52 protein-coding genes and 1 tRNA gene (2 of these 53 running past the window's edge) are annotated in these 57367 nt (G+C 68.5%); 31 read left to right on the top strand and 22 right to left on the bottom strand.

What is annotated here, in order from left to right:
• Positions 1-564, bottom strand: partial view of a bifunctional 4-hydroxy-2-oxoglutarate aldolase/2-dehydro-3-deoxy-phosphogluconate aldolase gene (locus BLV49_RS00570; RefSeq protein WP_091178814.1) — the 5' portion only. It extends 42 nt beyond the left edge of the window; 564 of the gene's 606 nt are visible here — the first part of the coding sequence; it begins with the start codon at positions 562-564; its stop codon lies off the left edge, out of view.
• Position 565: 1 nt separating this feature from the next.
• Complete coding sequence (locus tag BLV49_RS00565) at positions 566-1474, bottom strand: sugar kinase (RefSeq protein WP_091178812.1); 909 nt, start codon at positions 1472-1474, stop codon at positions 566-568.
• Between the two features lie 653 nt (positions 1475-2127).
• On the opposite strand from BLV49_RS00565, the gene BLV49_RS17100 reads away from it, so the two are divergent.
• From BLV49_RS17100 to BLV49_RS00550, 3 genes are read left to right on the top strand one after another with little or no spacing between them, the layout of a single operon-like run.
• Complete coding sequence (locus BLV49_RS17100; RefSeq protein WP_245723480.1) at positions 2128-2895, top strand: type III PLP-dependent enzyme domain-containing protein; 768 nt, start codon at positions 2128-2130, stop codon at positions 2893-2895.
• 20 nt (positions 2896-2915) lie between these two features.
• Complete coding sequence (locus BLV49_RS00555; RefSeq protein ID WP_091178810.1) at positions 2916-4487, top strand: N-acyl-D-amino-acid deacylase family protein; 1572 nt, start codon at positions 2916-2918, stop codon at positions 4485-4487.
• Entirely contained in the window at positions 4487-5218 is a 732-nt protein-coding gene (locus BLV49_RS00550) for an IclR family transcriptional regulator (protein ID WP_091178808.1), read from the top strand. The genes BLV49_RS00555 and BLV49_RS00550 overlap by 1 nt, the downstream gene beginning before the upstream one ends.
• Before the next feature lie 8 nt (positions 5219-5226).
• Here BLV49_RS00550 and BLV49_RS00545 read toward each other — a convergent pair whose 3' ends face one another.
• The 3 genes from BLV49_RS00545 to BLV49_RS00535 all read right to left on the bottom strand — a co-directional run bounded on the left by BLV49_RS00545 (position 5227) and on the right by BLV49_RS00535 (position 9288).
• On the bottom strand, positions 5227-5820 hold the full coding sequence (locus tag BLV49_RS00545; protein WP_091178806.1) for an NADPH-dependent FMN reductase: 594 nt from the start codon (positions 5818-5820) through the stop codon (positions 5227-5229).
• 132 nt (positions 5821-5952) lie between these two features.
• Positions 5953-7404, bottom strand: a complete 1452-nt coding sequence (gene gnd / locus BLV49_RS00540) for an NADP-dependent phosphogluconate dehydrogenase (protein WP_091178803.1) — start codon at positions 7402-7404, stop codon at positions 5953-5955.
• A 144-nt stretch (positions 7405-7548) separates the two neighbouring features.
• Positions 7549-9288: a glycoside hydrolase family 3 protein gene (locus tag BLV49_RS00535; protein ID WP_091178801.1), complete on the bottom strand. Its 1740-nt coding sequence runs from the start codon at positions 9286-9288 to the stop codon at positions 7549-7551.
• A gap of 245 nt (positions 9289-9533) precedes the next feature.
• Between BLV49_RS00535 and BLV49_RS00530 the strand changes: the two genes are divergently transcribed.
• The 8 genes from BLV49_RS00530 to BLV49_RS00495 all read left to right on the top strand — a co-directional run bounded on the left by BLV49_RS00530 (position 9534) and on the right by BLV49_RS00495 (position 19194).
• A complete protein-coding gene (locus BLV49_RS00530) occupies positions 9534-10382 on the top strand; it encodes a sugar phosphate isomerase/epimerase family protein (RefSeq protein WP_091178799.1) in 849 nt (282 codons plus the stop codon).
• Entirely contained in the window at positions 10379-11410 is a 1032-nt protein-coding gene (locus BLV49_RS00525) for a Gfo/Idh/MocA family protein (protein WP_091178797.1), read from the top strand. Before BLV49_RS00530 ends, BLV49_RS00525 begins: the two co-directional genes overlap by 4 nt.
• Positions 11407-12573: a Gfo/Idh/MocA family protein gene (locus BLV49_RS00520; protein ID WP_091178795.1), complete on the top strand. Its 1167-nt coding sequence runs from the start codon at positions 11407-11409 to the stop codon at positions 12571-12573. The genes BLV49_RS00525 and BLV49_RS00520 overlap by 4 nt, the downstream gene beginning before the upstream one ends.
• Before the next feature lie 206 nt (positions 12574-12779).
• A complete protein-coding gene (locus BLV49_RS00515; protein ID WP_091178793.1) occupies positions 12780-14321 on the top strand; it encodes an ABC transporter substrate-binding protein in 1542 nt (513 codons plus the stop codon).
• 61 nt (positions 14322-14382) lie between these two features.
• The gene (locus BLV49_RS00510) at positions 14383-15324 is read left to right on the top strand and encodes an ABC transporter permease (RefSeq protein WP_091178792.1); all 942 of its coding nucleotides are present in this window, start codon (positions 14383-14385) and stop codon (positions 15322-15324) included.
• On the top strand, positions 15321-17186 hold the full coding sequence (locus tag BLV49_RS00505) for a dipeptide/oligopeptide/nickel ABC transporter permease/ATP-binding protein (RefSeq protein WP_091178790.1): 1866 nt from the start codon (positions 15321-15323) through the stop codon (positions 17184-17186). The genes BLV49_RS00510 and BLV49_RS00505 overlap by 4 nt, the downstream gene beginning before the upstream one ends.
• 1 nt (position 17187) lies before the next feature.
• Positions 17188-18039: an ATP-binding cassette domain-containing protein gene (locus tag BLV49_RS00500; protein WP_091178788.1), complete on the top strand. Its 852-nt coding sequence runs from the start codon at positions 17188-17190 to the stop codon at positions 18037-18039.
• A gap of 114 nt (positions 18040-18153) precedes the next feature.
• Positions 18154-19194, top strand: a complete 1041-nt coding sequence (locus tag BLV49_RS00495) for a LacI family DNA-binding transcriptional regulator (RefSeq protein WP_091178787.1) — start codon at positions 18154-18156, stop codon at positions 19192-19194.
• 63 nt (positions 19195-19257) lie between these two features.
• Here the strand turns inward: BLV49_RS00495 and BLV49_RS00490 are convergent, their stop codons facing one another.
• Positions 19258-20118, bottom strand: coding sequence for a sugar phosphate isomerase/epimerase family protein (locus tag BLV49_RS00490; RefSeq protein ID WP_245723479.1), 861 nt, complete (start codon positions 20116-20118; stop codon positions 19258-19260).
• Positions 20119-20381: 263 nt separating this feature from the next.
• Between BLV49_RS00490 and uidB the strand changes: the two genes are divergently transcribed.
• The 6 genes from uidB (at position 20382) to pth (ending at position 26169) form a co-directional block, all read left to right on the top strand.
• Complete coding sequence (gene uidB / locus BLV49_RS00485; RefSeq protein ID WP_091186515.1) at positions 20382-21854, top strand: glucuronide transporter; 1473 nt, start codon at positions 20382-20384, stop codon at positions 21852-21854.
• A gap of 46 nt (positions 21855-21900) precedes the next feature.
• Positions 21901-23139, top strand: a complete 1239-nt coding sequence (gene manD / locus BLV49_RS00480; protein ID WP_091178785.1) for a D-mannonate dehydratase ManD — start codon at positions 21901-21903, stop codon at positions 23137-23139.
• 23 nt (positions 23140-23162) lie between these two features.
• A complete protein-coding gene (locus BLV49_RS00475; protein ID WP_091178783.1) occupies positions 23163-23696 on the top strand; it encodes a gluconokinase in 534 nt (177 codons plus the stop codon).
• A gap of 67 nt (positions 23697-23763) precedes the next feature.
• A complete protein-coding gene (locus BLV49_RS00470; protein WP_143033915.1) occupies positions 23764-24720 on the top strand; it encodes a hypothetical protein in 957 nt (318 codons plus the stop codon).
• A 183-nt stretch (positions 24721-24903) separates the two neighbouring features.
• Positions 24904-25509, top strand: a complete 606-nt coding sequence (locus BLV49_RS00465; RefSeq protein ID WP_091178779.1) for a 50S ribosomal protein L25/general stress protein Ctc — start codon at positions 24904-24906, stop codon at positions 25507-25509.
• A gap of 75 nt (positions 25510-25584) precedes the next feature.
• Positions 25585-26169 carry an aminoacyl-tRNA hydrolase gene (gene pth, locus BLV49_RS00460; RefSeq protein ID WP_091178778.1) on the top strand — a complete coding sequence of 195 codons (585 nt, stop codon included), beginning with the start codon at positions 25585-25587 and terminating at the stop codon, positions 26167-26169.
• Positions 26170-26196: 27 nt separating this feature from the next.
• Here pth and BLV49_RS00455 read toward each other — a convergent pair whose 3' ends face one another.
• From BLV49_RS00455 to BLV49_RS00440, 4 genes are read right to left on the bottom strand one after another with little or no spacing between them, the layout of a single operon-like run.
• Positions 26197-26385, bottom strand: coding sequence for a DUF2795 domain-containing protein (locus BLV49_RS00455; protein WP_091178776.1), 189 nt, complete (start codon positions 26383-26385; stop codon positions 26197-26199).
• Positions 26385-27278, bottom strand: coding sequence for a glycosyltransferase family 2 protein (locus tag BLV49_RS00450; RefSeq protein WP_245723478.1), 894 nt, complete (start codon positions 27276-27278; stop codon positions 26385-26387). Before BLV49_RS00450 ends, BLV49_RS00455 begins: the two co-directional genes overlap by 1 nt.
• 1 nt (position 27279) lies before the next feature.
• Positions 27280-28764: a D-glycero-beta-D-manno-heptose 1-phosphate adenylyltransferase gene (gene rfaE2, locus BLV49_RS00445; protein WP_091178774.1), complete on the bottom strand. Its 1485-nt coding sequence runs from the start codon at positions 28762-28764 to the stop codon at positions 27280-27282.
• Complete coding sequence (locus tag BLV49_RS00440) at positions 28761-30158, bottom strand: aldehyde dehydrogenase family protein (protein ID WP_091178772.1); 1398 nt, start codon at positions 30156-30158, stop codon at positions 28761-28763. The genes rfaE2 and BLV49_RS00440 overlap by 4 nt, the downstream gene beginning before the upstream one ends.
• 130 nt (positions 30159-30288) lie before the next feature.
• Between BLV49_RS00440 and BLV49_RS00435 the strand changes: the two genes are divergently transcribed.
• On the top strand, positions 30289-31431 hold the full coding sequence (locus tag BLV49_RS00435; RefSeq protein ID WP_091178770.1) for a glycosyltransferase family 9 protein: 1143 nt from the start codon (positions 30289-30291) through the stop codon (positions 31429-31431).
• Here the strand turns inward: BLV49_RS00435 and BLV49_RS00430 are convergent.
• Genes BLV49_RS00430 through BLV49_RS00400 form a run of 7 tightly spaced genes read right to left on the bottom strand, consistent with a single transcriptional unit; the run spans position 31397 to position 37860 of the window.
• Positions 31397-32098: an SDR family oxidoreductase gene (locus BLV49_RS00430; RefSeq protein WP_091178768.1), complete on the bottom strand. Its 702-nt coding sequence runs from the start codon at positions 32096-32098 to the stop codon at positions 31397-31399. The two genes, BLV49_RS00435 and BLV49_RS00430, sit on opposite strands and share 35 nt — an antisense overlap.
• A gap of 25 nt (positions 32099-32123) precedes the next feature.
• Positions 32124-33473 (bottom strand): PfkB family carbohydrate kinase, encoded by a 1350-nt coding sequence (locus BLV49_RS00425; RefSeq protein ID WP_091178766.1) that lies wholly within the window; start codon positions 33471-33473, stop codon positions 32124-32126.
• Complete coding sequence (locus BLV49_RS00420; protein ID WP_091178764.1) at positions 33470-34075, bottom strand: D-sedoheptulose-7-phosphate isomerase; 606 nt, start codon at positions 34073-34075, stop codon at positions 33470-33472. The genes BLV49_RS00425 and BLV49_RS00420 overlap by 4 nt, the downstream gene beginning before the upstream one ends.
• Positions 34072-35298, bottom strand: coding sequence for a glycosyltransferase (locus BLV49_RS00415; RefSeq protein WP_091178762.1), 1227 nt, complete (start codon positions 35296-35298; stop codon positions 34072-34074). The genes BLV49_RS00420 and BLV49_RS00415 overlap by 4 nt, the downstream gene beginning before the upstream one ends.
• Complete coding sequence (locus BLV49_RS00410) at positions 35295-36302, bottom strand: glycosyltransferase (RefSeq protein WP_091178760.1); 1008 nt, start codon at positions 36300-36302, stop codon at positions 35295-35297. Before BLV49_RS00410 ends, BLV49_RS00415 begins: the two co-directional genes overlap by 4 nt.
• On the bottom strand, positions 36299-37327 hold the full coding sequence (locus tag BLV49_RS00405; RefSeq protein WP_091178758.1) for a glycosyltransferase family 9 protein: 1029 nt from the start codon (positions 37325-37327) through the stop codon (positions 36299-36301). Before BLV49_RS00405 ends, BLV49_RS00410 begins: the two co-directional genes overlap by 4 nt.
• Positions 37324-37860, bottom strand: a complete 537-nt coding sequence (locus BLV49_RS00400) for a D-glycero-alpha-D-manno-heptose-1,7-bisphosphate 7-phosphatase (protein ID WP_091178757.1) — start codon at positions 37858-37860, stop codon at positions 37324-37326. Before BLV49_RS00400 ends, BLV49_RS00405 begins: the two co-directional genes overlap by 4 nt.
• Positions 37861-37980: 120 nt before the next feature.
• Here BLV49_RS00400 and BLV49_RS00395 point away from each other — a divergent pair, with 120 nt between their 5' ends.
• Positions 37981-38919, top strand: coding sequence for a glycosyltransferase family 9 protein (locus BLV49_RS00395; protein ID WP_245723477.1), 939 nt, complete (start codon positions 37981-37983; stop codon positions 38917-38919).
• 17 nt (positions 38920-38936) lie between these two features.
• On the opposite strand, the gene BLV49_RS00390 is transcribed toward BLV49_RS00395, so the two are convergent.
• Complete coding sequence (locus BLV49_RS00390) at positions 38937-39677, bottom strand: sigma-70 family RNA polymerase sigma factor (RefSeq protein WP_176980675.1); 741 nt, start codon at positions 39675-39677, stop codon at positions 38937-38939.
• Positions 39678-39955: 278 nt separating this feature from the next.
• Between BLV49_RS00390 and mfd the strand changes: the two genes are divergently transcribed.
• Complete coding sequence (gene mfd, locus BLV49_RS00385; RefSeq protein WP_091178749.1) at positions 39956-43570, top strand: transcription-repair coupling factor; 3615 nt, start codon at positions 39956-39958, stop codon at positions 43568-43570.
• Between the two features lie 21 nt (positions 43571-43591).
• Here the strand turns inward: mfd and nhaA are convergent, their stop codons facing one another.
• Positions 43592-44923: a Na+/H+ antiporter NhaA gene (gene nhaA, locus BLV49_RS00380; protein WP_091178747.1), complete on the bottom strand. Its 1332-nt coding sequence runs from the start codon at positions 44921-44923 to the stop codon at positions 43592-43594.
• A 107-nt stretch (positions 44924-45030) separates the two neighbouring features.
• On the opposite strand from nhaA, the gene BLV49_RS00375 reads away from it, so the two are divergent.
• The 9 genes from BLV49_RS00375 (at position 45031) to BLV49_RS00335 (ending at position 54699) form a co-directional block, all read left to right on the top strand.
• Positions 45031-45885: an SDR family NAD(P)-dependent oxidoreductase gene (locus BLV49_RS00375; protein ID WP_245723476.1), complete on the top strand. Its 855-nt coding sequence runs from the start codon at positions 45031-45033 to the stop codon at positions 45883-45885.
• A 29-nt stretch (positions 45886-45914) separates the two neighbouring features.
• Complete coding sequence (locus BLV49_RS00370; RefSeq protein WP_091186507.1) at positions 45915-47324, top strand: aldehyde dehydrogenase family protein; 1410 nt, start codon at positions 45915-45917, stop codon at positions 47322-47324.
• Positions 47317-48000: a nucleoside triphosphate pyrophosphohydrolase gene (locus BLV49_RS00365; RefSeq protein WP_091178743.1), complete on the top strand. Its 684-nt coding sequence runs from the start codon at positions 47317-47319 to the stop codon at positions 47998-48000. Before BLV49_RS00370 ends, BLV49_RS00365 begins: the two co-directional genes overlap by 8 nt.
• A 13-nt stretch (positions 48001-48013) precedes the next feature.
• Complete coding sequence (hisS, locus tag BLV49_RS00360) at positions 48014-49330, top strand: histidine--tRNA ligase (protein WP_091178741.1); 1317 nt, start codon at positions 48014-48016, stop codon at positions 49328-49330.
• 99 nt (positions 49331-49429) lie between these two features.
• Positions 49430-50710 (top strand): phosphopyruvate hydratase, encoded by a 1281-nt coding sequence (gene eno / locus BLV49_RS00355; protein WP_091178739.1) that lies wholly within the window; start codon positions 49430-49432, stop codon positions 50708-50710.
• Positions 50711-50777: 67 nt separating this feature from the next.
• Entirely contained in the window at positions 50778-51338 is a 561-nt protein-coding gene (locus tag BLV49_RS00350; protein WP_091178737.1) for an FtsB family cell division protein, read from the top strand.
• Between the two features lie 7 nt (positions 51339-51345).
• On the top strand, positions 51346-51870 hold the full coding sequence (locus tag BLV49_RS00345) for a DUF501 domain-containing protein (protein ID WP_091178735.1): 525 nt from the start codon (positions 51346-51348) through the stop codon (positions 51868-51870).
• Positions 51871-51872: 2 nt separating this feature from the next.
• A complete protein-coding gene (locus tag BLV49_RS00340) occupies positions 51873-53162 on the top strand; it encodes a S8 family peptidase (protein ID WP_245723474.1) in 1290 nt (429 codons plus the stop codon).
• Positions 53163-53208: 46 nt separating this feature from the next.
• The gene (locus BLV49_RS00335) at positions 53209-54699 is read left to right on the top strand and encodes an NAD(P)/FAD-dependent oxidoreductase (protein ID WP_091178731.1); all 1491 of its coding nucleotides are present in this window, start codon (positions 53209-53211) and stop codon (positions 54697-54699) included.
• Between the two features lie 42 nt (positions 54700-54741).
• Here BLV49_RS00335 and BLV49_RS16635 read toward each other — a convergent pair whose 3' ends face one another.
• Positions 54742-54924, bottom strand: coding sequence for a hypothetical protein (locus BLV49_RS16635; protein ID WP_143033913.1), 183 nt, complete (start codon positions 54922-54924; stop codon positions 54742-54744).
• A gap of 323 nt (positions 54925-55247) precedes the next feature.
• Between BLV49_RS16635 and BLV49_RS00330 the strand changes: the two genes are divergently transcribed.
• Positions 55248-55320: transfer RNA gene (locus BLV49_RS00330), tRNA-Leu, on the top strand.
• Positions 55321-55717: 397 nt separating this feature from the next.
• Here the strand turns inward: BLV49_RS00330 and BLV49_RS00325 are convergent.
• Positions 55718-56482: an NADPH-dependent F420 reductase gene (locus BLV49_RS00325; protein ID WP_091178729.1), complete on the bottom strand. Its 765-nt coding sequence runs from the start codon at positions 56480-56482 to the stop codon at positions 55718-55720.
• Complete coding sequence (locus BLV49_RS00320; RefSeq protein WP_091178727.1) at positions 56479-57165, bottom strand: SDR family NAD(P)-dependent oxidoreductase; 687 nt, start codon at positions 57163-57165, stop codon at positions 56479-56481. The genes BLV49_RS00325 and BLV49_RS00320 overlap by 4 nt, the downstream gene beginning before the upstream one ends.
• A 122-nt stretch (positions 57166-57287) precedes the next feature.
• Here BLV49_RS00320 and BLV49_RS00315 point away from each other — a divergent pair, with 122 nt between their 5' ends.
• Positions 57288-57367: the 5' end (the start) of a helix-turn-helix domain-containing protein gene (locus BLV49_RS00315; protein ID WP_176980674.1), read on the top strand. It continues 856 nt past the right edge of the window; 80 of the gene's 936 nt are visible here — the first part of the coding sequence; it begins with the start codon at positions 57288-57290; its stop codon lies beyond the right edge, outside the window.

The following is a 57367-nucleotide window of genomic DNA, read 5'->3' as shown; positions in this document are numbered from 1 at the left end:
GTCTTCGAGAGCGGAGCCGACAGCGACCACGCGCACGCCGGCATCGAGGAAGTCCGCCGCGTTCGAGGCGTCCATGCCGCCCGTCGCGACGAAGCGCACTCCCGGGAACGGTCCACGCATCGCGCCGAACCAGCTCGTGCCAAGCAGCGACGCAGGAAACGCCTTGAGCCACGTGAGTCCTTCGCCCATCGCGATCTGAACCTCGGTCGGCGTCGCGACACCGGGAAGCGGCGGCAGTCCCGCCACGCTCGAGGCTCGCACGACGTCGATGTCGAAACCGGGGCTGACCGTGAACTCGGCTCCCGCCTCCGCCGCCTGCTCGACGTGCTCACGGCTCACGACAGTGCCGGCGCCGATCCGCTTGCCGCGCGAACGGCCCGCCTCGGACACGACGCGCAGGGCCTCGACGTCCTCTGGCGTCTGGATGGGCAGCTCGACGACGTCGATGCCGAGGTCCCACGCGGCCGTCGCCACAGCGAGGCTGCGCTCGACACCCATGCCGCGCAGAATCGCCATCAGCGGCGCGGAGCCGAAGATCTCGTCGTATTCGGAATTTTCGGCCATGTCAGCCCTTCTGTATGCGGGGTTCAGTGAGGAAGTCGCTCGTCGAAGCGAGCACGAGCCGTGCCTGGTTGTGGCCGGCGAGCAGACGATCGGATGCCGAGGCGCCCTGGAGAGTCGCAGCGAGGTAGCCCGCGGCGAACGCGTCTCCCGCACCGACCGCCTCGATGACCTCGGTAGGGATCGCGGGAACGACAACACGCTCGGTCCCGTGGAACTCGGTCGCGCCGACGTCGCCGTCCTTGACGATCAGCCGGTCGGGTTCGGGCAGGAGAGCGCGGACGTCGTCAGCGGTCTCGCAGCCCCACAGCGTCTGCGCTTCGTCGAGGCCGACGAAGACGATGTCGCACAAGCGGGCGAACGAGCGGAGTACGGGCGCTGCTGCGCCCTCCGCCCACAAGGCGGAGCGGTGGTTGACGTCGAAGCTCAGCAGGGCGTCGCTGTCGGCGACGCGATCGCGAACGGTGTCGAGGAGCGCCGAGCAGCTCGACGAGAGTGCGGGCGTGATTCCCGTGACATGCACGATGTCGGCCGATTCGAGCGGCACGTGCGAGATCGAGGCCGGCCCCATGCGAGAGGCCGCGGAACCGCGCCGGTAGTACAGCACTCCTCGTCCCGGGTCTTTGAAGTACACGCCTGTCGGCGCTTCGGGATCGGAGGTGACCCAGCGCACGTCGACGCCGCGGCTCTCGATCGTCGCCCGAAGCCGGTCGCCGAGAGCGTCTGCGCCGACCGCGCTCACCCACGCGCTGGGCACGCCGAGGTGCGCGAGATGAGACGCGACGTTCGACTCTGCGCCGCCCGCGTCGAGATGGAAATCCGCCGCCGTGCCGAGCGGTTCGGCGAAGGCCGGGGTGACGAGAACCATGGTCTCGCCGATCGTGATCACGCGGGGAAGAGCCTCGGACATCATGCGCCCACTATGCCCGCGCTGTGCGAGAGCTGCAATTGACGTTGCAAATAATGCACAACGAAGGTTTGCGCGTGCCGCCCAGGCGGGGCTACCGTTGGGTGGATTCACGCGTGCAGAAGGTGCACAGCCGACGGAAGGATGCCGATGAGGTCGCTTCGCCTTGATGAGCTCGCCGACGAGAGACTGTCCGAACGAGACAAGGGACTGCCGGCGCGCGCCTTCGGGCTCAGGGTGCGCGAATTCCTCGAGAGCGAGCCGCGACTTCGCGAGTTCTGGACACCGCTCATCGTTCTCGACGCCGAGGCGACGCACAGCAACATCGAGGTCATGGGCGACTGGGCGAAGCAGCGCGGCCTCGAGCTCATGCCGCACGGCAAGACGACGATGGCCCCCGCGCTGTGGCAGAAGCAGCTCGATGCCGGCTGTCGTGGCATCACTCTCGCGACGATGGGGCAAGTGCGCACGGCGCGATCGTTCGGGCTGAGCTCGATCATGCTCGCAAACTCCGCGGTCGATGAACGCTCGCTGCGGTATCTCGCGGGGGAACTCGCCGACCCCGCTTTGGAGTTCGTCTGCTGGGCGGACTCGGTCGAGACTGTCGACGTCATGGAGGCGGCGCTCGCTCGCGTCGAGCTTCCGCGACCCGTCGACGTGTGCGTCGAGCTCGGCGCCGCGGGGGCCGAACCGGCGCGCGCTCGATCGAGGCCGCGATCGCTGTCGCGCGTCGCCTCGCGGCATCCGAGGTCCTGCGCCTGGCCGGCGTGGCCGGCTACGAAGGCAGCCTCGGCCACGATCGGTCGCCGCACTCGATCGATGCCGTGCGCACCTATCTCGAGGGCCAGGTCGCGCTGCACAGCGCCCTCGGGGATCTCTACGATGGCGACGCGATCTATGTCACCGCCGGCGGCAGCGCCTACTTCGACATCGTCGCCGAGGTGTACGCCGACGCGATGAAGAACGATTCGGGCACGCGATGGACGCTCCGCTCGGGCGCCTACATCACCCACGACGACGGCTTCTACCGCGGCATCTCACCGCTCGACGAGGCCGGAGTGAACGTCGAGAGACCGCTGCGTCCGGCGATGCACGGACTGGCACGCGTGGTGTCGCACCCCGAGCCAGGCCTCGCGCTCCTCGACGGAGGCAAGCGCGACTTCCCGTTCGACGAGGGCCTGCCGATCCCGCGTGCGACAGCCCGCGACATCGGTGACGCCGGGTCGCCGCTCGACGACGCGAATGTCTCGGCCATGAACGACCAGCACAGCTACCTGCGGCTCGGCAACCATGACGTCGCCATCGGCGATGTCGTGACGCTCGGGCTCTCCCACCCGTGCACGGCGTTCGACAAGTGGCACTATCTGCCCGTCGTGCGCTCGCGCGACTCTGACAGGGTCATCGACCTCGTCCGGACGTTCTTCTGATCGGCGGAGAAGGGCAGCGCATGCGAACCGTGTTGCGGGGCGGGACCGTCGTCAACAGCGACGAGCTGAGAACCGCGAACGTCGTCATCGAGGGCGAGCACATCGTCGCGGTCGACGACAGTCCGCCCCGGGAGGACGATAGGGTCATCGACTGCTCAGGCCGCTACGTGCTGCCGGGATTCGTCGACGCGCACTCGCACGCCGATGGCCTGCTGGCCGATTCCGACGTGCAGCGGGCGCTGCTCCGGCAGGGTGTGACGAGCATCATCGCCGGCCAGGACGGCGTCTCTTACGCACCGGGAGACGGCTCATATGCCGGCGAGTACTTCGCGGCGATCAACGGCCCGCACCCGAGCTACACGGGAGGCGGCGTCGCCGCGTACCTCGCCGCGGTCGACGGCGCGTCACGCGTCAACGCCGCGTACCTGATACCCGGCGGCACGGTGCGCTGGGAGGTCTGCGGGAGGTCGACCACGGCGGCTGCTCCAGCCGAGCGCGCGGCAATGGGCGACCTCGTCGAGGAAGGGATGGCCGCGGGGGCCGTCGGCCTGTCGACCGGGCTCGACTACGTTCCGGGCATCTTCGCCGACGCGGAGGAGATCGCGGCGCTGTGCGTTCCCGTCGCCCGAGCGGGCGGCGTCTATGTGAGCCACATGCGCGGCGGGTACGAGGCGAACTCGGCAGAGGGCATCACCGAGATCGCCGCTATCGCCGTGGCATCCGGCTCTCGTGTCCACGTATCCCACTTCCATGCCGAGGCGCACATCGTGCTCGGCCAGCTCGATGCCCTCGCGCGCGCGGGCGTCGACGCTACCTTCGACGCCTACCCGTACACGCGGGGCTGCACACTGCTCGCGATGCCGCTGCTGCCGCCCGAGCTGTCGGCGCGACCCGTCGACAAGGTCATGAGCGTGCTCGGCTCCGCTGCCGAGCGCGAACGTCTGCGCCGCGACTGGTTCCCCGAAGTCGACCGCAAGGCGAGCCTCGGGCCGGAGTGGCCCAGCATGATCACTCTCGCGCACATCGCCGCTCCCGAGTACGCGTGGGCGCACGGCCTCACGATCGCCGAGGGTGCTGAGCGCGCGGGGACGGATGCCATCACCTTCTCACTGGATGTGCTCGCCGCGTCGCGGCTGCGGGCCAACGCCGTCATGGCGGTGCGCTACGAACGGCCCGTTTCAGAGCTTGCGCGCATCTTGGTCCACCCCGGCCACATCGGCGGATCCGACGGCATCTTCATCGGCGCGCACCCGCACCCGCGCGCCCGAGGAACGTTCGCTCGGTACTTGCGTGAGTACGTGCGCGACAGGCGGACCTGGTCGTGGCCGGACGCGGTGCGCCACTTGTCGGCGCTGCCGGCCGAGCGCTTCAGCCTCGGACGCCGTGGGCGGCTCGCGCCCGGCTGGGTCGCTGATGTCATCGTCGTGGACCCCGACACCGTTGCCGACACGGCGACGTACGCCGCGCCCCTTGGCGAATCCGTCGGCATCGACGACGTCCTCGTCGGGGGAGTGCCCGTGCTTGCGCACGGCGAACTCCGGCCCGCCCTGCCGGGCCGCGGCCTTCGCCGCGAGAAGACGGGGGACGCGTAATGTCGCAGAGCGTGAAGCGTGCCGCGCGCATCATCGACTCGATCGCGGCCGAACCGAAGTCCATCGCGCGGCTCGCGGACGAGTTCGATCTGCACCGCTCGACGATGTTCCGCGAGCTCCAGGCGCTCGAAGAGGTCGGCTACGCGCGCCGTCGCCGCGACGGCACGTACGCCCTCGGCTTCCACCTCGTCGCGCTCGCCCAGACCTCGCTCGAGAGCATCGACTTGCGCGAGGTCGCGGCCGGCCCGCTGCGGCGGCTGCACAAGTCCGTCGGGAACACGGTGCATCTCGCGGCGCTCATGGAGAGCTCCATCGTCTACGTCGACAAGGTCGAAGACGCGAACGGCGTTCGCATGTACTCGCGCATCGGCGCTCCCGTGCGCCCGCACTGCAGCGGCGTCGGCAAGGCGATTCTCGCGAACCTCGACCGGCCGCAGCGGGACGCGATTCTTGCCGCGACCGACTGGAAGAAGTACACCGAGAACACGATAACGACGCGCTCGAAGCTCGACGCGGAACTCGACGACATCGCCGAGCAGGGCTTCGCTGTCGACGACGGTGAGTTCGAGGACTTCGTCAATTGCGTCGCCGTGCCGATCATCACGCGCGCAGGGGTGGTGGGAGCCCTGTCGGTGACGGCGATCCGCATGGTGCAAGACCTCGAGACCCTCACGGCCCGGCTCCCGCTCATGCAGCGCACCGCCGCGCAGATCGCCCGCGCGCTCGGGTGAGCCCCGCGTCAGCGCTGCTGCGGCACCACCGTCAGCACGCGCTGGATGTGCGCGCTGAACTCGTCCATGTAGCCGCGCAGGAACGCCTCCGTGGACTCGTTCGTGACCTCGCCGTCATCGGTGATGAGGTCCGGCGTCATGTGGATGTACGCCTCCGGGGCGCTCAGCTGCGGCGAGTTGCAGAACGACAGCACCGCGCGAAGACTCTGCTGAGCGAGCGCGGTGCCGATCGCGCCGGCGGACGCGCCGATGACCGCGGACGGCTTGCGTGAGAACGCGTTCTGCCCGTAGGGCCGCGAGGCCCAGTCGATCGCGTTCTTCAGGGCGCCGGGGATGGAGCGGTTGTACTCGGGAGTGATGAACAGAACGGCGTCCTTCTCAGCGATGCTCGCCTTGAAGTCGCGCGCGACCTGCGGGTAGTCCTCGTCATAGTCCCAGCTGTACAGCGGAAGATCCGAGAACGAGATCTCGCTCATCTGCAGCTCAGGCGGCGCGAGCTTGACGAGCGCCGTCGAGAGTCGTCTGTTTATCGAGTTCTTCGCGAGGGAGCCGACGAAGTACCCGACGGTGTAGGGCGGTTCGTGCTCGATGATCTGTGCCATGGTGCCCTCCTTGGCGTCTGCGGACAGGGACACGATCTACGATCCTCCTGTTCGTCGCGCCTGTCACGCCTCGCGTGAAACGACGGTGCCCTGCGGAGAGAATCCGCAGGGCACCGTCGACGAGCGCGAGGCTCAGTGGGTGTCGGTGGCTTCGACTTCGGTGCGGTCGCCGGACCACAGGGTGTGGAAGGTGCCGTCGGTGTCGGTGCGCTTGTAGGTGTGCGCGCCGAAGAAGTCGCGCTGGCCCTGCACGAGCGCGGCGGGGAGCCGGTCGGCGCGCAGGCCGTCGTAGTACGACAGCGATGAGGAGAACGCGGGCGCGGGGATGCCGGCCTGCGCGGCGGCGACCACGACGCGGCGCCACGAGTCCTGCGCGTGGGAGACGGCGTCGGTGAAGTACGGCGCGGTCACGAGCGCGACCAGGCCGGGGTCCTGTTCGTAGGCCTCGGTGATGCGGTTGAGGAACTGGGCGCGGATGATGCAGCCACCGCGCCAGATCTTCGCGATCTCGCCCTTCTTGATGTCCCACCCGTACTCTTCGGCGCCTGCGACGATCTCGTCGAAGCCCTGGGAGTACGCGATGATCTTCGAGGCGTAGAGCGCCTGGCGAACGTCCTCGACGAACGCGTCGGCGTCGTCGACGCTCCAGGTGCCGGTCGGGCCGGGCAGGTCGGATGCTGCTTCGCGCTGCTTCGGCTTGGAGGACAGCGACCGGGCGAACACGGCCTCGGCGATGCCGGAGACGGGGATGCCGAGGTCGAGGGCGGTCTGCACCGTCCATGCTCCGGTGCCCTTCGCGCCGGCCTGGTCGAGGATCACGTCGACCAGGGGCTTGCCGGTCTTCGCGTCGACCTGGCGCAGCACTTCGGCGGTGATCTCGATCAGGTAGGACTCGAGCTCGCCGGTGTTCCACTCGGCGAAGATGTCGGCGATCTCGGCCGGAGTCTTCCCGGTGCCGCGGCGGATGAGGTCGTAGGCCTCGGCGATCAGCTGCATGTCGGCGTACTCGATGCCGTTGTGGATCATCTTGACGAAGTGACCGGCGCCGTCGGTGCCCACGTGCGTCACGCACGGCTCGCCCTCGGCGACCGCGGCGATCGACTTCAGGATCGGGCCGAGCGTCTCCCACGCCTCGGCGGAGCCGCCGGGCATGATGCTCGGTCCCTTGAGCGCGCCCTCCTCGCCGCCGGAGATTCCGGCGCCGACGAAGTTGATGCCGGTCTCGCGCACGGCCTTCTCGCGTCGGATGGTGTCGGTGAACAGGGCGTTGCCGCCGTCGACGATGATGTCGCCGGGCTCGAAGTGCTCCGTGAGCTGCTCGATCACAGCATCCGTTCCCTTGCCCGCCTTGACCATGATGATCGCGGTGCGCGGCTTCGAGAGCGAGTCGACGAAGTCCTCGATGGACTCGGACGCGATGAAGCCGGCGTCGGGGAACTCCTGAACGACCGTGCGGGTCTTCTCGGGGGAGCGGTTGTAGATGGCGACGGTGTTGCCCTCGCGGCTGGCGAGATTGCGGGCCAGGTTCGAGCCCATCACCGCCATCCCGATGACACCGATATTGGCCTTTGTGGAATCCGCCATGAGATCTCCTCGTTTGTCGATGCGGAAAGGTGCGTGAAAGCTGCGCGCAGGGGTGGTGCGGAAGTCAGAGGGGGAGTTCCCGATGTGGGGCGGGTCCGTGCTCAACGCTAGCAAAGTGCGAATGCGCCCGCGCCCACATGTCGGCTAGAGCCGCGTGCCCCAGATGTCGCCGCACCACACGTTCTCGTTGAACGTGCCGGTGAACGCGGAGGCGCCGGTGATCTTCTCGACGGCAGCGTGGATCGCCTCGCGGCTCGGCGCGTGGGCGTGCACGAGCGTCTTGACCATCGGCACGTCGACGAGGTGGTTCGGCTGGAACAGCGACACGAACACGGTCGGCACCTCGGTGACGTACCACGGGATCTCGGCCGCCATCGGCGTGGACCAGCGGATGCGCACTGTCGCCTCCTGCGCGAAGCCCGCGACGTTCGCGAAGATTATCGCGGCATCGTACTTCTCGGGGTATGCCTCGTTCGCCTCGTCGCCCATGACGGTGTGGAAGTAGACGTTCTCTTCGCCCTCGGCCTGGCGCTGCAGCGCGTTCTTGAACACGTGCACCTCGAAGCCCGCGCGCTCGAGCTCCTCGCGTGCGATGTCGAGATAGCCGCTCGGGTCGGTGCCCGTGAAGTCCGACTGCCCGGTGATGCCGTACAGGCGGATGCGCTTGTGCGTTTCGGGCCGCAGCGGCAGGTTGCCCTCGGTGTCCTTGATGAGCGCGACGGCGTTGTCGGAGACGGATGCCGCGATGGCGCGGTGCTCGTCGCTGCCGATCACCTCGAGCGCCTCGCGTCCGGGAACGAGGCTCTCCGGTTCCATCACGTGCAGGCCGAGCGAGGCCTTGAGGCCGAGGATGCGCTGCAGGGCCTCCTCGAGGCGTTCGGGCGTGATGACGCCGTTCTCGTAGCCCTCACGCACGTAGCGGAGGTCCTCGTCCGGGTTGCGGAAGAACAGGAACATGTCGCAGCCCGCCGCGATCGCGGCGGGAACGGCGTCGCTGCGCTTCATCGCCTGCGTCATGCCGACCATCATGGAGGCGTCGGTGAGGATGAGGCCATTGAAGCCGAGCTCGCCGCGCAGCAGGTCCTGCACCAGCTCGGGGGCGAGCGTCGCGGGCAGGATCTCAGCATCCGTCATCTCGGGCCGGAAGTGCTTCGACAGCTCGGGCGCGCCGATGTGGCCGATCATTATCGACTGCACGCCGTGCTCGATGAGCGCGCGGTAGACCGTGCCGTAGGTCTCGTTCCACTCGTCGTAGCCGAGCGTGTTGTACGTCGTGACGACGTGCTGGTCGCGCTCGTCGACGCCGTCGCCGGGGAAGTGCTTCATCGCGGCGGCCGTGTGCGACTCGCTGAGCCCGTCGAAGTACCGCTTCGCGCGCTCGATCACGATGTCGGCCGTGTTGCCGAAGGAACGCGTGCCGATGACGGTGTTGCGCCAGTTGCGGTGGATGTCGACGATGGGCGCGAACGCCCAGTTGCAGCCGAGCGCCTCGGTCTCGCGGCCGCCCACGTAGCCGAGGCGGTAGGCGTCGTCGGGGTCGGGACTCGAGCCCGCGCCGAGATGCGTCGTCACGAGGGTGCCGTCGTCGATGCTTCCGGCGCCGCCCATCTCGGGGTTCGACGCGACGAGCAGCGGGATCTTCGCCTTCGACTGGGCATAGCGGATGTGCTCCTGCACGGCAGGGGAGGGAGCCCCCATGAAACGGATGCCGCCGACGTGGTACCCGGAGACGATCCTGTCGAGATAGGCCTCGTCGAACGAGACGTTGAGGTTGATGAACAGCTGACCGAGCTTCTCGTCGAGAGTCATCGACGCGATCGTGTCGTTCACCCACGCGATCGCTGCATCGTCGAGGGAGAAGGGAGCGCGGGAAAGATCGACCATGGTACATCCTTGTGCAGTCGGGGAGTCGTCTGGCCATTCTGTGCCGCGAGACACCCTTTTGTCAACCGGTTGCCATGTGCCGGAAAGCGGTTCGCCGCAGGCTCGCCTCCTCCGAGAAGGTGACCATTGCGCGGTTTGGCAATCGGTTGCACAAACGCGGTGGTGTGTCTAGAGTGGTCGTGTTGCCTTGCCCGCGCGCAGGGTTCCCGCGGACGTGAACAATGCAAGAAGGCGGTAATTCAGACATGGCAGATCCCACAGTCACCTGGACCCTCTCAGGCTTCGGCGACGAGATCGACGAGGACCCGCGCATCCAGGTCGCCGTGCTCAAGGCGCTCGGCGCCCGGCACATCGAGGTGCGCAGTGCCTGGGGCGTCAACGTCGTCGACCTCGACGACGACCAGCTCGCCGAGCTCGCGGCGCTTCTCAAGAGCTCCGAGATGGGGGTGTCCGCCGTCGCCTCTCCCATCGGCAAGGTCGACGTCTCGCTCGACCCCGACCTCGAGGTGCAGCGCCTGAAGCGCATCATCCGCGTCACACACGCCCTCGATGCTCAGAACATCCGCATCTTCTCCTTCTTCCGCGGCGAGGGCGTCTCGGTCGAGAGCACGCGCGACGACGTCATGACGCGCATGCGCCTGCTCGCCGACGAGGCCGAGCGCGAGAACGTCACGCTCCTGCACGAGAACGAGAAGGACATCTACGGTGACACTCCCGAGCGCGTCCTCGACCTCGTCGAGACCGTCGGCTCGCCGGCGCTTCGCCTCGCCTGGGACAGCGCGAACTTCGTGCAGGTCGGCGTCGCGCACCCGCACGACGACGGCTACGCGATGCTCCGCCCCTACCTCGACTACCTGCAGGTCAAGGACGCCGTCGCCGCCACCGGCGCCGTCGTGCCCGCCGGCCAGGGCGACGGTCAAGTGCTCAAGACCATCACCGCGCTGCGCGACGACGGCTACACCGGATTCGCCTCCCTCGAGCCGCACCTCGACGAGGCCTTCACGCTCGGCGGCTTCTCCGGACCCATCGCCTTCGGCGAGGCGGCCCGGGCGTTCGCCTCGCTCACGTCGAGGATCGGCGTGGCGACGAAATGACCCGCCGCGCCGCCGTCATCGGCCTCGGTGACATCTCGGCCCTGCACCTCGACGCGATCTCGAAGCTGGCGGATGCCGAGCTCGTCGCCGTGTGCGACGTCGACGCCGCACGTCGCGCCGCGGCATCCGACCGCTGGAGCGTCCCCGCGTTCGCCGACCACCGTGAGCTCCTCGCCGAGGCGGCACCGGACGTCGTGCACGTCTGCACCCCGCACTCCACGCACGCCGAGATCGCGATCGCCGCGCTCGACGCCGGCGTGAACGTCATTCTCGAGAAGCCGGTCGCCCACGACCCCGTCGAAGCGGCAGCCGTCGTCGACGCGGCGAACCGCAGCACCGCGAAGATCGCCGTGTGCTTCCAGAACCGCTACAACACTCCGGTCGCCGCGGCGCACGAGCTCCTCGCCTCCGGAAAGCTCGGCCGCGTGCTCGGCGGCTCAGGCACCGTGATCTGGCACCGCACGCCCGAGTACTACCAGGCGGCGCCGTGGCGCGGAACCTGGCAGGGCGGCGGAGGCGGTCTGCTGATGAACCAGGCGATCCACACGCTGGACCTGCTGCAGTGGCTCGTCGGTCCCGTCGACTCCGTCGAGGGAACCGCCGCGACGCGAGCGCTGCCCATCGAGGTCGAGGACACGGCCGAGATGACGCTGCAGCACGAGAACGGCGCTCGCTCCGTGTTCTACGCGACGAACACGCACGCGACGAACGACCCCGTGAGCATCGACATCGTCACGGAGAGGGCCGAGCTCAGCATCCGCGGCGACCTCACAGTGAGCTACGCCGACGGCACCGTCGAGACGGTTACGGAAGCGCTCACGGCGACGGGGGAGCGCTCCTACTGGGGCGTCTCGCACGAGCGCCTGATCGGCGACTTCTACGCCACCCTCGACGACACCGCACCCTTCTGGATCTCACCGGCCGACGGCGCGAGCGTCGTCGAGATCATCTACGACGTCTACGCCGCCTCGTACCCCGAGCGTGTGGCGTCATTCCTTCCCGCAACGAAACGGAGCACTCCCGCATGACAGACAAGAAGGTTCGCCTCGGCATCATCGGCCTCGGTGCCGAGGGCGGCATGTACGCCGGCCTCATCGCCGACGGCAAGGTGCCGAACGTCGAGATCGGCGCGATCTGCGACATCCTCACCGAGAAGAAGGCCCGTGCCGACGAGCTCGGCGTTCCCTTCTACGAGGACTACGTCGAGATGATCGAGTCCGGCAACGTCGACGCCATCGTCACGTGCGTGCCGCACTACCTGCACCCCGAGATGGGCATCGCCGCGCTTCAGCAAGACGTGCACGCCCTCCTCGAGAAGCCCGTCGGCGTCTACACCAAGCAGGCCCGCGAGGTCATCGACTACGCCGCGACAAAGCCGGAGCTCACCTTCGGAGTGTTCTTCAACCAGCGCACCAACCCGCTCTACGTCGACTTGAGAGAGCTCATCGCCTCGGGCGAGCTCGGCGCCCTGCGGCACAGTTCGTGGATCATCACCAACTGGTGGCGCCCCCAGGGTTACTATGACCAGTCCGACTGGCGCGCCACGTGGGGTGGCGAAGGCGGCGGCGTGCTCGTCAACCAGGCTCCGCATCAACTCGACCTCTGGCAATGGCTGTGCGGTGTTCCCCAGTCCTGCTTCGCCAAGCTCGCGTTCGGCTTCCGCCGCGATATCGCCGTTGAAGATGAGGTCAACGCGATCGTCGACTTCGGCGACGGCGCGACGGGCAACTTCATGACCGCCACGCATGACCTCGTGGGTACCGACCGTCTTGAGATCCTCTTCGACAAGGGCAAGGTCGTCGTCGACAACTCCAAGACGGTCACTATCACGCGCCTGAAGGATGCCGAGCAGGAGCTGTCCAAGGGTATGTCGATGGAGGACGTGCGCAAGATGTTCATGGGACAGGCGGACACGAGCGAGCTCTACACGACCGAGGTGAAGGAATACACGTCCGTCTGGGGCTTACAGCACGCCACGGTGATGGAGAATTTCGCCGCGAACGTCCTCGATGGCACTCCGCTGATCGCTCCGGGCCCCGACGGTATCAACGGCGTGCGCCTTGCGAACGCGATGCACCTCTCGGCCTGGACCGGCGAAGAAGTCGACATGGTGAACTTCGACGAGGAGCGCTATCTCACCGAACTGAATGCGCGCATTGCGGCTGAAGGCAAGTTCCCGACTCGCTCCTGAGCGCTCGTCTGGCATATCGAGGACCCGTCACCGAGAGGTGGCGGGCCGCCGTTTTGCGTGTCGCGAAATCGAAAAGATCACAATTCTGTCAATCGGTTGCCAAACGCTCGATGGTGCTCTACGTTTGAACCTAGCAGTCGAGAGTCGAACCCCATCGGCAACCGGTTGCGCACTCAGAGTAGAGCAATCCCTCAAGGAGAAGAACAATGAAGTTTCGTCCCGTGGCGGTCCCTGTGACCGTCCTTGCAGCGGCAGCGCTCGCGCTGACCGGATGCTCTGGCGCCGGCGGCAATGCCGGCGGTGGTGGAGGCGGCGGCTCCGCCTCAGGCGGCACGCTGACTCTCGGCGTCCTGCAGAACATCAACTCGTTCGACCCTGCGCAGGCGCACCTCGGCCACCAGATGCAGATCTACCAGGCTGCATACGACACGCTTCTTCTTCGTCAGCCCGACGGCAAGCTCGCGCCGATGCTCGCGACCGACTGGAAGTACAACGACGACAACACGCAGCTGACCGTCGACCTGCGGGACGACGTGACCTTCACTGACGGTGAGAAGTTCGACGCTGACGCCGCGAAGGCGAACCTCGATCACTTCACGAAGGCGAACGGCCCCGACGCCAACCAGGGCAAGTCGATCAAGTCCGTCGACGTCGTCGACGATGACACGATCACGATCAACCTGAGCGAGCCGGACCCGGCGATGACCTACTACCTGAGCCAGGCGGCAGGCTTCATGGGCAGCCCCAAGGCGATCGGCACGGACGGCATCAAGACCGACCCGGTCGGCTCAGGTCCGTACGTTCTCGACAAGTCCGGCACCGTCAACGGCTCGCAGTTCACGTTCACGAAGAACAAGGACTACTGGAACAAGGACCTGCAGAAGTACGACAAGGTCGTCTTCAAGGTTCTGACCGACGTCACAGCCCGCGTCAACGCCATCGTCTCCGGACAGGTCGACGCTGTTCTCCTTGACCCGCAGACGAGTAAGCAGGCCGACAAGGCCGGGCTCAAGAAGACGAGCTACCCCGTCGACTGGCAGGGTCTCCTCCTCTTCGACCGAGGCGGAAAGGTCGTTCCCGAGCTCAAGGACGTTCGCGTCCGCCAGGCCATCAACTACGCCTTCGACCGCAAGACGATGCTCAAGGAGCTTGCGCTTGGCGAGGGTGAAGTGACGGCGCAGGTCTTCGGCAAGACGACCGACGCCTACATTCCGGAACTGGATGACGCCTACTCCTACGACCCCAAGAAGGCGAAGGAGCTGCTCGCGGAGGCCGGCTACAAGGACGGCTTCACGATGAACGTCCCGCTGCTTCCGGGCACCGAGAGCATCATGGCGATGGTCAAGCAGCAGCTCGGTGACGTCGGCATCACCGTCAAACTGAGCTCTGTTCCGCAGGCGAACTACGTCACAGACATCATCGCGGGCAAGTTCCCCTCCGCCTGGTTCAGCATCTTCCAGGGCGAGCCCTGGGTCGCGATCCGCCAGATGATCACCACGGACGCCGCCTACAACCCGTTCAAGACGACGGACCCTGAACTCCAGGCCGACATCGACGCCGTGCACTTCGGCGGCGAGAAGAGCGGCGAGCTCGCCAAGAAGGTCAACCAGTACGTCACTGACAACGCCTGGTTCGCACCCTTCTACCGAGTCAACCAGCTGTACTACAGCAACGACAAGAAGGTCTCGGTCGTGCCGCAGGTCCAGCAGGCCACGCCCAACCTGTACAACTACACGCCGGCGTCCTGACGCAGTCGCGGGGGAGGCTTCGGCTTCCCCCGCGATCCGGCCAGAAATTACGGATCGACTCATGCTGACCTTCATCCTCAAGCGCCTCGCCTCCGGCGTCACCGTGCTGGTCGCAATCTCCGTTGCGACATTCTTCCTCCTGTACTTCTCAAGCGCTAACATCGCCCGCAACATCCTCGGCGAATTCGCCACCCCGGACCAGGTCGCCGCCAAGGAGCACGAGCTCGGACTCGACCAGCCCATCCTCACCCGGTTCTTCGAGTGGGCAGGACAGGCGATCACCGGCAACCTCGGAACATCGTGGTTCACAAACGAACCCGTGACGACGTCCCTCTTCAACCGGCTTCCCGTCACCCTCACTCTCGTCATCGTCGCCATCATCGGCATCGCGATCCTCGCTACGCTCATCGGTGTGGCCGCGGCAGTGAAGCGCGGCTGGATCGACCGCGTCGTGCAAGTCGGCGCCGTCGTCGGCGAGGCCATCCCGAGCTTCGTGCTCGGCATCATCCTCGTCACGGTCTTCGCCATCGGCCTCGGCTGGTTCCCCGCGACGAGCAGCATCCAGCCGGGAGCGGCGGGCACGGCCTGGGTTCTCTCCCTGACGCTTCCCGCGATCGCCCTCGTCGTCAACGGGCTCACGAGCAGCGCGCAGCAGATCCGCAGCGCCGTCATCACGCAGCTCGAAAAGGACTACGTGCGAACGCTTCGCAGTCGCGGCATCCCCGAGCCCGTCATTCTGTTCAAGCACGTCCTGCGCAGCGCCGCGCCGGCCGGCCTCACCGTCCTGAGTCTGCACTTCATCGGCATGCTCGGCGGTGTCGTCATCATCGAGCAGATCTTCGCCCTCCCCGGGATGGGCGCACTCGCCGTGCAGTCCACGACGCTCGGCGACACGCCGCTCGTGATGGGCGTCGTCCTGTACACCGTCATCATTGTCATCATCGTCAACCTGCTCGTCGACCTGGCGAACGGGTGGCTCAACCCCAAGGTGCGTGTCTCATGACCGAATCGGCCATTGCAGAAGAGCCCGTCAAGATCAAAGCGTCGCAGGGCACGATCCAGCGAACGCACGTCTTCAAGCGAATCCTTCGCAATCCGATGGGCACCACTGCGCTCATCGTGCTCGGCATCATGTTCATCGTGGCAGTGCTCGCGCAGTGGATCGCCCCGTTCGACGCCAACTTCGCGACGATCACAAAGACGCTTGCCGGCCCGGATGCCGTCAACCTGCTCGGCACCGACAGTGCGGGACGTGACACGTTCAGTCGACTCGTCATCGGAACCCAGACGACGCTGCTTTCGGCGCTTCTCTGTGCCGCTGTCGCAATCGCCCTTGGGCTCCCGTCTGGACTCATCGCCGGATACTACGGCGGCTTCTTCGACTCCGTCTCCAACTGGGTGGTCAACGTCTTCATGGCGATCCCCGGCATCATCCTCCTGCTGACGATCCGCGCGGCCTTCGGGCCCTCCGTCTGGATCTCGATGATCGCGTTCGGTGTGCTCATCAGCCCCGGATACTTCCGGCTCACCCGTACTGCTGTGCAATCTGTCCGCAATGAGCTTTACGTGGACGCTGCCCGCGTGTCCGGACTGAGCGACGGACGCATCATCGCCCGCCACATCTTCTCGGTCGTGCGCGCACCGATCATCATCCAGACCGCGATCGTGTGCGGCGTGGCTATCGCCATCCAGTCCGGACTTGAATTCCTGGGACTCGGCGACCCCGCCGTGGCGACTTGGGGTGTCATGATGGCCGAGGGATTCAAGAACGTATACCTCGACCCGGCGCTGCTCGTGTGGCCAGCGGTCGCGATCGGCGTGACGATCGGCGCGCTCGTCCTGCTCGGCAACGCCGTGCGCGACGCACTCGAAGACCGCGAGAAGGTGAAGACGCCGAAGACGCGCAAGAACACCCTCACGTCGACGCGGCGAGTCAGTGTTCCCGTGCCGGAGGGCGGCAAGCACCTGGTGAAGGTCTCGAACCTCGCCGTGGGATACCCGCAGGCCGGAAACGCCATCAAAGAGGTGGTGCGCGACGTGTCGTTCACCGTCGACCGCGGCGAAGTCCTCGGGATCGTGGGTGAATCCGGATCCGGGAAGTCCCAGACCGCGTTCTCGATCCTCGGGCTGCTTCCCGCCGAGGCGCGCATCGTCTCGGGCAGCATCCAGTTCGACGGCCATTACACGATCGCTCCCGGAGAGGAGACCGTGAGCCAGTCGCGACTGTCGAAGCTGCGCGGCAATCGGATCTCCTACATTCCGCAGGAGCCGATGTCGAACCTCGACCCGGCATACACGATCGGATCGCAGCTCGTGGCTCCCATGGTGCGAGTCCTCGGCATCAGTCGAAGCGAGGCCAAGAAGCGCGCGCTCGGGCTTCTCGCCGACGTGGGCATCGTGAACCCGCAGCGCACGTTCGACGCGTACCCCCATGAAGTTTCGGGCGGCATGGCCCAGCGCGTGCTCATCGCTGGAGCGATCAGCTGCGAGCCGGACCTCATCATCGCCGACGAGCCGACTACGGCCCTCGACGTGACGGTGCAGGCCGATGTGCTCGATCTGATCCGCGACCTGCAGAAGAGGCTCGGCGTCGGCGTCATCCTCGTGACCCACAACTTCGGCGTCGTCGCCGACCTGTGCGACCGCGTCGTCGTGATGCAGAACGGGCGACTCGTCGAAGGCGGCGAGGTGCGCGAGGTGCTGCGGAACCCGAAGGACCCGTACACGATCAACCTGCTCAAGTCGATGCTCGAGGACAAGACGCCGATGACGATGCTCGTGACGCCAGAGAATGCCGCAGCGCCCGAGCATGCCGCGCCGTCTGCGGACCCCGAAGCCGTCGCCGCGCGCGAAGGAGGAAACTGACATGACTGAAGACGCGAAGACGCGACTTCTCGACGTCGACAAGCTCGTCGTCGAATATCCGAGCAAGGGCTTCCGGGCGAAGCCGTTCCGGGCGCTCACCGACATCTCGATCTCGATCGGCCAGGGCGAGACGCTCGGCCTCGTGGGGGAGTCCGGCTCGGGAAAGACGACGCTCGGTCGGGCTGTGCTGGGCCTCGCTCCCGTCACCGCGGGGACGATCACGTTCGAGGGCGACGACATCAGCCATGCCTCGCGGAAGAAGCGTCAGACGCTCAGCCGGGATCTGCAAGTCGTGTTCCAGGACCCGTACACGTCGCTCAACCCCGCGATGACAATCGGCGACATCCTCGCCGAACCGCTCGGCATACAGGGGATCAGCCAGAAGGACTCGCGGAAGAGGGTGAAGGAGCTTCTTGACCAGGTGAACCTGCCGTCCGACGCTCTCAGCCGGCAGCCGCGGGAGTTCTCGGGAGGCCAGCGACAGCGGGTGGCCATCGCCCGCGCGCTCGCGCTCTCGCCGAAGCTGATCGTGTGCGACGAGCCGGTGTCGGCTCTCGACCTGACGACGCAGGCGACGGTTCTCGACCTGTTCCTGCAGATCCAGCGCGACACCGGGGTGTCCTACCTCTTCATCTCGCACGACCTCGACGTCGTCCGGCACATCAGCCATCGCGTCGCGGTGATGTATCACGGTGAGATCGTCGAGCAGGGCCTGGCCGGGCAGATCACTCGCGACCCTCAGCACCCGTACACGCAGCGCCTGCTGCTCGCATCACCGGTGCCCGACCCTGATCGTCAGGAGAAGCGTCGGACGGAGCGCAAGCGCCTGCTCGCTGAACAGGCGGCGGCATGAACTCGGAGCCCGACGGCCCGTGCGATGCGAAGCTCCGGGCGAGGTGCCGTAGAGTCGGGCACGGAAACCGGCTCGACTTCGTCCCCCGCGCGAGCCGGGTGAAGGAGGAACACCGTGCCCAGTGACGTCTCCGGCGCCGCGCCCACACGGAAGCGGAGCCGCTCGGCCCCCACGATCTACGATGTCGCCAGGCTCGCCGGAGTCAACCCGTCGACGGTCTCCCGGGCGCTGAGCCAGCCTGGTCGCATCAACGTCAAGACCGAGGCGAAGATCCACGCGGCGGCGAAGGAGCTGAACTACCGGCTCAACCCGATGGCGCGCGCTCTTCCGACGGGGAAGACGAACACGCTCGGTCTGCTCATCGCCGACATCACCAACCCGGTGATCTTCGGCATCGTCCGTGGTGCCGAACGGGCGGCGGCCCGACACGGCTACACGCTTGTGGTCACGGAGTCGCAGGAATCGGGGGAGCGGGAGGCCACCTCGGCGGAGCGGATCCAACCCGCGGTCGACGCGCTCATCCTCGGCACTTCTCGATTGTCCGACGAGCAGATCCGCGGCCTGTCAAGCGTGAAGCCCGTCGTGGCGATTAATCGCGACATCGAAGGCGTTCCGTGCATCACGCCCAAGCTCGAACCGGGCATCGATCAGGCGCTCGCGCACCTGGAGATGCTCGGTCACAGCTCCGTCGCGTTCCTCGCGGGTCCGTCCGGGTCATGGATGAACTCGGCGCGCCGCCGTGTCCTTCAGACCGGCGCGCCGGCCCGTGGGATGACGATCTCCGAGATCGGACCGAGCCAACCGACGATCGAGGGCGGGCGCAGCACCCTCGCTCGCGTGATCGCGTCCCGCGCGACGGCGGTGATCGCGTTCAACGACCTGATGGCGATCGGGCTCCTCCAGGCGGCGGGGGAACAGGACATTCCCGTACCGGGAGCGTTCAGCATCGTCGGCTTTGACGACATCTTCGGCTCCGACTTCACGTCGCCCGCGCTCACGACGGTGCGCTCGCCGCTCGCCGACGCCGGGGAGATCGCGGTGGACCGCGCGCTCGAGCAGATCGGCTCCGAGGGCACGGGGCGCGCGCGGAAGCCCGTTGACATGCTGGAGACCGAGCTCATCATCCGGGGTTCGACGGGTGTCGCGCGGTCCTGAATCACAACGCAGAAGCGCCTCCCGCTGAACAGCGGGAGGCGCTTCTTCTGCGTGAGGTGCGACTCAGAAGAGGTCGCCGTAGCCAAGCGCGGTGAGGTTGTCGTACGACGTCTGCAGGCAGTCGAAGACGCTGCGGCCGTACAACTGGTCCTGCTCGACCAAGAGATACTCGGCGTCGCTCGCCTTGGCCTCTTCAATGATGGCGGCGAAGTCAAGGTTTCCCTCGCCCACTTCGGCGAACTGCACGACGCCCGTGAAGGCCTGCATGAAGGCGGGGAAGTCGCCCTTCTCGAGGGCGTCAAACGCGTCGTCGGGCATCCGGCCGATGCGGTAGTCCTTGAGGTGGATCATGGCGACGCGGTCGCTGTACTTGCGAATCGTCGTGACCGGGTCCTTGCCGCCGCGCTGGATCCAGTGCACGTCGAGCTCGAGGCCCATGTCCGGGGCGCGGTCGGCGATGATGTCGAGCAGCAGCTTGCCGTCGTACTTTGCGAACTCGATGTGGTGGTTGTGGTAGTAGAGACGGATGCCGTCGTCGGCGAGTCTCTTCGCGAACGCGTTGGTGTCATCGCAGAACTCGAGAACCTTGTCGAGGGATGCCATCGCGTCGAACGGGAGCATCCCGATGCGGATCATCGTCGTGTCGAGGCGCTTGCAGTCCGCGACGATCTTGTCGTAGTCCTCGGTGAGTGTGTCCATCGGAACGCCCGCTTTGCCGCGAAGCCCCGTGGAGAGCGATGCGATATCCATGCCCAGCTCGTCGCGTGCGCGAACGAGCTCGTCGACGTTCTCCGTCGTCATCGGGATCTGCGAGATCTCCACCGCGTGGTAACCGATGTCGGTCACGCGCTTGAGAGTTTCGAATGGGCCGACTTCGGCAAAGCTGTCCTTGAGCATCATCGCCTGAACGCCGATTTTCGCCACCAGGTTCTCCTTCGTTGGAATCGACGGCTGCGCGCCGTCGTCGGTGTGCGCCTTCGCGCGGAACGCCTGTAGTCTTTCATCTCACCTCGGATTTGGCAACCGGTTGTCTCGGATCGGTGCCCCACGGATCATGCACGATTCTGGTCTCGACAACGGGAATGGCAACCGCTTGCCAGTTCGCGGCATCCGTGGTTCACTTGAACTCACACAGCTACTGAGATGTCGCAAGGGTGCAGCCCCGCGATGACGCGAAGGAAGGTCTCATGCTGAAAACACAGGCAACCGCACAAGCGCGGTCCGCTGCCCAGGGAAAGCGACCCGGAAAGCTCAGCGCGCTGAGCATCGTGGGTTACGGCGCCGGCGATGCCGCGAACAACCTCGCGTTCACGACCGCGACGATGTTCCTGCTCGTCTACTACACCGATGTCGCCGGAATCTCCGCGGCCGCCGCGGGAACCCTCCTGCTCGTCGTCCGCATCTTCGACGCCTTCTCGGACGTCCTCGCCGGGCGCATCGTCGACCGCGTCTTCAGCAAGCGATTCGGAAAGTTCCGGCCGTTCATCATGTTCGGCTCCGTCCCGCTTCTCGTGCTCTCCTGCCTGACGTTCTCCGTCCCGCAGATCGGCCACAGCGGCATGCTCCTCTACGCGTACCTCACCTACGCCGCCCTCGGCCTCGCATACAGCCTCGTCAACATCCCCTACGGCTCACTCGCTGGCGCTATGACGCAGGATGCCGGCGAGCGCGCCAAGCTCGCCAGCGCCCGTTCTATCGGCGCCATGATCGTCGGCGCGGCTCTCGGGATCTTCGTCGCACCCCTCATCGTGCCCGGTGCCGACCTGCAGACGATGTTCACCTTCATGACTCTCGGCTTCGTGATCGTGGGAACCGGCCTCTACCTCTTCACCGCGTTCACCGCCAAGGAACGCGTCGTCCGTGACGTTCAGCACGTCACCATGAAGCAGAGCTTCGCGACCCTCAAGCACAACCGACCGCTGCTCATGCTGTGCCTGAGCTCGTTCGTGTTCCTGACGGGAATGCTGGCGCTCAGCACGGTGCAGCTGTACTACCTCCGCGACGTCCTCCACGCGCTCCCGCTCTACGCCGCCGTGTCGATCGCACAGATCATCATGACCTTCGGCCTCGGCGCCCTGATGCCGAAGCTCGTCCGCACCTGGGGCAAGCGCGCCGGCTACATCGCCGGCGGAGTGATCATGGCCGCCGGCGGCGCGATCATGTTCTTCACGCCGGCCAGCCTCGTCTGGCTCGGGTTCGTCGGACTCCTGCTCGCGCAGCTCGGCATCGTGCTCGTGAACATGCTGGTCTGGACGCTGGAGGCCGACACGGTCGAGTACGGAGAATGGAAGACCGGTGTGCGCTCTGAGGGCATCACGTACGCGCTCTTCTCCTTCACCCGGAAGACTGGACAGGCCGTGGGCGGCGCCCTCGCAGCGTTCGCACTCTCGTGGGGCGGCTATGCGGCCGGTGCTGCTCAGCAGACGGCGCACGCCGAGCTCGGCATCCGAGCCGGCGCCGGACTCATCCCGCTCGCCTGCTCCATCGTCGCGATCGCCATCATGATCTTCTACCCGCTTACAGACGCACGGCACCGCGAAATCGTTGCAGAGATCGAAGCGCGTCGAGAGACTGGTCAGACACCGGCAATCGACCCCGCGCTGTCCACCGCGTCGTTCCAGGCTCAGCGTCCCATCAACACCGCACCGCCGGTCGACTGACCGCCGCACTTTCCCCATCCCCGAAGATTCCCAAGGAGACTCTCTCGTGAAAATCGAAAAGGCCGAGGTCATCGTCACCAGCCCTGACCGCAACTTCGTCACGCTGAAGCTGACGACGGATGACGGGCTCACCGGTCTCGGCGACGCCACCCTCAACGGACGCGAGCTCGCGGCCGCGGCGTATCTCAAGGAGCACGTGATCCCGCTTCTGCTCGGGCAGGACGCGTCGCGGATCGAGGACACGTGGCAGTTCCTGTACCGCAGCGGGTACTGGCGTCGCGGTCCCGTGACGATGGCGTCGATCGCGGCAGTCGACATGGCCCTGTGGGACATCAAGGGCAAGGCCGCAGGAATGCCGGTGTATCAGCTGCTGGGCGGTGCGAGCCGCAACGGGCTCATGGCATATGGCCACGCGTCGGGCAAGGAGCTGCCGGAGCTGTTCGATTCCATTCGCGAGCACCAGTCGCTTGGCTACCGGTCGATCCGGGTGCAGACCGGTGTTCCGGGGCTTGAGTCGATCTACGGCATCGCCTCGAACAAGGGTCTTCCGGGCAACGAAGGCGTGCGTTACGACCACGAGCCGGCGCAGCGTGGTGCGCTGCCGTCGCAGGAGGACTGGGACACACGCTCGTACCTGCGTCACGTTCCGACGGTGTTCGAGGCGGTGCGCAACGAGTTCGGTCCCGAGCTTCCGCTGCTGCACGACGGCCACCACCGGATGACACCGTTGCAGGCGGCGAAGCTCGGCAAGTCGCTTGAGCCGTATGACCTGTTCTGGCTCGAGGACTGCACTCCGGCTGAGAACCAGGAGGCGCTGCGCCTCGTGCGTCAGCACACCACGACGCCGCTCGCGATCGGCGAGGTGTTCAACACGGTCTGGGACTTCCAGGGGCTCATCAAGGAGCAGCTCATCGACTACGTGCGTGCGGCCTCGACCCACTTCGGCGGTATCACCCCGTTGAAGAAGGTCATGGACTACGCGGCGATGTACCAGATCAAGTCCGGTTTCCACGGTCCGACGGACATTTCGCCGGTCGGTTTCGCCGCTCAGCTGCACGTGGGCCTCGCGATTCACAACTACGGTATTCAGGAGTACATGCAGCACGGCGACAAGACGAACGCCGTCTTCGACCAGTCGATGACGTTCGTCGACGGCTACCTGCACCCGGGCGACAAGCCGGGTCTGGGCGTCGAGCTCGACGCCGACGAGGCCGGCAAGTACCCGTATGAGACCGCCTACCTGCCGTACAACCGTCTCGCCGACGGCACGGTTCACGACTGGTAAGCCGAGAGAAGGACAAGACGACGATGGACGGGAACGCCGCACCGCAGGTTGTGATCATGGGGGTCTCCGGATCCGGAAAGAGCACAATCGGAGCGCTCATCGCGCGCGATTTCGGCGTTCCGTTCATCGACGGCGACTCCCTGCACTCCGCCGAGAACGTAGCGAAGATGGCGGCGGGAACGCCGCTCACCGACGACGACCGGTGGCCATGGCTCGCGGAGGTCGGCCGCGTTCTGCACGCGGCCGGCGAGAACGGCACCGGCCTCGTCGTCGCCTGCTCCGCGCTGCGCCGCTCCTACCGCGACGCCATTCTCGAGTCCGCGCCGCACGCTGTGTTCGTCCATCTCAACGGCACTCGCGAAGTCCTCGCGAGCCGCATGATGGGACGCAGCGACCACTTCATGCCCGCGACGCTGCTCGACTCGCAGCTCGCGACGCTTGAGCCTCTCGAATCCGACGAGCCGGGAGCCGTCGTCGACGTCGACCAGCCCGTGCCCGACGTGATCGCGGAGGCCCGCAGCGTGCTTCCCGACCTGCGGGAGCGCGCCTCGTCCTGACGCGACGCGCCGGCCGCGCCGCGCGGTCCGCTCCCTCCGATCCCGGTCAGGCCCCTAAACTCAGGGTGTGAGCGAGATGCCGGATGCCGCCGTGCGCCCTGTGCGCCCGACGTTCGCCGAGCCCACGACGGCCCGCCGCTGGCTGAGCGCCGGCATCGCGATCCTCGCACGGTTCGCCGGTCTCGGGCTCGTGTTCGCCGGCGGCGCGAACGTCGCCTCCGGCATCGCGACAAACGGGCTCGCCGGGCACCCCAACTGGCTGCTCATCGCGGGCGGCCTCGTTCTCCTCGCCGTCGCCGCATCGACGCTCCTGCTCTCCACCCTCGGCCTGCTGATCGTCTCGACCGTCGAGATTCTCCTCGGCTTCGTCGGACTGCTCGTCCCGTTCAGCGCGAGCATGTGGGATCTGCACCCCGCGAACTGGCTCAACCGGGCCTACGGCTTCGTTCTCCCCGGATCCGGCGATCAGGCGGCATACTCGATCGCGTCGGGCTTCCTCCTCGTGTTCGGTGCCGTCTCCCTCGCCACCGCGTTCGGGATCGGAGGCCGGCGCCGCGCCCAGGGCGGGGTCATACCGCTCTGGCGCGTCATCGCGATGGCGAGCGCCGTCGTGCTCAGCATCCCCGCCGTCGTCCTTCTCTGGATCGGCGGAAACTACCTGCTTGCCGCCTATCGGGCGTTCGTTCCGAGCACTTTCGACGTCGGACCCTTCGCGATCCTGCTCGCCGGCGTGCTGCTGTGCGGGACCGTCGCGGCGACGTGCCGCTACTCGAGCGCCGGGAGCTACGCGTTCGCGCTCTTCTGGGTGACGCTGTGGATCGCACTCGGGGCGTTCCTCTCCTCCGCGCCGCCGAGCACCGACTCGCTGCTGCCGCAATGGCTCACACGCGTCGGCGTCGCCTGGGCGCTGTGCGGGTTCAGCGCCGCGATCGCCGTGACGCTGCTCGTGGCCGGGGCGTGCGGTCGCATCCTCACGCTTGGCGCCCGGCGCAGCCCGACCATCGTCCTCGACGGCGGACGGTGACGCCGCACCGCATGCGGTAGACTTGCGGATTGAACTTCGGCGAGGGACGTTGCGGCGTCCGTAATCGACGCGGTGGATGGGCACAGGCTTTTCCTCACGCTGACATGCGTTCGAGTCGACACACAGAACCACACTGGGCCGCGTGCCCACCCAAGCTGCCGGTAGGACCGGCGAGGAGACACCATGGCTGATGAGCAGAAGCTGAGCGCTGAGACGCGCGAATCGTTCGGAAAGGGTGCGGCGCGCAAGCTCCGCGCCGCAGGCAAGATTCCTGCTGTCGTCTACGGGCACGGCGGCGAGCCGCAGCACGTGACGCTTCCCGGACACGAGACGATGCTGCTCCTGCGCCGCGCCAACGCGGTCGTCGAGCTCGACGTCGAGGGCAAGAAGCAGCTCACCCTCGTCAAGGACGTGCAGCGTGACCCGGTGACGCAGATCATCGAGCACGTCGACCTCATCGTCGTCCGCAAGGGCGAGAAGGTCGAGGTCGAGGTGCCGGTTCACCTCGAGGGCGAGTCCTTCAGCGGCACGATCGTCGTCGTCGAGATCAACACGATCCGTCTGTCGGTCGAGGCCACGAACATTCCGCAGAACGTCGTCGTGAGCATTGAGGGCGCCGAAGAGGGCACGCAGATCCTCGCGAAGAGCGTTCCGCTTCCCGCGGGTGCGACCCTCGCCGAGGACGAGGACCTGCTGCTCGCGCACATCACGGTTCCCGCCGCTCCCGAGGAGCCGGAGACCGCGGCCGCTGAGGCGGAGGCTGCAACCGAGGCCGAAGCCGCGGAGTAGAGCTCACCGGATCGGGCCTGCCAGCCGCTTCTGCGAAGCGCGCGGCAGGCCCGTTCTGCATGACGGGAGGAACGCGTGACGCAGGACACGTGGCTCGTGGTCGGCCTCGGCAACCCGGGGCCGGGCTACGCCAAGACGCGGCACAACGTGGGGCAGATGGTCGTCGACGAGCTCGCTCGCCGCATCGGCGCGAGTTTCGCGCGGCATCGCGCGCACGCGGTCGTCGCCGAAGGGCGCGTGCGCCCCGGGGCAGCGAAGCTCATCATCGCGAAGAGCCTGTCATACATGAACACGTCCGGCGGTCCCGTCGCCGCCCTGCTCGACTACTACTCGCTCGACGCCGCCCAGCTCATCGTGGTGCACGACGAACTGGACATCCCCTTCGACACCCTCAAGCTCAAGATCGGCGGCGGGCACGGCGGTCACAACGGCCTCCGCGACATCTCGAAGGCCGTGTCGCCCGATTTCGTGCGAGTGCGCGTGGGTATCGGCCGGCCCCCCGGTCGTCAGGATGCCGCCGACTTCGTTCTCAAGCCGTTCACGGGAGGCGAACGCGAGCTTCTTCCCTCGCTCCTCGCCGATGCCGCCGACGCTGTCGAATGCGTGGCCGAGGAGGGGCTGCTCGCGGCGCAGCAGAAGTTTCACGCGCCGAAGGAGTGAGGGCCCCGATTCCGGAGCCCCCACCGCTCAACCGAGTTCCGCGCTGACGTCCGTCGGCTTCGCGTAGTCCTTGGCGGGAATGTTCTGCAGCGCGTGCAGGATGTCCTCGCCGGCGCCCGACTCCTTGGCACGATCGAGGATCTCGTCCTTCGACGCCGGGTAGTCGATTCCTCCCAGGTACTTCTGCACGTCGATGGGGCTTGGCGTGTCAACCATCAGCTCATCCTTCCTTCTCTTTTTCCTTCGGGGCCGTCGGTGCCGACGGCCTCCGCCGCCTCCACGTCGCGATCGGTGATCGTCGTGGGGGCCTCGAGGTGCACGGCGCCGCTCGGCAGCAGGCCCGCACCCCCGAATCTCTCCATCACGCGCCACTGGGCGACGACGTCCTCGCCCACGTGCTGGACGGGCAACTCGCGCCAGAAGCGGAAGCCGCCGCACTCGATGAGGGCGCTGCGGCGGAACAGGCAGCATCCGCCGACCCACGCGATCTTGTACGCGCGCCAGCCGCCCTCCGCGATGTCGGCGTGCGCGGCGGCGTGAGCGAGGTTCGCCGCGTTGTGCAGCGTCCAGCGCTCGAACTCGGGGGAGTGGCGCGTGATCCTCTCCGGCACGACGTCGCCGTCCCACCACTCGAGCGGATGCTGCTCACGCGGGCGCACGTCGTCGAGGAAGGACAGTCCTTGCACGGCAGAGCCGACGAGGCCGCAGCCGAGCGAGCTGATCGCGTCGACGAGACGGGAGAGCGTTCCGGGCTCAAGCCAGATGTCGTCGTCGAGGAACAAGACGTACTCCGCCGACGACTGGTCGAGGAGAAACTGCCGCTGCTCCGCGAGACCGCGCCTCGGCAGATGACGCTTCACCGAGACCGGGCGTCCCTGCGCCTCGAGGATCCGAAGCATCGCAGCGACCGCCGCAGCGCTCTCGACGCCATCGTCCGACTGGTCGCTCACGACGACGCCGAACGGCGGATCATCCTGCGCCGCGAGTCCCGCGAGCGTCACGGCGAGCTCGGCCCGCCGGCCCACCGTGGGGATGAGGACGTCGACGAGAGGATCTGGGCCGTGAGCGTGCTCTCGCGCCCATGCCCCCGACCACCGGCGGCTCTGCACGTCACTCGCCTCCCGACACCGGGCTGGCGCGCCGCTCCCTGATCTGCTCGACGATCCCGCTCGTCGAGTGCGACTCAACGTAGTCGAGCATGTGCACGATCCCGCCATAGCCCTGCACGACGCTCGTCTCGGCCAGCATCTCCGGGGTGTAGTCGCCGCCCTTCGCGTAGACGTCGGGTTTGATGAGCTCGAGCAGCGGAATCGGCGTGTCGGTCGAGAACACGGTCACGTAGTCGACGCACTCGAGCGCTGCCAGAACGGCGGCCCGGTCCGCGGCCGTGTTGACGGGACGATCAGGCCCCTTGAGACGTCGAACCGAAGCGTCGTCGTTGATCGCGACGACGAGCACATCCCCGAGCCGGCGCGCTTGCCGCAGCGACGTCGTATGGCCGCGGTGCACGACGTCGAAGCAGCCGTTCGTGAACACCACGCGGCGGCCCTCGGCACGGTGCCTCCCAATCGCGTCCGCCAGCGCCTCCGCGTCGATCGCCACGTCGTCCGAGGGCGAGAGCTCGGCCCGCAGGTCCCTGCTCGAGCACACCGACGTGCCGTCGCGGCGCACCACGATGTCGGCGGCGAGCTGCGCGAGATCCGCGGCGACGGGCAGCTCGAGCCCGCACGCGAGCGCGAGCGCGAGGGCCGCCGTGAACGTGTCGCCCGCTCCCGACGCCTGGCGTTCGTGCGAGGGGTGCGCGAACGTGCGGTGGCTGCTCCCGTCCTCGCCGAGCGCGATGCTGCCCTCGCGATCGAGCGTGACGACCGCCGATCGCGCGCCGCTCGCGGAAAGCAGCGCATCACGGCAGCGCAGCGCCGCGGACGCGCGATCGGTGCGCCCGAACTCCCCGCAGAGTCGGGCGAACTCCGCGGCGTTGGGGGTGACGACGTCCGGTCGCAGCACCGCCGTGCGGTCAAGGTCGTGCGCGTCGACGATGCACGGCCGCGGCCGGCGCTCGCGCGCGGCAAGATGATCGAGCACGTCGGCGCTGAGCAGTCCGCAGCCGTAGTCGCAGACCACTTCCGCGTCGGCCCAGGCGGCGAGCCGGGTAGCGGCATCCGTCACGGCCGAGACGACCGGCGCCGGATAGTCGGAGTCGTTGACGTCGTCGAGTCGCACGAGCACCTGGTCCTCGCTCACGATGCGGTTCTTTGCGATCGTGTGCGCCGCATCCGTCTCCACGATCGCGCGCGTATCCACGCCCGCGTCGTCGAGAATGCCGCGCAAGCGACGGCCGGCCTCGTCGTCGCCGATGACGCCGATCACGCACACGTCGGCACCCATCGCCGCGAGGTTGACGGCCGTGTTCGCGGCACCGCCGGCCGCGAACCGGCGCTCCGCGATCTCGACGACGGGCGCGGGCGCCTCGCGGCTCATGCGCTCGGCCTGGCCGTCCCACCAGCCGTCGAGAACGAGATCGCCGATCACGAGGATCTTGGGAGCGGCCGCCGCGAGCTCGGTGACAAGACCCGCCGTGAGCGTCGCCGTCATGACGCCACCTCCGCGCGCCCCATGTGCACGACTTTGAGCCGTGTCATCTCGTCGAGCAGCCTCGGGCCGTAGCCGAAGCCGGTCCCGCTCGCTCCGCGCGGCTCGGCGGAGCCGCCGGGTGCGCCGCCGAATACCGCGTTGACCTTCACCGTGCCGACCGGCAGCTCCGCCGCCGCCCGCTCGGCATGCGCGAGCGAATCGGTCAGCACCGTCGCAGCGAGGCCATAGCGATCGGCGGATGCCGCTGCGAGCGCGTCCTCGAAGGAGGCGACGCGCTGCACCGCCGCGATCGGCCCGAAGGTCTCCTCGCCGAACAGCGGCAAGTCGGCCGCGCAGTCCACGACGACAGTCGCGGGGTAGGCGGACCCCGGCCCGCTCGGGATCTCGCCGCCCACGAGCACGCGCGCTCCCTCTGCGACTGAGGCGGTCAGCTGCTCGTGCACCTCGCGGCGCATGCGCTCGTCGACGAGCGGGCCGAGCTCGCCGCCGTCGTTGCGTTCGCGGGCTTCGGCGCAGAGCGCCGCGATGAAGGCGTCCGCGATGTCGTCGTGCACGAAGATCCGCTCGACCGATGTGCAGATCTGCCCGCTGTTCGCGAAGCTGCCGAGCGCCGCTTGCGACGCCGCCCACGCGGCATCCACTCCCGCGTCGACGATGAGCGCGTCGTTCCCGCCGTTCTCCCGGATCACGTGGGCGCCGGTGAGCGCGGCGGCGCGGGAGATGCGCTCGCCCGTCGCCGTGGACCCCACGTGCGCGATCATCGCGACGTGCGGCTGCGAGACGAGCGCGGCGCCGGTCTCGCCGCCTCCCGTGAGCGTGCGGAGCACGTCGGCCGGGAAGACCGGCTCGAGCAGCTCGCCGAGCCGCTCGCCCACGTGCGGGCAGCGCTCGCTCGGCTTGTGCAGCACGGTGTTGCCCGTCACGAGCGCCGCGCCGACGAGTCCGCACGCGATCGCGACGGGGTCGTTCCACGGCGTGATGACGGCGACGACGCCGCGCGGCTCCGGAACGGAGTAGTCGACCGCTCCCACGGCGCCGGCGAGGCGCTCGCCCTGATGCAGAGGCCCCAGCTCGGCGTACTGCCGCAGCGTGCCGACGCCGGCGAGCACGCCGCCGCGCGCGTCATCGTAGGGCTTCCCCGTCTCGCGCTGCGTGAGGGCGGCGAGCTCGTCCGCGTGCTTCTCGAGAACCGTCGCCGCCTCGGCGAGGGCCGCTCCGCGCTCCGAGGGAGCCACGCGCGCCCACCCGGGGAACGCCGCTTCGGAGCGGCGGCACGCGTCGGCGACGGCTGTCGCGCTCGCCGCCGGGAGCGAGCCGACGGGCTCGCCCGTGCGCGGGTCGCTGATCGTGATGAGTTCGTCGTCGAGCCCGGTGCGGGCGTCGGTCACGGTCATGGAGCCTCCCTCTCGAAGTCGTGACTAGGAACTACCCACCGGGCGCCGCTTCTACACCTGGCGCGGCTAAGGGTTTGCCGAGCACCGCGAAGGGGAACAAGACCGAAGAACAGAGAAAGGCACTTGCGCGATGACACTCCCTTCCCCCGGCTCGGCGACCGCATTCGCGAACCTCGGCGACCGCTTCGAATCCGTGGAGTCCATCGCCGTGCTGCGCGGCGGCGGTCTCGGCGACCTGCTGTTCGCCGCACCCGCTCTCGAGGCGCTGCACGCGGCATACCCGCAGGCGGACATCACCGTGCTCGGGATGCCGCTGCACGCCGAGCTGCTCGGCGGCCGGTTCCCCGCGGTGGCGAGCGTCGAGGAGCTTCCCGTCGCGCCCGGCGTGCGCGACGGGACCCCGGATCCGGCCGCAGTGGAGGCGTTCTTCGCGCGGCTCTCCGGCCGCTTCGACCTCGCCGTGCAAGTGCACGGCGGCGGCCGCAACTCGAATCCGTTCCTCGCGCGGCTCGGCGCCGCCCACACTGTGGGAACCGGCACTCCCGACGCGCCGGCCCTCGAACGCACGCTGCCCTATGTCTACTACCAGCACGAAGTGCTGCGCGCCCTCGAAGTCGTCGCGCTCGCCGGAGCGGCGCCCGTCGCTCTCGAACCGCGGCTCACGCCGACGGACGAGGACCTGCGCGCGGGGACGGCGCTCACGGCGGCGCTCGACGGGCCAGTTCTGGCCGTGCATCCCGGAGCGACGGATCCGCGGCGGCGCTGGCCTGCGGAGCGCTTCGCCGAACTGGCGGCGCGCTTCGTCCGCGCAGGGGGCAGCGCGCTCGTCATCGGCGGCGTCGCCGACGTGGACGCCGTGAACGAGATCACGCGTCGCGGCTCAGCGCTCGCGGGGGCGGATGCCGAACGCATCACGTCGCGCGCGGGAGACCTCGGTCTCTCGGAGCTCGTCGGCGTGCTCGCCACGGCCGATGCGTTCCTCGGCAACGACAGCGGACCGCGGCACCTCGCCCAGGCGGTCGGCACGCCGACGGCATCCGTCTACTGGTTCGGGAATGTCGTCAACGCGAGCCCGCTCGAGCGCGGCCGCCACCGCATGCAGCTGTCGTGGACGACGCACTGCCCGGTGTGCGGCCGCGATGCGACTCAAGCGGGCTGGACCGCGGAGCGCTGCGAGCACGACGTCTCATTCGTCGACGACGTGAGCGCGGACGCCGTGTGGGACGACGTCGCGGCGATCACGGCCATGACTCCTCCTCCTCGTGGCAGATGACGAGCTCGCGCACCTCGCAGCCCTCTGGCTGCCCCAGCGCGAACAGCACGGCGTTCGCGACGGCCGTCGGGTCGTTGAGGTTCGCGTCGTCGGACGGCTTGTACTTCTCGTCCCGATCGTCGAAGAAGTGCGTGCGCATCCCCGAGGGCACGAGCGTCGTCACGCCGATCTGACCGCGCGTCTCGGCCGCGAGGGCGCGGGAGAAGCCGAGCACGCCGAACTTCGACGCGCAGTACGCCGTCGCGTCCGACACCGCCTTGAGGGCGAGACTGGAGGCGACGGTGACGACGCGGCCGCGCGAGCTCATGAGGGCGGGCAGCGCCGCCCGTACGACAGCGACGGTGCCGAGGAGGTTGACGGCGATGACGCGCTCCCACTCCTCGGCCGCGACGTCTTCGAGCCGGCCGCAACGGTCGATTCCCGCTGCCGTCACCACCGCCTCGAGGCCGCCCTGCTCCTCGACGATCGCGCGCACGCGCTCCTCGACGGCGCGGCCGTCGGAGACGTCGGCCTCGTAGGCGGTGTGGCCGCCCACGTTGCTCACGTCGCGATCGAGGATGATCGGGGCTCCTCCCGCGGCGTCGACGGCGTCGGCCACTGCGGCGCCGAGGCCGGAGCCTCCGCCGGTGATGAGAATGCGTCCGGTCAGGATGGTCGGATCTGCCATGGTGTGTCGTCCTTTCTGTGTCGAATCAGCTGACGCGCTCGATCGCGCTTGCCAGTCGGGTGGTCGAGCGGCCCGGGTGGTACGGAACCGTCACGGCGCGGCCGCCCCACTCGGCGAGGGCAGCGGCCTCGGGCAGAGAGCTTGCGCTGTAGTCGCCGCCCTTCACCCACACGTCGGGCTGCAGCCGGCGCAGCGCCGCCTCGGGAGTGTCCTCGTCGAAGACGAGCACCGCGTCGACGCACGCGAGCGACAAGAGCAGGTCGATGCGGTCCGCTTGCGTCATGATGGGACGCTCAGGTCCCTTGAGCCGCCGCACGGAGTCGTCGGAGTTGAGGCACACGACGAGGCAGTCGCCGAGATCGCGCGCGGCCGCGAGCGTGCGCGCGTGTCCCGCGTGCAGCAGGTCGAAGCAGCCGCCCGTCGCGACGACGGTGCCGCCGGCCGCTCGCGTGTCGCGTGCCACGAGGAACGCGTCCTCGACCCGGCTGCGCAGCGGCACAGACGCCGTGTCGAGGGACGCGACGCCACCGTCGCGCAAGAACCGCCCGGTCTCGGTGACGGCTCGGCCGACGGCCGCGGTGAGGTCGTCGCCTCGAGCGAGGCCAAGGGCGACGGATGCCGCGAAGCGGTCCCCTGCACCGCACGGATCCACCTCGCCGACGGCGGGAGCGGGAACGTGCACGGGAAGCGCGTCATCGCTCGTGACGACGACGCCGCGCTCGCCGACGGTGACCGCGACGGCAGCGCACTCCCAGCGGTCGCGCAGCACCCGGCCCGCCTCGAACGCGGTGTCGAGCGTGACAGGGAGCCCTGCCGAGGCGGCGGCCTCGGACAGGTTCGGCGTCACGACGGCGCTCGAGCAGACGGGTGCGGCGCCCTTCGGGTGCGGGTCCCAGACGACGGGCACCGTGCGGCCGCGTTCGGTCAGCGCGTCGCGCAATCGTTCGTTCGCGGTGAGCCCGCGTCCGTAGTCGGCGACGAGCAGGACGTCGGCGTTCGCGATCTCGGCGAGCATGGCCTCGGTCACGTCGGGGACGGGAGCGGGCTCGCAGCCCTCGTCGAGGCGCACGACGGCGTGCCCCGACGAGCTCACGCGCGTCTTGACGGGCGTGGGTGCCCCGGAGGGTCCGGCGATGACGGTGATCCCCTCGATAGCAGACCGCAGCTCGTCCGCGTTGTCGTCGTCGGAGAGAACCGTGACGAGGCGCACGTCCGTGTCGGCGGCGAGCATGGTGGCGACGAGTCCCGCGCCGCCCGCGCGGCGCGTGGCATGGCACACGTCGACGACGGGGACCGGGGCGTCGGGGCTCAAGCGCTCCGACGTTCCCGCGACATCCCGGTCGAGCAGAACATCTCCGACGACGACGATCCTCATTGTGCTCTCCGTTCTCCCGCTTCGGCGACCGCGGCATCGAAGGCGCGGCAGATGGCGTGCACGGCGACGAGCTGCGCCTCCTGCACGTTCGCTGCGGGGCCGGGAAGGCACACGCAGTCGTCGACGATGCCCGCGAGCGGGTTCGGGCGCTCGCCCGTGAGCGCCCACGTCGTGGCGCCCGAGGCCGTCGCCGCTTGCGCAGCGAGCAGCAGATTTCGGCTCGCGCCGCTCGTGGAGAGCAGCACGACGACGTCTCCGTGCCGCGCGTGGCCGGTGACCTGGCGTGCGAACACCTCGTCGTAGCCGTAGTCGTTGCCGATCGCGGTCACCGCCGACGTGTCGGCGTGCAGGGCGATCGCGGAGAACGGCCGGCGTTCGCCGTCGAACCGGCCCACGAGCTCGGCCGTGAAGTGCTGCGCTTCCGCCGCGGAGCCGCCGTTCCCCGCCGCGAGCATGCGGTTTCCGCGCATGAGGCGCGCGGCGAGCGTGCGGCCCCAGCGCTCGAGACGCCCTGACTCCGACTCGAGCGCCTCGAGCACGGGTCGAAGCGCGCTGAGGTGGCGATCGACGGGGCTGCGCGGCACTGTCTGCTCCACCGTCATGACCGCACCCCCGTGACGTGGGCGTGGCCGCTGCGGGCACCCGCGACCAGGCGATAGGTCTCGGCCGTGTCGGCGGCGATGCGGTTCCAGGAATAGCGCGACTCCACGCGCTCGCGCCCGGCCACGCCGAAGGCGCGGACCGTCGCCGGGTCGGTGACGAGGTCCGTGAGCGCGTCCGCGAGAGCCGCGGCGTCCTTCGGGGGCACGAGCCGGCCCGTCACCCCGTCGAGAACCGTGTCCGTCAGGCCGCCGACCGCCGCGGCGACGACGGGAACACCGCACGCCATCGCCTCGAGCGGCGTGATGCCGAACGGCTCGTACCAGGGGGCGCACACGACGGCGTCGGCGGAGCGCAGCATGGCCGGCATGTCCTCGCGGCTCAATTGGCCCGCGAAGACGACGCGGTCGGCGACGCCGCGTGCGACGGCGAGCTCGTGCAGGCGATGCGCCTCGGCATCCGTCATCGTCGTCTCCGCATCGCCCGGACCGCCGACGATGACGAGCTCGGCGTCGGCGTGCATGCGCGCGAGAGCCTCGATGACGGTGTCGAAGCCCTTGCGCTTGATGAGGCGCCCCACCGTGATGATCCGGTGTGCGCGACCGCGCTCGGCGACGGGACCGTCGGGCGTGAACGTGTCGAGGTCGACCCCGCACGGCGCGACGGAGATGTGCCCGGGCGGCACCCCGAGCGCCTTGAGCTCGAACGCCTCGTCGGAGCACGTCGCGATGACGCCGTCCGCCTCACGGCCGACGCGCGGCTCGAGCCACTGCCGCTCACGCGGGCTCGTGTCGTCGGCGCCCTGATGGCGGCGCTTGACGACGCCGAGGGCGTGGAACGTGTGCAGCATCGGCACGTCGAGCCTCCGGGCGGCGTCGAGGGCGGCGACGCCCGACATCCAGAAGTGGCTGTGCAGCACGTCGGGATGCGTCGCGCGCCCGTCGGCGACGACGCCGTCGGCGAGCTCGCCCATATAGGGCAGGAGCTCGTCCTTGGGGATCGGCTCGATGGGCCCCGCGTTCACGTGCACGACCTCGACGCCGGGCCCCATGGGCACGCGGTCGGGGAGGGCCGGATCATCGCGTCGCGTGTAGACGGTCACCTCGTGGCCCTGCCTGCCGAGCGCGAGGGAGAGCGCGGCGACATGCACGTTCTGTCCTCCCGCGTCGACGCCGCCGAGCACGGCGAGCGGGCTCGCGTGTTCCGAGATCATCGCAACTCTCATGGGACGGTCCTCTCTATCGGTGATGTCGATCGGCGCCGCACGCTCCCGACGACGTCGTCGAGGACGTCGCTCCAGCGGTCGAGGAACGCGGGCAGCCCGTAGTGCTCGAGCGCGAACGCGCGCGCGACCGCGCCGCGTCGCCTGGCCTCGTCGGGATCGTCGACCAGCAGCCGCGCCGCTCGCGCGAGCTCGACGACGTCGGCGGAGACGGCGCCCGCCTCGGGCGGGACCGCGCGGAACGCCTCCGTCGTGCCGAGCGTGATGACCGGCATGCCGAGGTGCATGGCCTCAAGGAGGGAGAGGCCGAGCGAGGTCCACCGGGTCGTGTGCAGGTAGGCGCGGCGCCTCGCGAGCTCGGCGTGCAGCGTCTTCGTCGGCAGATCGCCGGCCCACGTGATGCGATCCGCGTGCGCGGGAAGCAGCTCGGTCAGATCGTCGCCGCCCATGCCGAACACGTCGACGGGCGAGACCCGGGCGAAGTCAGGGAGCAGATCGGTGCCGCTCACGCGCGCCCGGCGCACGGGCTCGTTGATGACGGCGCCGAAGCGCTCGAGCTCACCCGTGTACAGCGGTCCCGGATCGGGCACGCCGTGCTCGATCACGAGGGACGGCGCGCGGCCCGTGTCCCACATGAGCGCGTTGAAGTGAGTGACGTGCACGATCGTGATGTCGGAGCGATCGGCGAGCGGGTGCACCGAATGCGGCACGTCGCCCTTCGGCGTGTTGTGCTCGACGAAGACGGCGGCGACGTCGCGACCGAGGCGACGGCCGAGCCACTGCTCGGCGAACTCGAGCTCCTCGAGTCGCTGCAGCACGACGACGTCGACGTCGGCGTCCGCGAGCTCGTCGGGTGAGACTTCGATCGCGGTGTCGGGCCAATCGCGACCCGCCCGGCCGAGCCCGAACGGCCCGTGGTCCGGTGTCGTCGGCAGCAGGTAGCGGTGCTCGCCGCGCACGAACGCGTCGGCCCAACCACCATGGGCATGCCAGAAGAGGATGTTCACAGCAGCGCTCCTTCCGACTCGGCGATGAGGCTCTCGCACGCGTCGGCGACCTCGCTCGGCTGCACGCTCGCGAGACACGGGTGCCCGGCGATCGGACAGTCGCGGGCGCGGCTGCCGCGGCACGCGGCATCCTGATCGCCGAGCACGACGCACGGCACGCGCCACGGCGCCCACCGCGCGGCGGGGACGACGGGCGAGAACAGGCTCACGACGGGCACGCCGACCGCGGCGGCGAGGTGCGCGGGCCCCGTGTTGCCGACGATCACGGCGTCGGCGCCCGCGAGCACGGCCGCGAGCTCCCGCAGATCGGTGCGCCCGCCGATGTCGATTCCGTGGCGGCCCGCGACGCGCGCGGTCAGCGCGGTCTCGGCCGGCGTCCCCGTGACGACGACAGTGTTTCCGCGCCTCGCGAGCTCGGCCACGAGCCGCTCGTGGTGCGCGGCGGGCCACTCGCGCGCGGGCACGGACGCGCCGGGGTGGACGACGACGTAGCGGCCCTCCGGCGCCGCCGAGGAGCGCTCGGGGATGCCGGTCAGGGCGAGCCGATCGTCGGCGGGAGCGGCGAATCCGGCGGCCGCGGCGATGCGCAGCGCGCGGATCGCCTCGGGCTGGTCCTCGGGGAAGTCCTCGCCGGGCTTGAGCCGCACGTCGAGGAGCGAGCCCGCGTAGTCGACGGAGGCGCCCGTGATGCGCGGCACCCCGGCGAGGCGGAGCAGCGCGGCGAGCGGAAGGGGCGACTGGTGGAAGGAGGTCAGGATCACGGCCGCATCCGGTCGGCAGTCGTCGAGGACGGTGAGAAGCTCGCGCGCGCTCTCCGGAGTGAACGCGGGCGCCGGGGACACGATCCACGGGGCGGCCCACGTGAGCACGCGGTCGACGCCGGGCAGCAGCGCGGCGGCCGGCGCGCCCTGAGGGCCGCACAGCATCCACACCTCGTCGGCCCCTGCGGCGACGGCGCGCACGGCCGGACCGGAGAGGAGAACATCGCCGACGCTGTCGAGCCGCGCCACGAGCACACGCATCAGCGGTCTCTCCTCGGCAGCAGCGCGGTGACCGCCTCGTCGATAGTCGCCGCCACCTCGCGGGCGGACGCGACCTCGGCCGGAAGCGTGACGGGAGTGGGCACGAGGATGCCGCGGGCGCCCGCCGCCGCGGCGGCCTCCATGTCGCTGCCGATGTCGCCGATCACGGCCACACGGTCAGGGTCGAGGCCGAGATCCCGCGCGGCATCCGTGATGAGACCGGGGAGCGGCTTGCGGCAGCGACACGCGTCGTCGGGACCATGCGGGCAGACCTGCCACGCATCGAAGGGACCAAGCAGCTCCTCGACGCGGCGGTTGACGGCATCCACCTGCTCTTTCGTGATGATGCCGCGGGCGATGCCGGACTGGTTCGTGACGACGCCGAGGCGCACGCCCGCGGCCCGCAGCCTGTCGAGCGCCGTGCGCACCGTCGGCATCGGCACGACGGCCTCGGGGTCGCCGTTGTACGGCACGTTCACGATGAGCGTGTCGTCGCGGTCGAACAGCACGGCGGCCGGTGCGGTGAGTGACGTCATTCCTGCTTCTTTCCCGAGGCGGCCGACAGGCAAACCCGGTTTGTCGCATGCTCTGCTTCTTCTCAGGCTTCTGCGCGGCGTACTTGGCACAACGGCGTCGCTTCTGTGAAAGTGAGGGACGTGACCGACGCCGCGCCTGACGCTCCCGAACTGCTCGTTCTCCGCGCCCTGAAGCTCGGTGACCTGCTCGTCGCCGTTCCCGCGATCCACGCCGTGCGGCGTGCGCGGCCGGAGCACCGGCTCATTCTCGCGATGCCGGAGTGGCTGCGACCGATCGTGGAGCTTGTCGGAGGAGTCGACGCGCTGCATCCGACACCGGGTCTCGACGAGCTCCTGCCGATCGCGCCGGGACGCATCGACACCGCCATCAACATGCACGGGAACGGACCGGAGAGTCGAGGCGTCATAACCGCGCTGCGCGCGCGCAGCGTCGTCTCGCACGACGGTGACGGCCCCGTCTGGCTCGACGGCATCCTCGAGAGGCGACGCTGGGTTCGCCTCGTCGAGGCGTTCGGGATGCCGGGCGACCCCGACGACGTCGCGATCGAGCGACCCGTCGTGGCCGCGCCCGTGAGCGGCGCCGCTGTCGTGCACGTCGGCGCGTTCTACGGTTCCCGCAGATGGCCGGTCTCCCGGTTCGCCCGGGTCGCGGAGGCTCTCGCGAGCGATGGTCGGCAGGTCGTCTTCACCGGCAGTGAGGCCGAGCGACCGCGCGCTCTCGAGGTCGCGCGGCGCGCCGGGTTCTCCGACGAGAGCGTGCTCGCGGGACGGATGCGCCTCGACGAGTTCGCCGCAGAGATCGCCGACGCCGAGCTCGTAGTCTCCGCCGACACGGGGGCGGCGCACCTCGCGTCCGCCTACGGCATCCCCTCGGTCGTGCTCTTCGGCCCCGCGCCGCCCGAGGAGTGGGGTCCGCCTCCCGGCCCGCACATCGTGCTGACCGACGCTTCCGCTCGGCGCGGTGAGACGTTCTCGGCCGAGCCTGACCCCGCGCTTCTCGCCGTCACGGTCGCCGACGTCCTCGCGGCTGTCGCGGATCTCCCGCGACAGCGTCGGTAGAACACGCCGCACGTGCGTCACGCGCTGCGGCGCTCGCCGTCGCGGTCGTCGACGACCGGCCGGAGTGACACCACGGGGCTCGCCTCGGACAGCGCGGCTCGGAGCTCCTGGAGAGTGCGCGTGAGAAGGCGCGAGACCTGCATCTGGGTGACGCCGACGACCTCTGAGATCTCCTGCTGCGTCATCTCACGGTAGAAGCGCAAGTACACGATGTGCCGCTCCCGCGGGGCGAGCCGCTTGAGAGCAGGAGCGAGCATCGCGCGCACGTCGGCCCGGTCGAACAGCCGGCCGGTGTCGGCGAGAAACGCGCCGATCGGGTCGCCGTCGTCGTGCGTCGGAGAGTCGAGAGAAACGGGACGCATGCTGTTTCCCGCGTCGAGCGCTTCGCGCACTTGGGAGCGACTCACGTCGAGAGACGCGGCGAAATCTTCGGGTAGCGGGTCCCGGCGCAGCTGCTGCGCGAGCCGGTCGCTCGATTTCGCGATGCGCAGGCGAAGCTCCTGCACTCGCCGCGGCGGGCGGACCATCCAGCCCTTGTCCCGCAAATGGCGCTTGAGTTCACCCGTGATGGTCGGCACGGCGAAGGACACGAAGTCATCGCCCCGGTCAGGGTCGAAGCGGCGCGCCGCCTTCACCAGCCCGAGGAACGCAACCTGCCGGAGATCGTCGATGTCGCGGTAGCCGCCCGTGAAACGGCGGGCGATCGCCTCCGCGACGTCCAGGTGCGAGACCACTTGCGCGTTCGACCGGTCCAGCACGTTGCGTTCCGATGCTTCAGCCGTGGGAACAGGAACCGACGGCATTGCGGTGACGACAGTCAAGATTCCACCCCGTTCTCTTGCAGAGCCGCGTCGACGATCCTGGATGTCGACGGGAAGTACAGTCCTCACCGAATCACCGCTTCTACTACTGCTCAACCCCTTGTGAGAAGTGCGGAGGTCGAGTAGGCGCGTGTGCCCCGTGCAGGGGGCAAGTGGTGTTCGCGCGAACTCGCCGTCCACCCCGTCGTGTCAGGGACGGCGCATAGAATGCTCGAGTGAAACTTCAGGGCCTCACCCATGCGCTCGCACGGGACTCCAGCTTCGCGACGGCCCTCAGCTACTCGGCGCAGGACGCCGACTTCTCGGTGACGGACGGTGCGCGGCTTCCGCTTCTCGCTGCGCTCGTCGAGCGGCGACGCGCCGCGGGCCTCCCGCCGGCGGTTCTCGTCGTCACAGCGACGGGTCGCGACTCGGAGAGCATTCAGCAGTCGCTGCCGAGCCTCCTTCCCGACGCGGAGATCGTGCCGTTTCCCGCGTGGGAGACGCTGCCGCACGAGCGGCTCAGCCCGAGCTCGGAGATCGTCGGCAAGCGCATCGACGCTCTCTGGCGCATGTCGACGTGGCAGGGTGAGAAGCCGCTCGTGATTGTCGCTTCGGTGCGTGCGGCGCTCCAGCCGATCGCCGGCGACCTCACCGCGATCGAACCCGTCACGCTTCGCGTGGGCAGCCGCGGCCACGACCTCGGCGCGGTGACGACCGCCCTCATCGACCTCGCCTACACGCGCGTCGACCTCGTCTCCCGGCGCGGGGAGTTCGCCGTGCGCGGCGGCATTCTCGACGTCTTCCCGACGACGGCGGAACACCCCGTGCGCGTCGACTTCTTCGGGGACGAGGTCGACCAGATCCGGCCGTTCTCCGTCGCCGACCAGCGCTCGAGCACCGAGACCATCGAGTCCGTCAGCCTCCTGCCTGCGCGGGAGCTGCTGCTCTCGCCGAGCGTCCGGCAGCGCGCCGCGGAGATGATGCCCGAGTTCCCGAACCTCTCGACGATGCTCGAGAAGATCGCGCAGGGAATCCCCGTCGAAGGGATGGAGTCGCTCGCACCGGCTCTGCTCGAGCGTCTCGTCACGATCGAGCACTACCTCCCGGCGGGCACGGGTGTGGCGGTCATGTCGCCTGAGCGCGTCGCCAACCGTGCGATCAGCCTTTCGGAGACGAACCGGGAGTTCCTCGAGGCCGCGTGGAGCGCGGCGACGGCCGGCGCCCAGACGCCCATCGATCTCGGGAGCGGCGAGTTCATCAGCCTGAGCGAGCTGAAGGACGCCGTCAAGTTCTCTCGACCGGGCGAGACGAAGGCAGAGCAGCCGTGGTGGACGTTCAGCCCCTTCCAGCAGGGGCCCGAGGTGCTGCCGGAAGAGCTCGAGCTCGAGGAGATCATGGCCGTGCGCGTCGCTGCCGACGCTGTGCCGAGCTTCCAGGGCAACGTCGACGGCGCCATCGAGCACGTCGACGAAAGACGGCGCGCCGACTGGACGGTCCTCGTGGCCGCGCAGGGGCAGGGCCTCGTCGAGCGCGCCCTCGACGTGCTGAGTGAGCGCGGCATTCCCGCGCGCATCGTCGAGGAATTCCCGGACGAGCCCGACGCGGGCGTCGTCTACCTCGTGCACGCCGTGATCGAGAGCGGCTTCGAGCTGCCGGAGATCCAGCTCGCCGTTCTCGGCGAGGCCGAGTTCTACGGCCGCGCGGTCGGCTATGATTCACGCGCCGTCAAGAAGCTCGCGACACGGCGCAAGAACGTCGTCGACCCGCTGCAGCTGAAGGCCGGCGACCACGTCGTGCACCAGACGCACGGCATCGGCCGGTTCGTTGAGATGACGAAGCGCGAAGTCTCGAGCGGCGGACGGCACCCGGTGAAGACGGTGCGCGAGTACCTCGTTCTCGAGTACGCGCCCTCGAAGCGCGGGTACCCGGGCGACAAGCTTCTCGTGCCGACCGACCAGCTCGACCTGCTCACGCGCTACGTAGGCGGCGAGTCCCCGCAGCTGTCGAAGATGGGCGGAAGCGACTGGTCTCAGGCCAAGAGTCGCGCACGGAAGGCCGTGCGCGACATCGCGGTCGAGCTCGTCAAGCTCTACGCCGCCCGCATGGCGTCGAAGGGCCACGCGTTCGGGCAGGACACGCCGTGGCAGCGCGAACTCGAGGACGCGTTCCCGTTCGCCGAGACGCCCGATCAGCTGACCACGATCGACGAAGTCAAGCGCGACATGGAGCGTCCGATCCCGATGGATCGCCTGCTGTCGGGCGATGTGGGCTTCGGCAAAACCGAAGTGGCCGTGCGCGCCGCGTTCAAGGCGATCCAGGACGGCAAGCAAGTCGCCATGCTCGTGCCCACGACGCTGCTCGTCAAGCAGCACGCCGAGACATTCCAGGAGCGCTTCGCCGGGTTCCCGGTGCACTTGCGCGCGCTCAGCCGTTTCCAGACCGACAAGGAAGCCCGCGAGGTCATCGACGGGCTCGCTCTCGGCACGGTCGACATGGTCATCGGAACCCACCGGCTGCTGTCCGACAGCGTGCTGTTCAAAGACCTCGGTCTCGTCATCGTCGACGAGGAGCAGCGATTCGGCGTCGAGCACAAGGACGCGCTGAAGAAGCTCAAGACGAACGTGGATGTGCTCGCGATGAGCGCGACGCCGATTCCGCGCACGCTCGAGATGGCTGTCACCGGAATCCGGGAGATGTCCACACTCGCGACGCCGCCCGAGGAGCGGCATCCGATTCTGAGTTTCGTCGGCCCCGACAACGACAAGCAAGTCGCCGCGGCGATCCGGCGGGAGCTGCTGCGCGAGGGGCAGGTGTTCTTCGTGCACAACCGCGTGTCGAGCATCAATCGCGTCGCCTCACACCTCGCCGAGCTCGTGCCCGAGGCGCGCATCGCCATCGCGCACGGCAAGCTCTCGGAGTCGACGCTCGAGCAGGTCGTCGTGGACTTCTGGGAGCGCCGGTTCGACGTGCTCGTGTGCACGACGATCATCGAGACGGGGCTTGACATCCAGAACGCGAACACGATCATCATCGATCGCGCCGACAAGTACGGGCTGAGCCAGCTGCACCAGCTTCGCGGGCGCGTCGGCCGCGGCCGGGAGCGCGCCTACGCGTACTTCCTCTACGACGGCACCAAGCCGCTCTCGGAGACTGCGCAGGACCGGCTCGAGACGATCGCGGCGAACAACGAGCTCGGCAGCGGAATGCAAGTGGCGCTCAAGGACCTCGAGATCCGCGGAGCGGGAAACCTGCTCGGCGGGGAGCAGGCCGGACACATCGCCGGCGTCGGCTTCGACCTGTACTTGCGGATGATCGGCGAGGCCGTGTCGACATTCCGCGGAGACGTCGCCGAAGGGCAGACCGAGCTGCGACTCGAGCTGCCCGTCGACGCGCACATCCCCGAGGACTACATCGACAGCGAGCGGCTGCGACTCGAGGCCTACCAGAAGCTCTCCGCGGCCGCGGCGCCGACTGCCGCCGACGACCAGATCGGGCTCGTCATCGACGAGCTCACCGACCGCTACGGGCCCCTGCCGGAGCGAGTCGCAGCGCTCGTCGAGGTGACGAAGCTGCGCCAGCGCGCACAGCGATCGAACCTCAGCGACCTCGTCGCGATGGGAAGCAATCTGCGGCTGGCGCCCGTGGACCTGCCCGACTCGATCCAAGCGCGCCTTCGGCGCATGTACCCGAAGGCCAAACTGCTGTCGCAGGCGAACGCCCTCGTGGTGCCCATGCCGCAGCCGAACGGCGAGCCCATGCCCGACGCCGAGCTCATCCAGTGGGTGCGACAGCTGCTCGACGCGATCCTCCCGCTGAAGGAGCGTGAGCCGGCGACCTCGACGAGCTGACCGGCGACGCGAGCCGCGACGTCAGCTGTCGTCGCGCTTCTCGTACACGTCGGGGACGCCGTTCTCATCGGCGTCGACGGTCTCCTGCTCGGCGATGAGCCGGTAGTGCCGGTTGCGGATGCGCAGCACGACCGTGGCGAGCAGGGCGGCGAGAACGGATGCCGTGAAGATGGCGATCTTCGCATGGTCGATGTGTGGGCTCGGGTGCGCGAAGCTCAGCTCGGCCACGAGAAGCGAGACGGTGAAGCCGATGCCGCCGAGCAAGCCCATGCCGATCACATCGATCCACGCGAGAGAGTCGTCAAGGCGCGCCTTCGTGAACCGGGTGAGCACCCACGTCGTGAGGGTGATGCCGATGGGCTTGCCGAGAACGAGGCCGGCGGTGATGCCGATCATGACGGGGTCGGTGAGCGCCTCGAGGAAGCCCTCGGGACCGCCGATCGCGACACCGGCGGCGAAGAACGCGAACACGGGCACCGCGAACCCCGTGGAGAGCGGACGCAGCCGGTGCTCGAGCACTTCGGCCAGACCCGGACCCGCCTCGGGGCCGCCGTGCTTCCGGCTGCGCAGCACGGGCACGCAGAAGCCCAGCGCGACGCCCGCGATCGTCGCATGGATGCCCGACGCGTGCAGGAGCGCCCACGCGACGAGGCCGATCGGCAGCAGGATCGCCCACGCCGCCCACTTGCGCCGCCGGAAGAAGCGGGGGAACGCGTGGGTCAGGAACGCGTACACCGCGACGGGAATGAGGGTGAGCAGCAGCGGCGCCCATTCGACGCCCTGCGCGTAGAAGATCGCGATGATGACGATGGCGATGAGGTCGTCGACGACGGCGAGCGTCAGCAGGAAGATGCGCAGCGCGCTCGGCAGGCTCGAGCCGATGATCGCGAGAACCGCGACGGCGAACGCGATGTCGGTGGCAGTGGGGATCGCCCAGCCGTGCAGTCGGTCAGAGCCGAGGTTGATGAGGGTGTAGATGATCGCCGGAACCGCGACGCCGCCGAACGCGGCGGCGACCGGCACGAGCGCGGTCGCGGGGGAGCGCAGGTCGCCGGCGACGAACTCCTTCTTCAGCTCGAGACCGGTGAGGAAGAAGAAGATCGCGAGCAGACCGTCCGACGCCCATTCGCCGATCGTCAGCTCGAGGTGCAGCGGGGCGTATCCGATCGTGATGTCGCGAACGGCGAAGTAGCCATCCGCCCACGGCGAGTTCGCCCACACGATGGCGATGATCGCGGCGACGACCAGAAGGGAGCCGCCGACGGTCTCCGTGCGCAGCAACTCGCCGATGCGCTTCGCCTCGGTGAAGCTGCCCCTGCCGAGAACGGTGCGGCCAGTGCGGTTAGCGGTCATGAGTATCCCCTCGGGCGCGGTCAGCGAACTGCCGACCAGACTTCCCGGCTCACCGTCGCTCAGTATACGGGTCGCGTAGGCTGATGCACACACCTCGGGAGGCCCCATTGTCATCCGCAGCCAACGCGCACGTCCTCGTCACCGGAGCGGCTTCCGGCATGGGGCTCCGGTACGCTGAACGGGCTGTGCTCGAGTCGGCGGCATCCGTGACCCTGTGGGACATCGACCCGATCGCGCTCGATGATGCAGCGACGGCGCTGTCCCGTTCCCGCACGACGATCCACTCGCGCGTCGTCGACGTCGCGAGCCCGGAGGCGGTGGCGGATGCCGCGACGGCGCGCCTGAACGACGGCGCCGCTCCCGACATCCTCATCAACAACGCGGGCATCGTGCGCGGAAACGACTACTTCTGGGAGGCGCAGCCCGCCGACGCGGACCTCACCATGCGCGTCAATGCGCTCGGCGCCATGCATGTCGCCCGTCAGCTGCTGCCGGCGATGATCGCGGACGCGGGCCGGGCCAAGCGCATCCTCAACATCGCCTCCGCCGCCGGAACCCTCGCGAACCCGCGCATGGCTGCGTATGCGGCGTCGAAGTGGGCGATGGTCGGCTGGAGCGACTCACTGCGTCTCGAGCTTGCGGCTGCCGGCGCCGACCACGTGCGCGTCACGACGTTCTGCCCCTCGTACATCGCGACGGGAATGTTCGCGGGCGCTCGCGGCCCGCTGCTCACTCCCGTTCTCGACCCGGACGTCGCGGTCGATCGGGCGTGGCGCGCCATGCTGCGGGCGACGCCGCTGCGCTACACGCCGTGGTCGGTGTCGCTGTCGCGTGCGCTGCGCGGCGTGCTGCCCGCTCCCGCGTGGGACGCCGTCGCCGGCGCGCTCGGCGTCTACACGTCCATGGACGCCTTCACAGGCCGCGCCCACACGGAGGTCCCCGACACGGAGGAGGCACGATGAGCGAAGCGACGACCCAGCCGACGGAGGAGATGAACACGCCGGATGCCGCAGCCGAAGCGCGCCGCGTGCGCTCCGCGTTCGCATCAGGGCTCACGAAGCCGTACGCGTGGCGCGTGGAGCAGCTGCGGGGGTTGCGCCGCATGCTCATCGACAACCAGGACGTGCTCGAGCGCGCCCTGCACAGCGACCTCGGCAAGCATCCGACGGAAGCCCAAGTGAGCGAGATCGGCATCGTCGTCGGCGAGGTCGACTACACGCTTCGCCACCTCCGAGGCTGGCTGCGACCGCGGCGCGTGAGCATCCCGCTCGTGCTCGCCCCGGCCTCCGCCCGCACCGTCTTCGAGCCTCTCGGCACCGTCCTCATCCTCGGACCGTGGAACTACCCCGTGCAGCTCATGCTCGCCCCGCTCGTCGGTGCGCTCGCCGCGGGAAACGCGGTCGTGCTCAAACCGAGCGAGCTCGCTCCCGCCACGAGCGCGGCCCTCGCGGCCCTGCTGCCGGTGTACCTCGACGAGCGTGCGCTCGCCGTTGTCGAAGGGGGAGCGGATGCCGCCACGGCGCTGCTCTCCGAGCGCTTCGATCACATCTTCTTCACGGGGAGCACGCGCGTCGGTCGCATTGTCGCGAAGGCGGCGGCCGAGCACCTCACTCCCGTGACGCTCGAACTCGGCGGGAAGTCGCCCGCGTTCATCGACGACTCGGTCGACCTCGCGACCGCCGCGCGTCGGCTCGCGTGGGGGAAGCTCCTCAACGCCGGGCAGACGTGCGTCGCCCCCGACTACGTCCTCGCGACGCGAGCGACGGCCGACGCGCTCGTGCCCCTGCTGCGCGAGGCGCTCGCGGAGTTCTACGGCGACGACCCGGCGCGAAGCCCGGACTACGGGCGGATGGTCACGACTGACCACACGGCGCGCATGCGCGACCTGCTCGCGGGCGAGAACGCGGCCATCGGCGGCGAGGTCTCCGTCGACGACCGCTACGTCGCCCCGACCGTCGTGAACGGCATCGACCGCGACGCGCCCCTCATGCGCGAGGAGATCTTCGGCCCCGTGCTGCCGATCGTGCACGTGTCGGATGCCGCCGACGCCGTGAGCTTCATCACGGCGCGCGAGAAGCCGCTCTCGCTCTACGTGTTCTCCGACGACGATGCCGTGCGCCGGCTGTTCACGCGCGACACGTCCTCGGGCGGGCTCGGCTTCAATGTGCCCGCGGCGCATCTCGGCGTTCCCGGTCTGCCGTTCGGCGGCGTCGGCGCGAGCGGTATGGGCGCCTACCATGGGGAGCGCTCGTTCACGACGTTCAGCCACGCGAAGGCGGTGCTCTCCAAGAGCCTCGGCCCCGACACCATGGCGCTCCTGTACCCGCCGTTCACGGCGGCGAAGAACGCGATCGCACGGCGGATCATCGCCCGCACGGGACGGCAGGCCGGCGATGCCTGAGGCGCCCGAGCTGCCGAACATGCGCGCGCTCGCCGAGGCGATGAGCCTCGTGCTCGACCGCTGTGTATGGAGTCAGACGCAATCGCATGCCTCGCTCGTCACCTACCTCATCGAGGAGAGCTATGAGCTCGTCGACGCCGTCGAGGCGGCGGACTCCGACGCCATGCTCGAGGAACTCGGCGACGTGCTGCTGCAGATCGCGTTCCACGCCGAGATCGCCGCCCGCACGCCCGCAGAGTCGTTCACGCTCGACGAGGTCGCCCGCGTCGCCCACGAGAAGATGGTGCGCCGCCACCCGCACGTCTTCGCCGGAGAGCACGCGCCGACGATCGAGGACGTGCTGCGGCTCTGGAGCGCGGCGAAATCGGCCGAGAAGCGCGACCGCGCAAGCGTTCTCGACGGCATCCCGCCGCAGCTTCCGGCGCTCGCGCTCGCCGACAAGGTCATCGGCCGCGCCGAACGAGCGAACATGCTCCCCGAGGAATACGACTCCACCGGCGCCCCCGACGCCGCCGCGGACGAAGAGCAGCTCGGCCGTCAGCTGCTCGGCATCGTGCGCGACGCGCGAGCGCGCGGGCTTGACGCGGAACGCGCGCTGCGCGGCGCCGTGCGGCGACTGAGCGATGACGTGCGCCGGGCCGAGGGGAGCGCGAGCGGGCGCTCGTCGGCCTCGTGACAGAATTGAGGCCATGGCTTCTTCCGTCACTCCGCCGCGCGGCATGCGCGACTACCTTCCCGCCGACAAGGCGAAGCGGGAACACGCACTCGGCCTGATCCGCGGGGTCTACACCCGCTACGGTTTCGACGAGATCGAGACTCCCGTCGTCGAGGACTACACGCGCCTCCACGCCGGACTCGGCGGCGACAACGAGAAGCTCACGTTCAACGTGCTGCGCCGCGGCCTCACCGCCGAGCAGCTGTCCGCTGCCGCGGCATCCGGCGACACCGCCGAGCTCGCCGATCTCGGCTTGCGCTTCGACCTCACCGTTCCGCTCGCCCGGTTCTACACGACGCACCGCGGAGAGCTGCCGCCGGTGTTCCGGTCCATCCAGATCGCCCCCGTCTGGCGGGCCGAGCGGCCGCAGAAGGGCCGGTACCGCCAGTTCGTGCAGTGCGACATCGACATCTTCGGCGAGACGGGCCCGCTCGCCGAGATCGAGCTGCTCTCCGCGACGGCCGCGGCGCTGCGCGAGCTCGGCATCACAGGCTTCACCTTCCGGGTCAACGACCGCCGCATCCTCACGGGCATGCTCGCCGCCTTCGGGTTCGCCGACGAGGAGCACGCGTCAGTGCTCATCACGATCGACAAGCTCGACAAGGTCGGCGTCTCGGGCGTGATCGCGGAGCTGCGCGAACGCGAGGCCACGGCGCCAGCCGTCGACGCTCTCGAGCAGTTCCTGACCCGCGAGGGCGGAGCGGACGCGCTGCCCTTCGGCGAGGAGCAGATTCGCGCGAGCCTGCCCGCAGGCGTCGACGAGAGCGTCATCGCCGACCTCGCCGCCATCGGCCTCGCCGTCGAGAAGGCGGATGCCGCCGCCGGGGCAGAGCGCACGGCGGTGCCGCTCGTGCAGTTCGACCCGTTCCTCGTGCGCGGCATGGGCTACTACACGGGCCCGATCTTCGAGATCCACCACCCCGAGCTCGGCTACTCGCTCGGCGGCGGCGGACGCTACGACGGCGTCGTCGGACGATTCCTCGGGCAGGACGTCCCGGCCTCCGGCGCTTCGCTCGGCTTCGACCGCATCGTCGACCTGCTCGAGCTCGACGCGGCGTCGGCGGGGGAGCAGATCGTGCTCGTCTACGACCGCGATGTCGACCCGGCGACGCTCGTCTCCCTCAAGTCCCAACTCCTCGCGTCGGGCGCGCGAGTGCGCCTCGAGAAGCGCGTGAAGAACCTCAAGGGCCTTCTCGATCGCGTCACCGACGCCGGCTTCACCGCATTCGCTTTCGTGCGCGCGGGCGACAGCGTCGCGAGCGAGCTCGAGCTCAAGCCGCTCGGCGGCTGAGCCCGTAATCGGCCATGAGGTTTGCTCGCGGGACGGCTAGACTTGCCGGCGGGCCAACGGCGTTCCACCAATCGACAATCTGCACAGAGGAGATCATCCGTGGCATACATCGAAGCGGTACTTGCCCGAGAAATTCTGGATTCCCGCGGCAACCCGACCGTTGAGGTCGAGGTCCTGCTCGACGACGGAGAGATGGGCCGTGCCGCGGTTCCGTCCGGCGCGTCCACCGGTGCCTTCGAAGCGTACGAGCTTCGCGACGGCGACAAGGGCCGCTACCTCGGCAAGGGCGTGCGCAAGGCCGTCACCGCCGTCATCGACGAGCTCGGCCCGGCCGTGGAGGGCCTCGAGGCCTCCGACCAGCGCATCGTCGACGACGCCCTCCGCGAGGTCGACGGCACCGACAACAAGAAGCGCGTCGGCGCGAACGCCATCCTCGGCGTCAGCCTCGCCGTCGCGCACGCCGCGGCCGCCTCGGCCGAGCTCCCGCTGTTCCGCTACCTCGGCGGACCGAACGCGCACGTGCTTCCCGTGCCGCTCATGAACATCATCAACGGTGGCGCGCACGCCGACACCGGCGTCGACATCCAGGAGTTCATGGCTCTGCCCATCGGCGCGCCGACCTTCAGCGAAGCGCTGCGCTGGGGCGCCGAGACGTACCACTCGCTCAAGTCCCTGCTCAAGACCAAGGGCCTCGCGACAGGCCTCGGCGACGAGGGCGGATTCGCCCCCGACCTCGAGCACAACCGCGCCGCCCTCGACCTCATTCTCGAGGCGATCGAGAAGGCCGGGTTCACGCCCGGCAACGACATCGCCCTCGGCCTCGACGTCGCCTCGACCGAGTTCTTCGAGAACGGCGTCTACCGCTTCGAGGGCAAGGACCGCTCGAGCGAGGAGATGACCGCATACTACGAGGACCTCGTCGCGAACTACCCGCTCGTCACGATCGAGGACCCGCTCGCCGAAGACGACTGGGCCGGCTACGCCCACCTCACGCCGTCGCTCGGCCAGAAGGTGCAGATCGTCGGAGACGACCTGTTCGTCACGAACCCGGCGCGCCTCGCCGACGGCATCAGCAAGGGCGCCGCCAACTCGCTCCTCGTCAAGGTCAACCAGATCGGCACCCTCAGCGAGACGTTCGACGCCGTGTCCCTCGCGCAGCGCGCCGGCTACACCGCGATCCTCTCGCACCGTTCCGGCGAGACCGAGGACACGACGATCGCCGACCTCGCCGTCGCCACGAACGCCGGCCAGATCAAGACCGGTGCGCCTGCTCGGTCGGAGCGCGTCGCAAAGTACAATCAGTTGCTGAGGATCGAGGAGGAGCTGGGCGAGGCCGCGTCGTACGCGGGCCGTTCCGCCTTCCCGCGCTTCTCCGCGTAGACCGCTCTGAACGCTCCCGGTGCTGCGCAGGCACCGGGAGCGTTCGCATTCCGTGAGGGAGGATGCCGTGGCTCGACGCCCCCGCCGCCCGCCCGGCGCCGCCCGCCCGCCCGCCGAACAGCGAGCCGTCGCCGACGACTCCGAGCGCAAACGCTGGCTCGGCGGCATCCATTTCTCTGGCTTCTCGCTCATGATGATGGCCCTCATCGTGCTCGGCGTCGTCGTGCTCGCCCCGAACCTCAAGGCGCTCGTCGAGCAACGGCAGGAGATCGCGCAGCTGCAGCGCGACGTCGCAGACCAGAAAGACGACGTCACCGACCTACAGAAGGAGCGTGAACGCTGGAACGACCCGAGCTACGTCAAGACGCAGGCGCGCGAGCGATTCTTCTACGTGAGCCCCGGCGAGATCAGCTTCATCGTCATCAACGACCTCGACGAGACGTTCCTGCCCGACACGACCGAGCCCGTCAGCGACGAGCTGACGCAGACGAAGGTCGACTGGGCCTCGTCGCTGCTGACGTCCGTGCTCACCTCCGCCTTCACGCCCGTCGAGGGATCGGACGCGAAGACGTCGCCGCAGCCCTCGGACACGCCGAGCCCCACCCCGACCGCCACCGACACGAAGTAGCACGCCGATGACCACTCCGCCCTTCGACCCCGTCTCCGAGACCGATGTCGCCGTCGTCTCCGCCCAGCTCGGACGGCCTGCGCGGGACGTTGTCGGCATTTCGGCCCGCTGCGTGTGCGGCCGGCCGACGGTCGTCTCGACGGCGCCGAGGCTGAGCGACGGAACGCCGTTCCCGACCTTCTACTATCTGACGCATCCCGCAGCGACCGCTGCGGTCAGCGAGCTCGAAGCCGAGCACGTGATGAACGAGTACAACGAGCTGCTCGCCACCGACGAGGACGTGCGCGAGAGGTATAGAACTGCCCATAACGCCTATCTCGCCGACCGTGAGAGCATGGGACACGTTGAGGAGATCAGCGGCATCTCGGCCGGGGGAATGCCAGTGCGGGTAAAGTGCCTCCACGCGCTCGTGGCCCACTCGCTCGCCGCCGGGCCCGGAGTGAATCCGATCGGCGACCTCGCGCTCGCGCGGGCGAACTGGTCGCCGCAGGTCTGCGAATGCACGATCGACGAGGTGAGGGAAGGCAGCTGAGAGTGGCACAGCGACCGCACGCGACTGCCCGCCGGCGTATGATCGCCCGCGCGGCGGCCGCCATCGCGCTCGCCGGCGCCGTCGTGCTCGGCGGTGTCGCTCCCGCCTCGGCAGCCACCGTGCGCGATGCGGAGTACTGGCTCGACAGCGGGTACGGCGTGCAGGAGGCCTGGAAGACCACGAAGGGCAACGGCGCCGTGATCGCGATCATGGACACCGGCATCGGCAAGGGCCCGAAGGACTTCTCCGGCGTGACGGGCGGCACCGACGTCTCGGGCGTCGGCTCCTCCGACGGCCGCACCCCGCTCGGCTCCGAGGAGGAGCGCAACCACGGCAGCTGGGTCGCCTCGCTCGCCGCAGGGCGCGGCAACGGTGAGGAAGGCGCGATGCTCGGCGTCGCCCCGGAAGCGACGCTGCTGTCGATCTCGATCGGGTTCCCCTCGAGCGGATCGACGGTGTCGTTCGTCGATCAGGTGGCCAACGGCATCCACTGGGCCGTCGACAATGGCGCCGACGTCATCAACATGTCGTTCTCGACGAACGCGAAGGAGTGGGACCCGAGCTGGGACGAGGCGTTCCAGTACGCCTACTCCCACAACGTCGTCATCGTCGCCGCCGCCGGCAACCGGGGGAGCGGCACGGACGTCGTCGGCGCTCCCGCGACCATCCCCGGCGTCCTCACCGTCGCCGGCGTGGACAAGGCGGGAACCGTGAGCCAGAACGCGTCGACAGAAGGCATCACGATCGGCGTCTCCGCGCCGAGCGAGGAGCTGACGGGAATCTCGGCCGACGGCACTCCAGTCATGTGGGCGGGAACGAGCGGAGCCTCGCCGATCGTCGCCGGCATGGTCGCGCTGCTCCGCTCCGCATACCCCGACATGGATGCCGACAACATCATCAACCGGCTCGTCACGACGGCCGTGCCCACGAGTCAGCAGGGCGACGACGTTCCGAGCCCCGACTACGGCTATGGTCTCGCCAACGTGGGGAAGGCGATCGACTCCGACGTCGCGCCGGTCACGACGAACCCCATGGGCAGCCTGAAGGACTGGATCACCGTGAACCGTCGCGCCGAGGCCGAGACGGCAGCGCCGCCCGTCGACAAGACGACGGTCAAGGCGCTCGCACCGATTCCGAAGGCCGACGACACCGTCAATCCTTTCCTTCCGACGCCAGAAACCCTGCGCTATATCAGCATTCCGGCGGCGGTGATTCTCGGCGCTGGTACACTGATAGTGCTCGGTGCCATCGGCGCCACCCGGCATGTCAGGCGAGTGGCCCGAAAGTCGTAGTACGCTCGTTTGCCGTATTTGCGATCCAGTAGGAGAAAATTTCACCGTGCCCAAGATTCTCATTGTCGGCGGCGGCTACGCCGGTTTCTACACCGCATGGAAGCTCGAAAAGCATCTGCGACCCGGCGAGGCCGAGGTCACGATCATCGACCCGCTTCCGTACATGACGTACCAGCCGTTCCTTCCCGAGATCGCCGCGGGGTCGATCGAGCCTCGCCACGCCGTGGTCTCGCAGCGTCGTCACCTCAAGCGCACCGAGGTCATCACCGCGAAGGTCACGTACATAAACCACGCCGAGAAGAAGGTGACGGTGTCGCCCGAGATCGGCGAGCCGTACGAGATGTCGTACGACCAGGTCGTCGTGACCGCCGGCGCCGTGTCCCGCACCTTCCCGATCCCCGGCCTCGCCGACCAGGGCATCGGACTCAAGACCGTCGAAGAGGCCGTCGCGATCCGCGACCGCATGCTCGACAACTTCGCGAAGGCCGCCGGCCTCCCTGCCGGACCCGAGCGCGACCGCCTGCTGACCTTCGTCGTCGTCGGCGGCGGCTTCGCCGGCATCGAGGTCTTCGCCGAGCTGCGCTCGTTCGCGAGCTCGCTGCTGAAGTACTACCCGCAGCTGAGCTTCGACGACATCCACTTCCACCTCGTCGAGGCGATGAGCCGCATCATGCCCGAGGTCTCGCTCGAGACCAGCCACTGGGTTCTCAAGAACCTCGCGAACCGCGGGGCGCTCGTGCACCTCGACACGCAGTTCGCGTCGTGCGTCGACGGCAACATCGAGCTGTCCACGGGCGAGAAGTTCGAGTCCGACCTCATCGTCTGGACCGCCGGTGTCATGGCGAACCCGCAGATCGTCCGCAACACCGACCTGCCGATCGAAGAGCGCGGTCGCGTGATGACCCGCGCCGACCTTCGCGTCGGAACCGACGAGGAGCCGATCGAAGGCGCCTGGGCTGCCGGTGACGTTTCCCGCGTGCCCGACCTGACCGGAGGCGGCGTCGGCGGCTTCTGCGTTCCCAACGCTCAGCACGCCGTCCGCCAGGGCAAGCTTCTCGCCAAGAACATCGTGGCCGTCCTCCGCGGAGAGCTGCCGAAGGAGTACTTCCACAAGAACCTCGGCGCCGTCGCCGGCCTCGGCATCGGCATCGGTGTCTTCCAGTCCGGCAAGCTCGCCATCAAGGGCTTCCCGGCTTGGGTTGCGCACCGCGGTTACCACGGGCTCGCCATGCCGAGCTGGGAGCGCAAGCTCCGCGTCTTCGGCGGCTGGGTGAACAACTTCTTCCTCGGCCGCGACATCGTGTCGCTCTCGGCCGTCCAGCATCCGCGTGCCGCGTTCGAGGAGTTCGCCGCTCGTCCGAAGCCGCCGGCACCGGCGGCTGAGAAGCCGGCCGAGACGCCCGCCGCGAGCACCCCCGCCGCGAAGTCCGACAAGGCTCCGGCCAAGAAGGCTCCCGCGAAGAAGACGCCCGCCAAGAAGCCCGCTTCGAAGACGGCTGCGAAGCCGGCCGCTGAGAAGGCGGCGGCAAGCAATTAGTCTCCCGTGCAGAAGGCCCGCCCGATGGTGGGCCTTCTGCCGTTAACGCCGCTCGCGCACCGCGCGGTCAATCCGTGGCAGTGAGCGGTCGGCGACCGACAGGGCAAGCAGAAGAATCACGGCGACGGTCTTCACAATGGCGAGGTCGTGCAGCCCCACCATATTCGCGCGAGGCCGGAAGAACGCGCCGTGTGCCGCAGAAGCCAGCATCGCCGCGATATACATGAATGTGGACAGCTGGCCAGACGCGGTGCCGATCGACGCCTCGGCGGCTGGTGGTAGAGCGTGTTTTGCACTGCGAGGCTCACGCGCTCTTGCGGGGTGCCGAAAATGGGCGCGGACAGTGCGAGCAGGGCGAGCAGTTGCCCACCTGGGCTACGTCAGGATCGTCCCAAGGGTTATCGGAGCAAGCAGTCGCCGGTCGAAGCGGCCGAAAGATGCGGCGTGCGCCGGAAGCCCGGTCATGATTGCCAGCGTATGCCCGGAGGTGATGGAATCCTTTCTCCCTGAACCGGATGCCGCCACGCGCTCCTCTAAAGTGGGGAAGGGCCCCCATAGCCCAACGGCAGAGGCAGGCGACTTAAAATCGCTTCAGTCTGGGTTCGAATCCCAGTGGGGGCACCGCACGCTGTTCAGACGTCAGCCGCGCCGCCCTCAGTGAGCGGCGCGGCAAGGAACGCGAGTTCGTGCTCGGCCGTGCCCGATCGTCTGAGGCGGCGAACGCCTCGTAACGGTAGACCCCGAGGAACGGAGCATAGCGCCTCTCCGTACTCGTTGCCGCCAGCATCTGTGCTCCTATGCCGGCATAGACCCAATGGCAGGTGAGCGCGGCCGCCGCCAGCGCCCGAAAGTCGCGGCCGACTATCCCATGATTACCGGGATGGCGAAGGCGTCGAGCGGGAAGGCGGCTGTGAGGCGCCCGGTGGACAGCGGCACGCCGCTGTCGGTGAGCAGCCAGATGCTGGTCATGAGGAGGAAGACCTGTCAGAAGACAGGGGCGCAGTCTCCCGCGAGCACGTCAGGAAGTCCGGTTTTCGATCGGGCAGCGATGGTGCGAGCGGTGCGGTGGAAGGCCGGGGCGCCGGCGACGTGGCGGCGACAGAATGTCTGCCCGTCGCAGGTTTTGAACGAGCTCGTCTCGGCTTTGCCCATCGACGGATGCGGCCCACATCGGAGTTCCAGGGGCGCTGCGCCAGGATTCGGCGAGCGGGCTGTTATCAACCGTGTCGAACCCGAGATCGTCGTAGAGTCGGGTGACGAAAGCGACAGCGTCGGGATAGTCGCTGGAGACGATGAGTGCCTTCCTGTCTGCGTCACCGCGTGGCCGCGCGAGTCGCAGGAGAGCGGCGATGCGTTCGTCGGGCACGCGGGCAGGGATACGTTCGTGAAATTGAATATGGCTGAAAGCCTTCACAATCTTGGCGCAAGGCAGCTGTCGCTGACGCAGCTCCTGGATCGTGGCTGCGCCGCTATCGACCTCAGGGAAGTTCCCGTCGCGCCACGCCATGTAATTGTTGTTATCGATCACAATTTTTCCGGCGAGTTCCTGCGCAGGTAGTTCGTGTGATGGTGAGTATGGGAAGGCCAGGAATGCCACGTCCGCGGCGGCGGCTGCTTCTGCGGCGGTGCCGGCTCGCGCACGCGAACCCAGATCCTCGATCAAGGAGCGCAGAGTATGCGGTCCGCGCGAGTTCGCGATGACGATGTCGTAACCTGCCCCGACGGCAGCACGCGCGAAAGTCGCTCCGGCTTGCCCCGCACCCAGTACACCGATCGTTGTCACCAGCTCAGCTCCCCAGCCTCATCACGAAGGGTTCCCGTAGGTCCGGCGGCGCCGAGTGTTGCCAGCCGCACCACCGCTCTGGCGCTGTCTTGGACGGGACGTCCGCCTTCAAATCCTGCCGTCATGTCGGTCGCGGTATACCCCGGTTCAATCGCGTTGATGCGCATCTGCGGATTGGCCTTCGCGTACTGCAGCGTCAGCATGGTTGCTGCGGCTTTCGACGCTGCGTACACGGCGTTCGTGAGATGAAACTCGGGTCGTGCGGGATTCGTGACTGCCCAGAACGATCCAGCACTACTCGAGACGGTCACCACCGTAGCTTGAGCGGACTTGCGCAGTAGGGGAAGTGCAGCCTCGGTGACGCGTACTACACCGACGGCATTGGTATCGAACGCGCGCATAGCCAACGGTCCATCTGCAGAGTCGAACTCTTGGACACCGGCGTTGTTCACGAGGATGTCAAGACGCGTCTCGGCATCAGCTATCGTGCGAAGTGCCTGCGCGACCGAATCATCGTCGGTCACATCGAGTTGGACGTGCCGTGCGCCGATCGCAGTAGCCGCATCCGCACCGCGGACCACGTTCCGTGCCCCGAGATACACGACGTGTCCCAGATCCACGAGCTGGCGCGCAGTCTCAAAACCAATACCTTTGTTCGCTCCGGTGATAAGCGCAATACCCACAACAACCTCCTTGAAATACCTCTTCTCTAGCGGGTGTTCACAAGAGTATGAGTGCCATTCATGTGCAACCAGGACCGGCATCAACCCGGGTCCTGCAAGCACCCCCTCTGAACGACACCGGCATGCTTGTGCCGCAGATCGAGAGAGAACGCGCGAATCCGCTTGGTGCATACTTGCAGGCGCGTCGCGGCCTGTTGACACC

Origin of the sequence: Paramicrobacterium humi, from assembly GCF_900105715.1 — a bacterium.
Lineage (GTDB): Bacteria > Actinomycetota > Actinomycetes > Actinomycetales > Microbacteriaceae > Paramicrobacterium > Paramicrobacterium humi.
Note: the sequence above shows the minus strand (reverse complement) of the source record. Positions and strands in the feature narration are given on the sequence as shown.

Coding starts and splice junctions, on each gene's coding strand:
- BLV49_RS00465 (WP_091178779.1), top strand. CDS start 24,904: ATGGCTGATGAGCAGAAGCTGAGCGCTGAGACGCGCGAATCGTTCGGA.
- BLV49_RS00365 (WP_091178743.1), top strand. CDS start 47,317: ATGCCTGAGGCGCCCGAGCTGCCGAACATGCGCGCGCTCGCCGAGGCG.
- gnd (WP_091178803.1), bottom strand. CDS start 7,404: ATGGCGGATTCCACAAAGGCCAATATCGGTGTCATCGGGATGGCGGTG.
- BLV49_RS00515 (WP_091178793.1), top strand. CDS start 12,780: ATGAAGTTTCGTCCCGTGGCGGTCCCTGTGACCGTCCTTGCAGCGGCA.
- hisS (WP_091178741.1), top strand. CDS start 48,014: ATGGCTTCTTCCGTCACTCCGCCGCGCGGCATGCGCGACTACCTTCCC.
- BLV49_RS00430 (WP_091178768.1), bottom strand. CDS start 32,098: ATGGCAGATCCGACCATCCTGACCGGACGCATTCTCATCACCGGCGGA.
- BLV49_RS16635 (WP_143033913.1), bottom strand. CDS start 54,924: ATGTATATCGCGGCGATGCTGGCTTCTGCGGCACACGGCGCGTTCTTC.
- BLV49_RS00500 (WP_091178788.1), top strand. CDS start 17,188: ATGACTGAAGACGCGAAGACGCGACTTCTCGACGTCGACAAGCTCGTC.
- BLV49_RS00475 (WP_091178783.1), top strand. CDS start 23,163: ATGGACGGGAACGCCGCACCGCAGGTTGTGATCATGGGGGTCTCCGGA.
- BLV49_RS00550 (WP_091178808.1), top strand. CDS start 4,487: ATGTCGCAGAGCGTGAAGCGTGCCGCGCGCATCATCGACTCGATCGCG.
- BLV49_RS00440 (WP_091178772.1), bottom strand. CDS start 30,158: ATGACCGTGACCGACGCCCGCACCGGGCTCGACGACGAACTCATCACG.
- BLV49_RS00555 (WP_091178810.1), top strand. CDS start 2,916: ATGCGAACCGTGTTGCGGGGCGGGACCGTCGTCAACAGCGACGAGCTG.
- BLV49_RS00565 (WP_091178812.1), bottom strand. CDS start 1,474: ATGATGTCCGAGGCTCTTCCCCGCGTGATCACGATCGGCGAGACCATG.
- uidB (WP_091186515.1), top strand. CDS start 20,382: ATGCTGAAAACACAGGCAACCGCACAAGCGCGGTCCGCTGCCCAGGGA.
- BLV49_RS00415 (WP_091178762.1), bottom strand. CDS start 35,298: ATGAGAGTTGCGATGATCTCGGAACACGCGAGCCCGCTCGCCGTGCTC.
- rfaE2 (WP_091178774.1), bottom strand. CDS start 28,764: ATGACGGCGACGCTCACGGCGGGTCTTGTCACCGAGCTCGCGGCGGCC.
- BLV49_RS00420 (WP_091178764.1), bottom strand. CDS start 34,075: ATGACGGTGGAGCAGACAGTGCCGCGCAGCCCCGTCGATCGCCACCTC.
- BLV49_RS00505 (WP_091178790.1), top strand. CDS start 15,321: ATGACCGAATCGGCCATTGCAGAAGAGCCCGTCAAGATCAAAGCGTCG.
- BLV49_RS00520 (WP_091178795.1), top strand. CDS start 11,407: ATGACAGACAAGAAGGTTCGCCTCGGCATCATCGGCCTCGGTGCCGAG.
- BLV49_RS00435 (WP_091178770.1), top strand. CDS start 30,289: ATGACACTCCCTTCCCCCGGCTCGGCGACCGCATTCGCGAACCTCGGC.
- BLV49_RS00400 (WP_091178757.1), bottom strand. CDS start 37,860: ATGACGTCACTCACCGCACCGGCCGCCGTGCTGTTCGACCGCGACGAC.
- BLV49_RS00510 (WP_091178792.1), top strand. CDS start 14,383: ATGCTGACCTTCATCCTCAAGCGCCTCGCCTCCGGCGTCACCGTGCTG.
- BLV49_RS00530 (WP_091178799.1), top strand. CDS start 9,534: ATGGCAGATCCCACAGTCACCTGGACCCTCTCAGGCTTCGGCGACGAG.
- BLV49_RS00525 (WP_091178797.1), top strand. CDS start 10,379: ATGACCCGCCGCGCCGCCGTCATCGGCCTCGGTGACATCTCGGCCCTG.
- BLV49_RS00425 (WP_091178766.1), bottom strand. CDS start 33,473: ATGAGGATCGTCGTCGTCGGAGATGTTCTGCTCGACCGGGATGTCGCG.
- BLV49_RS00370 (WP_091186507.1), top strand. CDS start 45,915: ATGAACACGCCGGATGCCGCAGCCGAAGCGCGCCGCGTGCGCTCCGCG.
- nhaA (WP_091178747.1), bottom strand. CDS start 44,923: ATGACCGCTAACCGCACTGGCCGCACCGTTCTCGGCAGGGGCAGCTTC.
- BLV49_RS00545 (WP_091178806.1), bottom strand. CDS start 5,820: ATGGCACAGATCATCGAGCACGAACCGCCCTACACCGTCGGGTACTTC.
- BLV49_RS00345 (WP_091178735.1), top strand. CDS start 51,346: ATGACCACTCCGCCCTTCGACCCCGTCTCCGAGACCGATGTCGCCGTC.
- BLV49_RS00535 (WP_091178801.1), bottom strand. CDS start 9,288: ATGGTCGATCTTTCCCGCGCTCCCTTCTCCCTCGACGATGCAGCGATC.
- BLV49_RS00455 (WP_091178776.1), bottom strand. CDS start 26,385: ATGGTTGACACGCCAAGCCCCATCGACGTGCAGAAGTACCTGGGAGGA.